Consider the following 49,917-nt stretch of genomic DNA (forward strand, 5'->3'; position numbering starts at 1 on the left):
ATAGGAGTCAGCTTGTAATGCGAGAGAGGGATTGCTTATGAAAGTCGTGTTGTCCACGCTTAATGCCAAATTCATTCATACATCGCTCGCCCTGCGCTGTCTCAAAGCGTTTAGCGGCGACCGGTTCGATATCGATATCGCGGAATATACGATCAAGGATCCGGCGATGAACATCGCCTCGGATCTGTACGGACGGAATCCGGACGTTGTCGGGTTCTCGTGCTACATCTGGAATATCGAAGAGACGATTACGGTTGTTAATATGCTGCGCAAGATTAAACCGGAGCTGAAGATCGTGCTTGGCGGCCCCGAGGTGAGTTATGATACGGAGCAGTGGATGGAACGGCTGCCGGATGTCGACTTCATCGTCGTCGGCGAAGGAGAAGAGACGTTTGACCATCTGCTTACGGAAATACAAGGGGCAGGCAAATATCATATGGTGTTCGGCCTCGCCTATCGCAAAGTCAGAGAGAGCGGCACGGAGATTCTGATTACGCCGCCGCGGCCTAAGCTGAACTTGAACGAATTGCCGTCGCCGCATCGATTCCCCGAGGATATCCCCAACCTGGGGAGCCGCGTCGTGTATTTCGAGACGAGCAGGGGTTGTCCGTTCAGCTGCCAGTTCTGCTTGTCCAGCATCGAGGTCGGCGTCCGTTACTTCGATATGGAGCGGACGAAGTCCGATATCCTTTATCTGATCGACAACGGGGCAAAGCTGATCAAGTTCGTCGACCGTACCTTCAATATTAAGCGCGACTACGCGCTCGAGATGTTCCGCTTCCTGATCGAGAATCATCGCGGCACTGTCTTTCAGTTCGAGATTACGGCCGATATTATGCGGCCGGAAGTGCTGGATTATTTGGCCGAGCATGCGCCTCCAGGCATTTTTCGCTTCGAGATCGGCGTTCAGTCGACGAACGATCCTACGAACCTCGCCGTGCAGCGCAGGCAGAACTGGTCGAAGCTCGTCCGTACGGTCACAAAGGTGCGGGATTCAGGCAAAATCGATCAGCATCTGGACTTGATCGCAGGATTGCCGCTTGAAAATTACGACACGTTTAGAGGCACGTTCAACGACGTGTTCGCGCTGCGTCCCGAGGAGCTGCAGCTCGGCTTCCTCAAGATGCTTAGGGGCACTGGCTTAAGGCTCGACGCGGAGAAGTGGGGCTACATCTACATGGATCGCGCGCCTTACGAGATGCTGGGCAACGATCTGATGCCGTTCGGCGACATCGTCCGGATCAAGCGCGTGGAGGACGTGCTGGAGAAATATTGGAACGCGCACCGGATGGACCATACTTTGCTTTATCTGGTCGACCGGGTATTCCCGTCGCCGTTCGACTTCTTCCAGCTGTTCGGGGACTATTGGGAGGGACAGGGCTGGAGCAAAATCGGCCATCAACTGGAGGATTTGTTCTCGCGGCTGTGGAGCTTCCTGACAGCTCTGCCGGCGGATACGCCGCTGGGAGAAGGAGAGACGGTTGGCTCGAAGCTGCGGCTGGACGTTGTGCTGGGACTGATGAAGTACGATTATTTCCTCGGCCACAACTATAAGCCGCGCAAGACGTGGTGGGAGCATTCCATGGACAAGTCCGAATGGAGCCGCTGGATGAGGGCGCTGCTGGAGCGTCCGGAAGCCGTCTCCGGCGCGTTCGCGGACCTGGGCATGCACGAGCGCGACTTGCATAAGCACGCGATGCTGGAGAAGCTGCCGTTCGATCTGGAGTCGTATCTTGCGACCGGCGAAATGTCCGAGAATCAGCATACGCTGCTCATCATGCTGTACGCGCTGGATAAAACGAGCAGCAAGCCGAAGCCGCGTGCGTTCACGCTGCGCGTGGAGCCCGCCGCGGTCGTGTAGGCAAGGCAAGTAAGTCGGCCACGCCGACTAACTGCTCGCAAAACGCGGCGCGAGCGGCGATTAGGTCGTCCACGCCGACTAACTGCTCGCAAAACGCGGCGCGAGCGGTGATTAGGTCGTCCACGCCGACTAACTGACCGCGAAACGCGGCGCAAGCAGTGATTAGGTCGTCCACGCCGACTAACAGCTCGCAAAACGCTGCTCAAGCGTCGAATAAGTCGGCCATGACGACTATCTGCCTCCAATCGCTCGGCCGTAGCAAAACCTATTAAAAAGGTCGGAAGTCGCATCATCGCCGCGACTCCCGACCTTTTTTTTTCGCCCCCACATCGTGGGGCAACTTCCGTTGATAAAATTTCCCCTGAGGCTGTCGATGTATTGCGAGTAACTGAGCTGAAATGTTCTGCTTTCGCTAACGGACCTCAGAGCCTCTATTTGCAGCATTTTCGCGATATTGAAAATCTAACGGACTCAGATGAAGCTATTTGGTGCATTTCCGCCCATTCTATGCGGTTTTGACGGAAGTAAGGTCGTCTGTGTCCGTTACAATTTGAACAGGCCCCATTTTTGCGAAATAGCGACTGTGATGTCCGTTACGATCAGCCTTTACTTAACTGCGCTGCCGTCCACAATGATTCGACAGCCTCCCCCTGTCCGACAGAAGAAACAGAAGGAAAGAGCAAACTCGTCAACTTGCTAGTTGTTACGTTCGTAACACTTGCGGTCAGCTTGCCGCCCGCCTTACGCCGGCACGACGCTGCGAAGAACGGTCATGCTGCCCGACAGCTCGTAGTCGCCAAGCGTGGCAGGCAACAGGAAGCACTGGCCGGCCTTTGCGTCCAGCTCGCCGCCGCTGTAACGCACTTGGCCCTCGCCGTCCGCGATTACGAGGATGACGAAGCTCTCCGGCGATGTGGACAGCGCAAGCGGTCCTTCGACGATGCCCTTCTCGACTTGGAAGTAAGGGGAAGTCGCGATCGACAGCCACTCGCCGGCGCCCACGCCGTCCGTTTTCATTCGCTGCGCGCCTGCGCCTTCGTAGGCGATGACGTTAAGAGAGTCCTCAACATGCAGCTCGCGGAGCTTGCCGTCCAGACCAGGACGATCATAGTCATATAGACGGTATGTCGTGTCCGAGTTCTGCTGAATTTCGGCGACAACGACGCCGGAGCAGAGCGCGTGAACCGTTCCCGCAGGGATATAGAAGGCGTCGCCAGCCTCGACAGATACCTCTTGCAGCGTATCCATGATGCGGCCTTCGTTAATAGCCGATTCCATGGCGGGACGGTCGATGCCTTCCTTCAGGCCGTAGATGATCTTGGCGCCGGGCTTCGCGCTCAAAATATACCACATCTCCGTCTTGCCCAGCTCGCCTGCAGGCAGGCGGTCATAGACGTCGGTCGGATGCACTTGAACGGACAGATCGTCGTTGCAATCCAGCAGCTTGATGAGCAGCGGGAAACGACCGTTTTTCTCGGAGAAGCCGCGCGTTCCGAACCACTCCCGGCCGTATTGCTCGCGGATTTCATCCAAGCCGAGTCCGGCAAGCTCGCCGTTAACGACCTTGGTCGTGCCGTTAGGGTGATCGCCGATCATCCAGCCTTCCCCGATCGCGCCATCCGGCAGCTCCAGGCCGAATTGCTCCAGCGCTCTGCCGCCCCAAACTCTTTCTTTCATCTCTGCTTTGAATTGCAGTGGGTATGGTTGTACTGCCATAATAAATTCCTCCATTCTTGTAGTCGCGCTATGATGAAATGTCAGTTTTGCTTCGCAGGCTGGAACAGCTCCACCAGTTCACCGTCTGGTCCGTACAGGAAGAAGTAGCGGGCTCCGTTCGGCAGCGTCGTGATCCCGGTGTCGCGCAGCGGAATGCCAAGCGCCTTTACGCGTTCGAATTCGGCTTCGACGTCGTCAACCGTATAAGCTGTGTGGTGGGTTTTGCCCTCGGCGGGAAATGCGCTTTTATTGCCTTCGATGAGCTCGATCTCGGTATCCTCATGCCCGGGGAAGGACAGAAATGCGAGACGGATGACGCCGTTCGTATGCAGCAACGTATACCGATGCTCAAGACCGAGCACTGATGTGTAAAATTCCAGTGAACGTTCGATACTGTCCACCATTATGCCAATATGTTCGATTTTTCTAACTGCCATTTCAATTTCTCCTCTCAAAATAGGTAGTGCCGGATTAGCCCTTTCGGCGCTCGATCGCGATCAGGTACGGAGCTGTTGTCCGCTGCGGTTGGCGGTACAGGACGGCTTGCGCGACGTTTTGCGGGAGATTTGCCGCCCATGCTTCGACGGCTGCGGCTTCCGCGTCCCCGCCGGGGTGGCCGGGATAGAGCACGCAGGTCATAATGCCGCCCGGACGAATCAGCGAAAGTGCTGCATCAAGAGCGCGAAGCGTCGATTCGGGCTTCGTGATGACGGTGGTGTCCCCGCCTGGCAAATATCCAAGATTAAACATGACGGCGGCGATCCGGCCAGCGTCGCTTGCGTCCACGGAGCTCACCATCTCCGCATGGTCGGCTAATATAAGCTTGAGCCCGGGCAGACGGTCATCCGCTGCAAGCGGCGCGAGCCGCAGACGGGTTCGCTCCAGCGCTTCTTGCTGAATGTCGAACGCATAGACCATCCCCTTGGGACCGACAAGCTCGGCCAGAGCAAATGTGTCGACGCCGCCTCCTGCGGTTGCGTCGACGACGATGTCGCCTGCTCCGGCGCGCTCCGCAATCCACTTGTGGGCCGTGCTGAGCACGGACAGAAATCCCATATTGTCAAGCCTCCTTCCGCCAAAGCTTGCCTTGCCAGGAGTCCCGGCGACGAAGCTCGGCGTCGATGCCGTTGAGAACGGGCCATTTGTCCATGCTCCACAGGGGACCGATCAACAAATCGCGGGGCGCATCTCCCGTGAGCCGATGCACGATCATGTCCGGAGGAAGGAATTCCAGCGTATCGACTACAAGCCCGATATATTCGTCCCTTTCGAGGAAACGAAGGAGGCCGGCCTCGTATTGCTTGACCATCGGCGTTTTGCGCATAAGATGCAGCAAATGGATTTTGATGCCCTGCACATCCATTCGAGCAACGGCTCGTCCGGTGTCCAGCATCATCTCATGGCTCTCCTGAGGCAAACCGTAAATAATATGGGCACAGACGCGAATGCCGCGTTCGCGCAAGCGGCGGACAGCATCCAGGTAACATGCGGTATCGTGGGCGCGATTAATAAGAACCGACGTAGATTCATGTACCGTCTGCAGCCCCATCTCCACCCACAGATAAGTTCGCTCGTTCAGTTCGGCAAGGTAATCGACGACATCATCAGGCAGACAGTCGGGACGGGTCGCAATGGACAAGCCGACGACGCCGGGCTGCTGCAGCACGACCTCATAATATTCGCGGAGCTCTTCGACGGGCGCGTATGTATTGGTGTAAGCCTGGAAGTAGCCGATATAAGCCGCCTCCGGCCACTTCCTGTGCTGCCTGTCGCGTATCGTGGCAAATTGCGTGACAAGATCGTCGCGCCGGCTGCCGGCGAAGTCGCCGGAGCCTCTCGCGCTGCAGAACGTACAGCCGCCTTTGGCGATGGAGCCGTCCCGGTTTGGACATGTGAATCCGGCATCAAGAGTCACCTTGAACACTTTGCAGCCGAAGCTTTCGCGCATTTCGTAATTCCATGTATGAAATCTTTTTTCCCCCCACATGATTAGCTGCGAGGGCGGAGGTTCGTGCAGATTCATGGAAATCTCCTTTTCTTCTCGTGTACCTCCTATATTTTAACGAAAATACGAACGAAAAGCCATGCCTATTCCATATCGGAGAGCGGAACGTTCGGAATTTGGTAACTGGAAAACCAGCTGGGAATTCAGCAAAACAGGCTTGTGTAACCTGACATGATGTGTTATATTAAAAGTGCGACAAATCAACAAATGTATCTGACATAGCCTAAATGTAACCGTACACATGATAAGTCGATAAATTGGAAATAATGAAGAGAAATAAATCGATGAGGTGATGTGAGATGACAACGGCAAAAATTCCTTACGGCGACAAGAAAGTAACGGTTGAGCTTACGATTAAGGAACTGCAGGCGCTTGCGGGCATTCGCTTCCATGCAAACCATGAAGTTGAAGTCTCGGCACGCAAGAAGCTGAACATGGTCCTCGAAGGCACGTACGAGCGCGAATCCAGAGACAACGCTCCGATCCCGTATCAGCTGCTGAGCTAATAGATAGCCAATAGATAACGCCGTACATCGGCGACGTAACATAAGTTGGAAGCCGCTAGCCGGAAGGCAGCGGCTTTTTTCGCGCAGTCGGAGGGAGAGGGCTTTACAACCGTGGCGCAGTTGGGCACAATAAGGACGGATTGTTTATTTATTTTGATGCTGCGTTTTTCAAAACGCTGTAGAAGATTGAATAAAACTGCAACCTATTTTTGAACAACCATTTGCAGAGGGGATTTGAACAATATGCGTTTGAGAGGCAGAAAAGGCATTCGGGAAAATCTGGAGGGCCAGCCGGAGCTGGTCGTGCTGGATGCGGCGCCGCATCGCGGCAATTGGAAGGCGTTCTTCGGGAACGACAATCCTATTCATGTGGAGCTCGGTATGGGCAAAGGGCGCTTTATTAGCCAAATGAGCGTTCGCAACCCGCATATCAATTACATCGGCGTGGATATGTATGACGAGCTGCTGCGCAGAGCCAGCGAAAAAGCAAGGACGGCATGGGGGGAGAAGGGCGAAGAGACACCGCCGAACCTGGCGCTGCTGCGAGCGAATATTGAAGGGATCGAGTCTATGTTTGCTCCGGGCGAGCTGGAGCGCATCTACTTGAACTTCAGCGACCCATGGCCAAAGAGCAAGCATGCCCGCCGCAGGCTGACCAACGAACGGTTTGTGGAGAAGTATATCGAGATTCTGAACGAGCGGGGCGAGATCCATTTTAAGACGGATTCCATGACGTTGTTCGAATTCTCGCTTAACAGCTTCGCAAACATGGAGCTTGTGATGCGCAACATCTCGCTGCATCTGCATCGGGACGAGCCTAGAGAGGATCTTGTGTTTACGGAATACGAGATGAAGTTTATGGAGAAAGGCCAGCCGATTCATCGCGTCGAGGTCGTAATCGGCGAGGAAGCGCTGCGCGAGCATCGCTCGGCAAAAAAGGAAGCGGCCAAGCTTGAGCTTGAGTCGGCCGCTTTGCAAGAGGAGTCCGAGAAAGAGTAAATCCTTGCTGCTTATAATTCAGCTGATCGCAGGGACGATCCAGAAATATTGGACGGCGAACGCGGTTGCCGTTCCGATAATGGCTCCGGCCGCCACGTCGGAAGGATAGTGCAGCCCGAGGTGCATCCTTGACCAGCCGACGGAAAAGGCGATTACGAGCATAACAGGCAGCAATAAGTAGCTAAGCGGCGTGCCCGTCAGCAGCAGGGGTACGCTCCAAGCGAAGACGGCCGTCGTATGCCCGGAAGGGAAAGACGAGTCCTGCAGCGGTTTGGGCACCGTGTAAACGCCCTCTATGGCTTGGTACGGTCGAAGCCGCTTGAACTTTCGCTTAACGATAGCCACGGGGATATGGCTAATGATAACGGCGAGCAGGCTTTGCCAGCCTGCCGTCCCCCAGGGCTGCGGCGCAAGCAGCGCGCACAGCAAGGATGCCAGCAACGTGAAGGTAGCGCCTCCCATGTGCGTGACCGTACTGAACCAACGATCCATCATGGCATGAAGTCTGGTCTCCGTGCGTCTCCGGTTCGCCCAGATCAGCATTTTTTGTTCGTGGGATCTCATCCAGTCGATCATCCGCTCCATACCCTATCATCCTCTCCGCATACATCATTACTCCCATTGTACCATGAATTCATTGCCGCTCTGTTAACGGAGCATGAAGTCTCTATTAACGAATGCTACACAAGCGGTTAACGCAAGGAAAACAATCGTCTGTTACGATTGCCTCCAAACCCTATTCGGCCTGCCGTGCCAACCAAGGAATGCGGCATGCGCAGCTTACCGGATTGACGGAGGCGATAAATGGATGAAAGTAGCGATTTTCACCGACACGTATGCTCCCGAAATTAACGGCGTGGCGCGTACGCTGGGCCGCTGGACGGAGTATCTCGAGCGGCAGGGCGTTCCATGCCGGATATTCGCTCCCGAGCCACATGCATCGGCAGTCCCCGACCCTGGAAGCGGCAGCCCCGTCGAACGTTTTGCAAGCCTGCCCTTTTTTCTTTATCCCGAATGCAGGTTGGCCTTTCCCAGCTTGTCTTATGTAAGCAAAGCCATTCGCGACTTCCGGCCGGACCTCGTGCACGTAGCCACCCCCTTTAACCTCGGACTATGCGGCATCCATTACGCCCGAAAATTCGGCATTCCTCTCGTCGCATCCTACCATACCAACTTTGATCATTATTTGTCGTTTTACAATTTGCAATGGATGGAAAAGCTGTTATGGAGGTACATGGAATGGTTCCACCGGGACTGCAACTCCATATTCGTTCCTTCTCCCGCAACGATGTCGTCTTTGAAGAATCGCGGCTGGGACGACTCGCGGTTGAAGCTTTGGAGCAGGGGCGTTGATCCCGAGGCTTTTCATCCCGAATTAGATCGTGAATTGTTCCTGGCGCGCCATGGGCTTTCCGATTGCGGATTCCTGGCGCTTTATGTCGGAAGATTGGCGCCCGAGAAGGATGTCGAGGTTGCTTTGGAAGCTTTCGAGCGCTTGCAGCAGCAGGAGCCGTCCTCGCGTTTCGTGCTTGCCGGAGACGGTCCGTCCACTCCGGACTTGAAGGAGATGTGCAGACAGAGGGGCATAAAGGCGTTATTTGTCGGATTCGCGGATCTGCCCGTGCTGCAGCAATGGTATGCGGCTGCCGACGTGCTGCTGTTTCCGTCGCCGACGGAAACGTTCGGCAACGTCGTGCTGGAGGCGATGGCCTGCGGCACTGCCGTCATTGGCGCCGAGGCAGGCGGAGTTCGGGATACCGTGCGTCAGGGAGAGACGGGAATTCTGTGCGAGCCGGGCAACGTGAAGGCCTTCGCGGAAGCGTTGTCGATCCTGCGAAAAAACTCGGAACTTCGAAGCTTGATGGGACGTAATGCTTACGCGTACAGCTTGACTCAATCCTGGGACGGCATATTCGGCAGGCTGCTTGACGAATACAGATTAATTAAATCTCATAACCGCACCGATAACGGGGACATTTGTGCTAAAAACGCAGGAAATGGTTGAGAATAAGACTGCGGAGCAGGAAATGGAGGGGAATGGATCGCCGAGTGCTCATGCAAGCGTTTTTCTGACTGAATTAAACGCAATTAAGGCAAATTCCCATTTTGACAAAGAAGGGGTTTCAGTGGAAAATCAGTAAATCAAATAGGACATCCAAATGTTAGAAGAGAGAGCTTGCCTCCTCCAGGAGGACGAAGAAAAGCAAGCCGTAAAGAAAGTGTATGTTCATGAAGTTCTGGCGGACTTGCATGAACGGCACTATTAAAGGGTCAAGGGGGCCTCACGTCATGTTCTTTAGTACCGTGTTTATTGGTTTACAGGTTATTTTGGCTACGATCGCGGTTTATCAGTTCTCGCTGTCGCTGTTCGGCTTCCTTAAGAACAAAAGCCGCAAGCGCCATGCGCCTCGGAAGTCGTTCGCCGTCCTGGTGGCCGCGCATAACGAGGAGCAAGTCGTCGGCGCACTTATCGACAATCTCAAGAAGCTGGATTATCCCAAGGAGCTTTACGACATCTTCGTCATCTGCGACAACTGCTCCGACAATACGGCCGATATCGCCAGAGAGATGGGCGTTCATGCTTGTGTTCGCACGAATACGCATCTTCGCGGCAAGGGTTATGCCATAGAATGGATGCTGAAGGAACTGTGGGCAATGCCGCGCCAGTATGACGCGGTCGTCATGTTTGACGCCGACAATCTCGTAAACCCGGACTTCCTGCAGCTAATGAATGACGATCTATGCGAAGGTCATCAAGTCATCCAGGGATACCTGGATACGAAGAATCCGGCGGATTCGTGGGTCACGGCAGCCTATGCCATTACGTACTGGTATTGCAACCGTTTATGGCAGCTGTCCAGAACCAATCTCAAGATGAGCAATTTCCTCGGAGGCACGGGCATGTGCTTCGAATCGAAGCTGCTGAAGGATATGGGATGGGGCGCGACGAGTCTTGTTGAGGATTTGGAGTTCTCCATGCGCTGCGTAAAGCGCGGCATCTATCCCGTACTGAACTATGACGCTAAGGTGTACGACGAGAAGCCGGTAACGTTCCGGGCATCCGCCCGTCAGCGTTTGCGCTGGATGCAGGGCCACTTCAACGTGGCGCGCAACTACTTCTTCCCGCTGCTCTGGGCGAGCATCAAGGAGAGAAGTCTCGTGAAATTCGATGCGGCGATCTACTCTTTCTCGGTCTACAACACGCTGCTGGGCTTGCTGCTGACCGTCATCCTGTGGATTGACATGGTCATCCCGGCAAACGACGTGATCCACTCGATGTACAGCTACTTTCCTTGGTGGCTGATAACTATTGTCATTGCGGCTACCGTTCTGCAGTTCCCTGCGGCTATGATGATGGAGAAGGTGCGAAGCTGGAAAATGTACGCTCATCTGCTGACGCTGCCGTTCTTCCTGATCACTTGGTTGCCCATTACGTTCTATGCCTTCTTTACGCAAAATAACAAAACGTGGAGCCACACGCAACATACGCGCGTGGTACGGATCGAAGAGGTGCAAGGAAAGTAGACCAAGGATTTGCTTGCATTACGTCGCCGCGTCTGGTTGTTCCAGTTGGAGCCGCTTTGACGCGGAGGGCTTTGCAGGCTCGAATCGGGCGGTCAGGCTCATCCATCTTCCGCTTACGGGTTGACGGGGGCATTTGCCTGTGATATAGTAATTCAGTATTGTGTTTCACACTGATACGCACAAGAAGAAGCACCCGCTTCTCACCTTCCGGCATTGGCTGACAGGTTCGCGATGATCCCAATGGGCAAGCTGCCATTCATTCTACATATAGAATGGTCTCGGCAATTTCCACGGACATTTATGAGATGCGGGTTCTTATGAACCTGCATTTTTATTTTTTTAAAAAGCAGTATACCATTTTGGAGGTGGCACGTTATTAGCAGAGAACATCAAATCAACGATGAGATCCGGGCCAGGGAAGTACGTTTGGTAGGCGCGGACGGAGAACAGATCGGCATCAAGTCGATTCGCGATGCATTGCAGCTTGCTACGGAAGCAAATCTGGATCTGGTGAACGTTGCGCCGACGGCCAAACCGCCGGTATGCCGCATCATGGATTACGGCAAGTTCCGCTACGAGCAGCAGAAGAAGGAGAAGGAAGCGCGCAAGAACCAAAAGATCGTTGATCTCAAGGAAGTATGGTTCCGTGCCAACATCGAGGAGCATGACTACCAGGTCAAGTTCCGCAACGTGGTGAAATTCCTGAACGAAGGCGACAAGGTGAAGGCATCCGTCCGTTTCCGCGGCCGCGAGATCACGCACGCTTCGATCGGCCAGAAGATTCTGGAACGTCTGTCCAAAGAGGTTGCCGAAATATGCAATGTCGAGCGCGCTCCCAAGCTGGAAGGCCGGAGCATGATTATGATTTTGGCACCAAAAACAAACAGCTAGCAGCTGGAACATCATTAAGGAGGAATAACTGTCATGCCAAAGATGAAAACGCACAGCAGTCTGAAGGACCGCTTCAAAATTACCGGTACTGGTAAAGTGAAACGTTACAAAGCTTACAGAAACCACCTGCTTTCGCACAAATCGGGACGTCAGAAGCGCGTTCTTGCCGGCCAGCCGCTTATGGCTGCAGGCGACGTTCGTCGTCTTCAACAAGGTCTTTCCCAACTGAAATAGTAGTCCTTAAAGCGAAGCGGCTGTCGCCGTCCTTGGCGGCTCGGCGCGCTTCATTCGAAATAAACCAAGCGCAAATCAACTTACAGGAGGTTTCCACTCATGGCAAGAGTTAAAGGCGGCTTCGTCCGCACTCGTCGTCGTAAAAAAATTCTGAAACTGGCTAAAGGCTACTTCGGTTCCAAACACCGTCTGTTTAAAACAGCGAAGGAGCAAGTAAGCAAGTCCCTGACGTACGCTTACCGCGACCGTCGCAACAAAAAACGCGACATCCGCAGACTGTGGATCGTTCGTATCAACGCGGCAGCCCGCATCAACGGCCTGTCCTACAGCAAGTTCATGCACGGCCTGAAACTTGCGGGCGTTGAAGTTAACCGCAAAATCCTGGCTGACCTGGCGGTTAACGACATCGCGTCGTTCAACTCCCTTGCTGGCGTCGCCAAACAAAAAATTAACGCTTAAGATCACTTAAGCTGACAAAAGAGGCTTGCTCCGGTATTCACTGGCGCGGGCCTTTTTTTTGGCCGCTTAAGAAATGATAAGTTCTAAGCTTGCCGAAAAACAAAGTCTTATTGGGCGGCCGTTTCGCCTTGATTATTCGTTTAGGTGGAAAGGACAGGGATTGGGAGGAGCCTTTTCGGATACCTATGTCTAAGTGATGATTGTGCATATATACACAAATAATAGAACATCCATGCTGGATAAGGGCCAATTTGTGCATATATACATAAATTTTGTTGCGAAAAGGTCGAAAGCTGGTTTGCAAGGCGGAGATTTGTGTATTTTTGCACAATTCGCTGCTCCGAGGCATATGGAGCATATGAATTTGAGTAAAATTGCACAATTTCAAGAAAGCAACCAACCAAATCAGCCGCATTTCGATTCCCGCGCTAGACGAAGTGCAGCTGCCTGGCCCATTAGAAAAAGCGCAGGAGAGGTTGATCAGCTAGAGTGTTTGGAGATTAGGCGGCGCGTCGCCTCGCCTCGCATAGGCTGTCTAGGCCGGACGGTGGGATCTGCCCATTGTTCACTTTGGGCAGCCATTAACGTTCGGCAGGGAACATCTCCTGCTCCTGCCGAGCGCCGGATATGGGCGCCGATTGCGGTAATGGCTGAAGCGGCTTAGCCAGCTCGTAGACATGCCAGTCCGGGATGTACCGGATGCATCCGTAGCCAAGCTTGCCGTAGAAGCGCTGAGCACCACCGTTGCTCGCGTCGACGTACAGCCGGCTGACACGGCAGCCGTTCGAGGAACCGTACGCCTCCGCATATGCCATAAGCAAGGTGCCTAATCCTAGGCCGCGATGCCCGGAATGGGTGGCCAGCATGTCGACAAGCAGTTCGTCCCCGGCAGCGAGAAAGTGGACGAAAGCAACGGGCGGGCCTTGTTTCGTTCTTGTGGCTACATAAGTTGTGCCCCAGCGGAAACGGTGGGGCAGCTCGCGGATCATGCGGGCGTCAAGCGGTCTTGCGGTCGCGGATAAGGGAATCAGCTCCGAGCGGATGAGACGGACGAGCTCGGAATCGTCCTGCGGCTTGCGAGCTCTTATCATGGACAGATAACCTCCTTCGGTTAAAGGCCGGAGCTTGAGGACAATGGTGTTTTGCGATTGTAATCGCCGGCCGCATGGAATTGTAAAACACTGGTTACAATACTATATGTGGAGCGCCCAATATTGGCGAATGGACGTTGCGAAGCCGATGACCGGAACAAACTTTTTGAGCTTCTGCAGGAACGGTTCTTGACGTACTGGTCCAAGAGGCATATAATAGTGAAAAGTCATATCAATCGGCAATGATGAGGACGAAGTGATAAGGGCCCTTTTGTTCAGAGAGCGTGCGGATCAGCTGCAACCGACGCCAAAATCCCTTTTCTACGAGCTCACCTCGGAGCTATTCTCCTGAAAAGCGTCAAGCGTATTAGGGAGCATCGCAGGGCAAGCGTTACAGTGCCATGGTAGAACGTCGAAATGTGCACAGCGTTCTAACCAATGAAGGTTATGTTTCGAGAGAAACATAACGAATTTGGGTGGTACCACGGAAGCTAAACCTTTCGTCCCTTTCAGCATAAGTATGCTGGAGGACGAGAGGTTTTTTTGGTTTTTCGAGAGGAGGAGAATGACTGATGGCAACGCCAAGCGCAACGCTGAAGTCGAAGGAAGAATTGATGGAGAAATTCTCTAAGCCCGAGGTGATCTCGGGATCGGAAATATTGCTTCGCAGTCTGCTGCTTGAGGGCGTGGATTGTGTATTCGGTTATCCAGGCGGCGCCGTCTTGTACATCTATGACGCGATGCATGGCAACCCGGACTTTAACCACGTCCTGACCCGTCACGAGCAAGGTGCGATTCATGCAGCGGACGGCTATGCCCGGGCAAGCGGCAAAGTCGGCGTATGTATCGCCACTTCAGGTCCAGGCGCTACGAATCTGGTGACAGGCATCGCGACGGCTTATATGGACTCCGTGCCGCTCGTCGTTATTACGGGCAACGTCATTTCGTCGCTGATCGGCTCCGATGCTTTCCAGGAAGCGGACATTACGGGCATTACAATGCCAATTACGAAGCACAGCTATCTGGTACGCGAGGTTGAGGATCTGCCGAGAGTCATTCACGAGGCGTTCCACATCGCGAACACGGGGCGCAAAGGCCCGGTGCTGATCGATATTCCGAAGGACGTTTCCGCGGCGAAGACGCTGTTTAAGCCGGTAACGGAGATCAACGTTCGCGGGTATAACCCGACCGTTAATCCGAACAAGCTGCAAGTGGACAAAATGATCAAGGCGATTCAGGAAGCGGAGCGTCCGGTTATTTTGGCAGGCGGCGGGGTTGTCTACTCCGGAGCGCATGAGGAGTTGCTGGAATTCGTGACGAAGACCGGAATTCCGATCACGACAACTCTGCTCGGACTTGGCGGCTTCCCTAGCGGGAACGAGCTGTGGATGGGGATGCCGGGTATGCATGGCACCTATACGGCAAATACGTCCATCCAGAGCGCGGATCTGCTCATTAATATCGGAGCCCGCTTTGACGATCGGGTAACCGGCAAGCTGTCCGGCTTTGCGCCGAAAGCGAAGATCGTCCATATCGATATCGATCCGGCGGAAATTGGCAAAAACGTGCCTACGGACATTCCGATCGTAGGGGACGTCAAGACGGTACTGACCGTGGCGAACCGGACGGCGGTACGCGCCGAGAAGGCGGATGCGTGGAGAGCCCAAATCCAGGCGTCCAAAAAACAATATCCGTTCAGCTACAAGGATTCGGATACGGAGCTCAAGCCGCAATGGGTCGTTGAAATGATCCATCAGACGACAAACGGCGATGCGATCGTAACTACTGACGTTGGCCAGCACCAGATGTGGGCGGCGCAATATTACAATTTCAACAAACCGCGTTCCTGGGTAACGTCCGGCGGTCTCGGTACGATGGGCTTCGGCTTCCCTTCGGCGATCGGCGCCCAGATGGCAAGTCCGGATCGTGTTGTCGTATCCATCAATGGCGACGGCGGCATGCAGATGTGCGCGCAGGAGCTTGCGATTTGCGCTATCAACAATATTCCGGTCAAAGTCGTTATTCTGAATAACCAAGTGCTTGGCATGGTACGCCAATGGCAAGAGCTCATCCACGAGAACCGCTTTAGCCATATCGATCTGGCCGGCAGCCCCGACTTCGTCAAGCTGGCCGAAGCTTACGGCGTAAAGGGACTGCGCGCCTCTAACAAAGAGGAAGCCCGCGCCGCTTGGGAAGAAGCGCTCCGCCATCCTGGCCCGGCTGTCGTGGAGTTCGTCGTCCGCAGAGACGAGAACGTCTATCCGATGGTTGCGCAAGGCAGTACCATTGACCAAATGATCATGGGGGATGCGGAATGAAGAAACATACCATCGCAGTTATCGTGAATGACCAGCCCGGCGTTCTGCAGCGCGTATCCGGCTTGTTCGGACGCCGCGGCTTCAATATCGAGAGCATTACAGTAGGCACCAGCGAAGAAGTCGGTTTGTCCCGCATGGTCATCGTCACGACAGGCGATGACCACACGCTGGAGCAGATCACGAAACAATTGTATAAGCTGATCGATGTTATCAAAGTCATTGATCTCAGCGCCAACGCGATGGTCGGACGCGAGCTGGCCTTGATCAAGGTTCATGCGGAGCCGGCCAGCAGACCGGAAATCATGGGCGTCGTCGAGACGTTCCGGGCAGCGGTCGTTGATATTGGCACGCACTCATTGATGGTTCAAGTTGTGGGCGACACCGAAAAGATCGACGCTATGATCGAGCTTATGAAGCCTTATGGCATCCGTGAACTTTCACGCACTGGTGTCACTGCGCTTAACCGCGGTAACGTAAAGCAATAAGAACCCTTTCTATCAACTTATACAAAATATGATTCAGATCCCGCTTTGAGCGGGAGTTTAAGAGAGGAACCGGCCTGAGGGAAGACCGTGTTTCTTCGCTTAAACACCCGCTCAAAAGGGTTAAATTAAAGGAGGCAATTATTAACATGGCAGTTACATTGTATTATGAGAAAGACGCCGATCAAGGCGTTCTGCAAGGCAAAACAATCGCAGTTATCGGTTACGGAAGCCAAGGCCACGCGCAAGCGCAAAATCTTCGCGACAGCGGCTTGAAGGTTGTTATCGGTCTTCGCCCAGGCAAATCCGCAGACGTTGCCAAAAAAGACGGCTTCGAAGTACTTACAGTAGCAGAAGCTACTAAAATAGCCGACGTTGTTCAAATCCTTCTGCCGGACGAAACGCAAGCTCGCGTCTACCAAGAAGAAATCGAACCGAACCTGAAGCAGGGCGCGGCTCTGATGTTCTCCCACGGCTTCAATATTCACTACGGCCAAATCGTGCCAAGCGCAGACAAGGACGTATTCCTGGTCGCTCCCAAGTCTCCGGGCCACATGGTTCGCCGTACTTACCAAGAAGGCTTCGGCGTTCCTGGTCTGATCGCAATCCATCAAGACGCTTCTGGCAACGCTAAGAACATCGGTCTTGCTTATGCCAAGGGCATTGGTTGTACGCGTGCCGGCGTAATCGAAACTTCCTTTAAGGAAGAGACGGAAACGGATCTGTTCGGCGAGCAAGCGGTACTTTGCGGCGGCGCTTCCGCTCTGGTTAAAGCAGGTTTCGAGACGCTGGTTGAAGCCGGCTACGCTCCCGAGATGGCTTACTTCGAGTGCTTGCACGAGCTGAAGCTGATCGTTGACCTGATGTATGAAGGCGGCCTCGCGACAATGCGCGACTCCATCTCCAACACAGCGGAATACGGCGACTACGTTACGGGTCCTCGTATCGTAACAGAAGAGACTAAGAAGGAAATGAAGCGCGTACTGGAAGATATCCAATCCGGACGTTTCGCGCGCGACTTCATTCTTGAGAACCAATCCGGACGCGCTATGCTGACGGCTACTCGCCGCAACGAAGCCGCTCATCCGATCGAGCAAACAGGCGCACAGCTTCGCGAACTGATGCATTGGATCAAGAAGTAAGTTGGTTTTTAATCTACATTAAGACTTTTTAGTCCCGGTTCACCGGCGATCCGGTCGACGTGCACATGCTCGTCGACCGGAAATGCGGCCGCGTGCGATCGGGATCATTCTGTTCACGGAGGTGCAAGTGCAGATATGCGGAAAATTTATATTTTCGATACAACGCTTCGTGACGGCGAGCAATCTCCAGGCGTAAACCTGAATACGAAGGAGAAGGTCGAGATCGCGCTGCAACTGGAGAAGCTGGGCGTGGACCGGATCGAAGCCGGTTTCCCTGCGGCGTCCCCAGGCGACCTGGCGGCGGTCAATGCCGTCGCTCGCGCGGTCAAGAACGCGACGATCATTGGACTGTCACGTTCCCGTGAGCAGGACATCGATGCGGTCCGCGAAGCGTTGAAGGGCGCGCAGGATCCTTGCATTCACCTATTCCTGGCAACGAGTCCGATCCACCGCAAGCACAAGCTTCGGATGGAGAAGGAACAGGTTCTGGAGGCTGCCGAACGTGCGATCCGCTACGCCAAACAATATTTTGACAAAATCGAGTTCTCGCCGGAGGATGCGGGCCGCACGGAGCTGGACTTTCTCTGCCAGGTTACGGACATGGCGATCAAAGCGGGAGCGACCGTGGTTAACATTCCGGATACGGTCGGCTACATGAATCCTCAGGAATTCGGCAACATCTTCAAGACGCTTAAGGAGAATGTCCCGAATATCGAAACCATTCAACTCAGCGCCCACTGTCACGACGATCTCGGCATGGCGACGGCAAATGCGCTGGCAGCCATCCTTAACGGCGCCGACCAAGTGGAAGGCACGATTAACGGCATTGGCGAACGCGCCGGCAATACGGCAATCGAAGAGGTTGCCATGGCGCTTGCCACGCGTCCGGACTTCTTCGGCGCACAGACGACGCTGAACCTGAAGGAAATCGCCAAGACGAGCCGCCTGGTCAGCAAGCTGACGGGCATGGTCGTTCCTGGCAACAAAGCTATCGTAGGCGCCAACGCCTTCGCGCACGAGTCCGGCATTCACCAGGACGGCATGCTGAAGGAAAAGACGACTTACGAAATTATCTCGCCTGACACGATCGGTCTGCGTGAATCCAAGCTGGTTCTCGGCAAACATTCCGGACGTCACGCGTTCCGCGAGAAGCTGATCGATCTCGGTTATGAGCTGGACGACGATGCGGTTAACGCGGCGTTTGCGAAGTTCAAGGATCTTGCCGATAAGAAAAAGAATGTCATGGACGAAGACATCCGCGCCATGCTGGAGGAGAAGCTGACCGATACGCCGGAAGTGTTTACGCTGGAGACGATCCAGGTGAGCTATGGCAACGAGTCGACGCCTAACGCGACGGTGAAGGTAAAGCTGGCCGAAGGCGAGACGCGGGTAGAGACAGCGGAGGGCAATGGCTCCGTCGATGCCATCTACAACGCAATCGACAAAGCGACAGCCGAAGTTGTCGAGCTTGAGGATTATTCCATCAAGTCTGTCTCGCAAGGGAAGGACGCGCTTGGCGAGGTGCACGTTGTGCTTAAGCAAGAGGATGTTTCGGCTCAAGGCCGAGGCCTTAGTACGGATATTCTCGAAGCGAGCGCACGGGCGTATATCGATGCGGTTAATCGCCTGATCGAGAAACGCAAGTCGCCGGGTCGTCGCGACAAGATGAGCTTGATCTAATAGCGATTGACCACGACAAAGCGCGTAACGGATACGATCATCCGTTACGCGTTTTTTGTCGTTAAGGAGAGGATGCAAAACATGAGGAGCGGAATCTTAGACGTATTATACGGCTGCAGGATGCCCATACATCGTTTCATCCAATTGGGAGGTCTTGATGAAAGCGATGAAAGGCTCGACGAGCGATGGATCGAATTGCGTTCCGCTGCCTCTGCGAAGCTCGTTCACGGAATCCTCCAAAGATAATCTGCTGCGGTAACAGCGATTGGACATCATGCTGTCGAAGGTATCGATGATGGCGCATATTCTTGCCAAGTAAGGAATGTCATGGCGGGAACGGCCTTCCGGATAGCCGCCGCCATCCCAGCGCTCGTGATGATATCTTACAATTTCGACGATTCGGGAAGATATGCCGGGATACAGCTCGGCGGCAGAGCCGCCACAGGAGGGATGTTGCCTCATGATCCTCCACTCCCGGTCAGACAGCTTTCCTTTCCGATTGAGGATGTTGTTCGGGATAAACAGCTTGCCGAGGTCATGCAGATAACAGCCGCTCACGAGAAATTCCTTCTCCGCTCCGCCGATTCCCAATACGTTGGCAAATTGCTGCGCGATCACGGACACGCGCAGACAATGCCGGTAAGAAGAAGGGCTCTTCCGTTTCAATTGCTTCATGCTTGCGTCAGCCGATAACTTATACATCTTGATTCCTCCTGAAATTAAGCGACTATCACAATTAAGCCTGTGACGCGGCATGAAGCACTGTAATCGTACTGCTGCGGGATAGATCGAGCTCATAGGGCGTCCCGACCGACTGACCGCTGGCCTCCGTAATAATCCGCACGACGGGACGGTGCGCGATGGACGAGCGATAGGAAGTGACGATGCCGGTCTGACCGCTGCTCAGCGTCAATACGCTGGATAGGGGGAAGGCCTTTAGCCGCTGAAGGAAAAGTTTGACGAGGCTGGCGTCAAAATAATAATTGCCCGCCCCGTACAAAAACTCAACGACGTCGTCGGCCCGGTAGGAGCTGCGGTATCTGCGCGGCGATGTCAGCGCATCGTAACTGTCGGCCAGCGCGACGATGCGCGCGTATTCCGGGATGTCGTTGCCTTTGGTCCCGAAGGGATAACCGGAACCGTCGAATCTTTCATGATGCGCCAGAGAGACAACCGCGGACTGCCAAGGCATCCCTTTGATGTCCGCAAGCAGCCGATAACCGAGCTCGGCATGCTGATTCAGCAGGTGCCGGTCGGAGTCGGACAACGTGCCATGACCCGTTACGAGTTCCCGGGGCATAATCGTCATGCCGACGTCGAACAACAGCGAACCCAGCAACAGCTCCAACAACTGGGCTTCCGTATATCCGTATTCGTCTCCGATCATCATAGACAAGATGGAAACGTTGACAGCATGTCCGAAGATCAACTCGTCGAACTGCTCCAGCTTGTTCATCCAATCCGCGACGGAGGGATGGGCAAGCGCGTCCGCAAGAGCTCTTCTATATCTGCGCTTGAATCTTCTGTCCTTGACGGAATCTCCGTGTTCCGGGCAGAAGGCATGGCGGTTCAGCCTATTCACGAGTTCTCCGTACAGGTCATTCCTCTGTTTGGCCGTAGTAGGCGGAAGAACGACGGAAGGAGCAGGCTGAGTTTGGACGTTGAACGGACAGTGCTTAACAAGCACGCGATTTACGCCCATCTCCTTCAAACGCTTGATATAGAACGTGGTCAACTCCGTGCCTTCGCAGAGGATAATCACTCCGTTTTTGCCTATTACCGCTTTGGCGAGCCGATCGCCTTCCTTGAGTTTATCGATTTGGCATTCCAACATCTTGAACTTGCTCCTTCCGAACAGAGTCATTGCCGGTGACTCGTGCTGCTATCAAAGAATTTTTAAGCTTATGGAATAAGATTATCATCATGCCATCCGGTCAACTATTATCCTAGTGGATCCATTAGGGTATCCTTTGGGTTACTTTTTTGGCGAAATAGGTATGACATCTAGGTTTATAGTTCTCGCCTATAAAGTCCATAGATTTTATATCTTGGAATGGAAGAACTAAATGTGGTTAAATGATAATAGATTGAGAATGATAAAGAGGAGTGTATTTACATTATGTCAGAAGTGAAAAAAATCGCCGTCCTCGGCGGAGACGGTATCGGCCCCGAGGTTGTTGGAGAAGCTTTAAAAATACTCAAAAGAACCGAAGAACTGTACGGTTATCAATTCGAGACAGAACACGGCTTGTTCGGCGGTATCGCCATCGACGAGAAGGGCACGCCGCTTCCGCAAGAAACGCTTGAGCTGTGCCAGGGCGCTGACGCTGTATTGCTGGGCGCGGTTGGCGGGCCCAAATGGGACAACAACTCCAAGGAGCTTCGTCCGGAGACTGGCCTGCTCGGTATTCGCAAAGCGTTGGGACTGTTCTCGAACATCCGTCCGGCTAACGTATTCGATTGCTTGAAAGAAGCTTCCACGCTGAAGCCGGAAGTGCTGGAAGGCACAGACCTTATCGTCGTGCGCGAGCTGACAGGCGGCATCTACTTCGGCGAGAAGTTCCGCCGGGAAGGCGCGAACGGCGAAGAAGCCGTTGATACATGCGTATATAATGTGCAAGAGATCGAGCGTATCGTTCGTCAGGCGTTCGATATCGCGATGACGCGGAGCAAACGTCTTGCTTCCGTCGACAAAGCGAACGTGCTTGAGACTTCCCGCTTGTGGCGCGAAGTCGTTAACCGTATAGCCGTGGAGTACCCTGAGGTTGAACTGGAGCATGTACTCGTCGATAACTGCGCGATGCAATTGCTTCGCCGTCCTTCCAGCTTCGACGTTATCGTAACCGAGAACATGTTCGGCGATATTTTGAGCGACGAAGCAGCCATGTTGACAGGTTCTATCGGCATGTTGTCCTCCGCTTCGCTGGGAGAAGGAAGCTTCGGCCTCTACGAGCCGGTACACGGTTCTGCTCCTGACATCGCGGGCCAAGGCATCTCCAATCCAATCGCGACCATTCTTTCCGTTGCGCTGATGTTCCGCCTGACGTTCGGCTACCACGATGCGGCGAAGTCCATCGAGGACGCGGTTAAGGACGTGCTGGATGCTGGTCACCGCACAGGAGACATCGCGGTTGATAAGAGCTCGGCGATTGGAACTACGGCAATGGGCGATTTGATTGCAGCTGCAATGAAGTAGTTCGAGATTGTTGATAATTCTTCACAGTTTATAATTATTACAAAGAAGTACTGTCTATAATATTGACTTTATTATTGTGTGATGATACTATTTTTAAAGAAGAGACACGCACCAATGAAGAGGCTAGCACTTATTGTGCGTGAAATACCTCTAAATAAATTATGGATAGGTCAAGGAGGAGTTTTCATCATGGCAGAACGTTTGGTAGGACGCCCGGCACCGGATTTCGCAATGGAGACAGCAACAGGCAACGGACAAGATTTCGGTACTGCTTCCCTCGCCGATTACAAAGGCAAGTGGCTGGTACTGTTCTTCTACCCACTGGACTTCACGTTCGTGTGCCCGACAGAAATTACCGCGCTTAGCTCGGCAGCCGAAGAGTTCAAAAAGCTTGACACTGAAATTCTTGGCGTCAGCGTAGACAGCAAGCACAGCCACCGCGCTTGGATTAACACTCCGGTTAACGATAATGGCCTCGGCCAATTGAACTTCCCACTCGCGGCTGATATCACGAAGAGCGTTGCTCGTGACTACGGCGTACTGATCGAAGAAGAAGGCATAGCGCTTCGCGGCCTGTTCATCATCGATCCGGAAGGCGAGATCAAATATCAAGTGGTTAACCACAACAATGTTGGCCGCAGCGTAGAAGAGACGCTTCGCGTATTGCAAGCTCTGCAATCCGGCGGACTTTGCCCAATCAACTGGAAACCAGGCCAAAGCCACCTGGTAGCGAAGTAATTTTCGCTGAAATCTTGGCAATGGCAATGACAAGGACAGGCCCTTATCCGTAACGGATAAGGGCCTGTCCTTTTCGCGCTTGGCATTACATCGTCCCGGCAGGGGGTGGCATCCAGTGGATGTCACCCGGCCGCAAGCCGGCGTAACGAATATGACCATATCCCAGGGAGCCACCCGTTTGGTGGTTACTATCAAACGTCAAGTATCCGCTTTCTTTGCCGTTTCCTAAGGGGATATTTATGGTACACTGGAAGTGTTTTGATGATTGGAGTCTGGCTATCGTCGCCCAGAACTTTAATAGATGAAAGCAGAGGTGGATAGATTGGATCCTTATGTTGCGCAAAGATTTACGAATCCACAGACCTTTACTAATGGTATAGAAGGGCCGGCCTGTGACCGCGAGGGCAATATTTATGCAGTTAATTATGAGAAACAGGGTACGATCGGAAAAGTGACACCGCTAGGGGAAGCGAGTATTTTCGTTGAGCTTCCGAATGGCAGTGTAGGGAATGGAATCCGGTTCAACCAGGCTGGCGAGATGTTGATTGCCGATTATGTAAATCATAATATTATCAAGGTTGACATGAATACGCGGGAGATCAGAATCCATGCTCATGAACCGAGGATGCATCAGCCGAATGATATTTGTATAACCAGAGATGATGTCCTATTTGCAAGCGATCCTGATTGGGATAACAACAGAGGAAAGTTATGGCGTGTGAACCTTGACGGAACTACGGATTTGCTCGAGGACGATATGGGTACGACCAACGGAATTGAGGTGAGCCCGGATGAGAAGGTGTTGTACGTCAATGAATCTGTTCAGCGCCGGATTTGGGCTTACGTTTTAAATAAGAACAAAGAAATAAGCGACAAACGTCTGCTGATCGAATTTCCGGACTACTCTTTGGATGGCATGCGCTGCGATATCGAAGGAAATCTGTATGTTACCCGTATTGGCAAAGGCGTTGTGGCGAAGATTTCACCTGAAGGGGAAGTGCTGGCCGAGATTCTGCTCGAAGGAAAGGATTGTACGAACCTTGCTTTCGGCGGCCCGGAAGGCAAACACTGTTATGTTACAGTAGCCGATATTGGCAATATTCAGGTGTTTCGAACGGATGTTCAAGGTCGTTGCTTTGCAATGCGGCGATAAATTCACTATCAAGAATGAATAAATACTAATGTGAGGACAGAGGGAACGGGCAGGAATTTGTCGATAACGTGGCGAATAATATAAAATTAGCTATCATGTATGAGGTATTATTGGCGAGCAACGAGTAATCACCTTGATAAGCGTGAGGAGGCTGCCGCGGATGAGTTTCTGCTGTGGAGCAAGTATGATTGGTACGAAAGGCACGTTAAAACATTTGACGACGCATATTCACAACGTTCCGATTACATTTTGCCCAGTCTGCCATGGGATCGATGTTCATTACAAGGCGCAAAGCGAATACGACATTCTGGCAGAATACGCGTACGGAGATGGAGCGGCCGAAGTGGATTTTGAGGATTACGTCGATCAAGATCAAGCTTCGCTGCTAGAGAATTGCGTGAATCACGAGAACGAGGAGCCCATGGACGTCGTACGCAGCCAGATTGACATGGCGCTTGATTTGCTCAGCTTCGCCAAACATTTGGAAGATAGGGAATGGCAATACATGCTCAAGAAGCGGCTTCAGGTGCTGGGAAGCAGGCGGAACAAGCTGCTGCAGCGGAAGTCATCGGTCTAAGGTTTCCATCGTATCCCGTTTTAAAGACCTCCATTGGGAGGTCTTTTGTTTGAAATGGAGAAAAAATGAGTATTTTTTAATAAGTACCCCCCCAATCGTCGAAACCAAGACGAAATGATAAGTAGTGAGGTGGAGCGGTTGTTGCTGATCCTGTTTAAGCGATTCACGCGTAAAACGGCTCTTGCTTCGTCTGCGACATTACAGCCTAAGCTGGAGCCAGAGCAATATGTATTGCACATTCGACAAGGCGATGATAAGTTGCGTGAGCAATTCATCGCCGAGTATTCACCATACATAGCTAAAGTAACGAGCAGATTCAGCAAGCGGTATATTAATCCGGAACGGGACGATGAATTCAGTATCGCCCTGCTGGCGTTTAATGAAGCCATCGACGGCTTCGACAGCGAAGCGGGGAGATCGTTCCTAGGATTTGCCAAAACCGTCATGCAGCGTCGGCTTATTGATTATGCGCGAAAAGAACAAAGACATCTTCAATCCGTGCCCTACAGTGCGTTCGATTCGGAGGGAGAGGATCAATCGCCTTACAACGTCCTCGAGACGAAGCAAGCTCTGGAGGCTCACGAGACAAGCAGAACCGACCTGGAGCGTCGTGCGGAGATCCTCGAGCTAAGCAGCGAGCTTGAGCCGTACGGCATTACGTTTATGGAGCTTGTCGATCAGTCTCCAAAGCATTCCGATTCACGAGCGATGCTGATTGATATTGCATGCCTTCTGGCAGGAAACGCCGATTGGATGGGAATGCTGAAGGCCACTCAGCGGCTGCCTATTAAGGAATTGATGGAAGCCTGCCGCGTATCGCGCAAGACCATCGAACGTAACCGCAAATATATTATTGCAATTGCTATTATCCGATCGGGTGGATACCCGTACATGAACGATTATATGCGTATTCCGAGTTCGAACGAATGGATGAGTAAGGAGGTGAGCCGATGAAACGTGGAATCGTAATGAGCATTCACGAGCAGCATGCCGTCGTGATGACACAGGATGGCCAATTCCTGAGGGCACCGCTCGCCGGCTCACCCCAAATCGGTCAAGAGCTCCTCTTTGAGGAAGAAGCGGCTCCCCTGCCAAGACGAAGGCTCGCGGGACGGAGAAGGTTTCTGACTTATGCAAGCTCTGCAGCAGCTCTTCTTCTATTAATAACGGTTTGCTTCCTCTATGCAGCTATTGAAAGCAATCCCGTAGTAGCCTACGTGACGATGGATATTAATCCGAGCATCGAGATCGGCATCGACAACAAGGAGAAGGTGCGCGAGCTCAGGGCGATGAACGAAGCCGGCAGCAGGCTTATTGCAGATCTCGATTATAAAGGGCAGCCGGTGGAGAACGTAGCAACCCTGATTCTCGAGAAGGCCAGTCTTGCTCATTATTTGGATGCTCCTCATAAGGACATCCTGATCGCCAGCATTCTAATGAACGGCTCCAAGGAGCAGAACGAGGAATTCGAGCGATTGCTTGCTCAAAGTCTGGATAATGAGCTGCGGGCTTGGCTGACCGAACATGATAAACCGGCCGGCAGCGTGACGATTACGACGTTGTTCTTGCCTACTGAGCTGAGAAGCGAGGCAGATTCCATTGGAATATCTTCGGGCAAGCTGGCGCTTTATCTGATGGCCAAAAACGAAGGGTACACGCTCGAGATTGATTCGCTTAAGAAGCAGTCCATCGATAATGCCACCGCATCTATAGGCGGTATTGAAGGGATCGTGGGAGCGGCGGAAGAAGCTGCATCCAAAGAACAGCTCGAGAAGCTGCTGCAGCAGGAGCGGGCCGAAAATGCGAACGCAGCCTCCAAGCCTTCGCCGACAGCGACGGCTAAGCCAACTGTTAAACCGACCGCGAAGCCGGCTGATCAACCTGCGACGAAGCCAGCTTCCAAGCCGACGTCCAAACCAGCTTCCAAACCGACCGTCAAACCTGCAGGCAAACCTTCGGGTAAACCGACTGCTACGGCCAAGCCAGGACGCGGGGATTGGGAGAAGCAATGGGGCAGCCATTGGGACAAGGAGCAGCTAGAGAAGCTTCGGAAGGAATGGGAGAAAGCAGCGAAGGAATGGGAGAAATCCGGCAAGGATTGGAGCAATCAGTGGGAGAAATGGTTGGAGGAGCAGGCTGAGGCTATTAAGGATAGTAATAGGAAGAACGGAAACGGTTCAGGCAAGGACGATAGATGGAATCAGGACGACCGGGACGAAGACGATGATCGTGACGACGATGATCGGGACGATAATGACTGGAAGCAGAAGGGGCGCGGGGATCAGGCAAGCTGGAATAATGGAGCAGGAGGCGGGATGTTTTCGGGAAGTTCGGGCGGTAAGCGGGATGAAGATAGACGGGGCGAAAAACATGAACGGAGAGAAGAGAGGGATCGTGATAAGCGGGGCGACGACAAGAATGAACGCGACGGGAAATAAAGGGCGATAAGCCGCAGGACCTAGACGAATCTAATAAAATACACGATTATCCGACTCCTCAAAACGAGTCTTTTCGACTAGGTAGAGGTGTTTATTCGACAGTATTTCCCGTTGACAGCGTTTGTAAAGTAATCCTATGATTAGGTGAGATCGAACTTGATCATTTCTTAGTCTATAGCTTTGTCGGGGAGGCAGATATGATGCAAGCCATTCGAAAGCGTTATTTCCCCGCGCTTGCCGAGTATATCCGTGGTGGTAAAGATGCATCGCTGCAGCACGCGAATGCGCTTGGACAGCAATTGTATGGTTTCCAGCCTGAGGAGATTATCGCCGTACACGAGGATTGTATCCAAGCACTTGCCGCTAACGTGGATTCCAAGGACGCCGTTCAAATCTATCATCGCTCCTTTCTGTTCCTGATGGAGCTTATGGTTGCCTGCCGCTTCCGAATGGAGATCAATTCGGAGGGCGATATCGTGGAGCCGACGGCCGAGCAAAAGATTGTGGCTATGCGCGAAAGATTGCTGAGTTCGAACCGTTCATTCGAGAAGGTCAAAAACAAGTACGAAAACGTCCTGCAACATATGGATAGCGGCATTGCCTTATTCGACGGGGATGGGATTCTATCGTTCGTTAATGTCCAAATGGCGAAATTGCTCGACATTCCCCGAAAGACTCTGGTCGGCTGCAATATCCGCGAAATTCTGCTTCATCCCAAGCTGAACATACATACGAAACGAACCATTTTACGCCTGTACCGGGAGATGATACTCAAGCGCCACCGGTACTATGAGTTTCAGCAGAAAGACGGCAAACATCTGCTTGCGACGGTTACATACGGGGATCAACTGGACGGGGATTTTTTGTTCAGCGTTAAGGACGTATCGGAGTACAAACATATTGAACAGAGCGCCCTGCAGAACGACAAGCTTGCCATGCTGGGCAAGATCGCGGCGGCGATTGCCCATGAGATCCGCAACCCGTTAACGAGTATACGGGGCTTTATACAATTGCTCCGTCCTTACTTGCTGGAGGTTGGCAAAGAGGAGTATGCCCGCATTATCCTGACGGAGATCGACAGGGCTAACGACATTATCTACGAATTTCTAAATTCGTCCAAGCCGTCCGCGCCGGTAAAGCAAGCCAAGTCGATCGAGAATCTTATTCGCGAGGTGGTCATGCTGACGGAGAGCGAGTCGCTCATGCGAAATTGCGAGATTGGCATCGAATCGCATCTGGAGGATGCTATCGTCTCCATCGATATTAAGCAAGTAAAGCAGGTGATTCTTAATCTCGTGAAAAACTCGCTGGACGCCGTGGAAGAAACCCAAAGCGAGCGGAGGGGCAGAATCGACATCGTGCTTAACAGCGATGGACAATATGTAGAGATTATGATCAAGGACAATGGCAAAGGGATGGACAAGCTGACGATGAGCAAGCTGTTCGATCCATTCTTCACAACTAAGGAAGAAGGGACGGGGCTTGGACTGTCCGTCAGCTACCGGATAATTCGCAATCACGGGGGCACAATCCGTGTGAACAGCAAGATGGGCAGCGGAACGGAATTTATCATTTATTTGCCATTGGTTGGATAAACCATTAAAATCGAGATCGGGGCTCGGACGAGCCTTGTTTCGATTTTTTTGTTCTTAAGGAAAGCGAGGAGATTAGAATGTCGACAACGTTTACATATGGTGTCAGAAATGAAGGGACAGCGCCGGATGCGCTGATTCGCTTCGTAACGGAAGAAGAATTGCAAGGAACGGCGACGATCCTCCACGAGAAGCTGGACGAACGGCTGAGAGCGAGGTACGCCAAAGGATTGTTTCAAGGCAAGCCCGAGCAAGTAGAATCTATGGCCGCATTAGGTTTCGTAGAGGCTGACACGGTTATCGTGGCCGGGTATCGTCCCGGCTCCGGCACGGACGGACTGCGATTGGCGGCAGCGGCGGCGGCCAAAGCGGCAAAGGCGGCGCGTGCGGCGCATGTCGAGCTGTCTATTGGCGAGGCAGCATTCTCGCAAGATGTGGAGGATTGGGGTGCTGGCGCCGCGGCACAGGCTCTAACGGAGGGATTGCTGCTGGCGCTTCACGATCGCCAGCCCTTGAAGCGAGACGGAAGCGAGCGCTTCGGCTTGACGCAAGTCGATTTTGTGCCGGAAGAAGCCGCTTCTCTGGGGACGAAGGAAGAGTGGGAGCAAGGCATTATGCACGGACGGATTGTAGGCGGGGGCGTCATCTATGCCCGTGATTTGACGAATCTGCCCGGCAACGATCTGACGCCTGAGCGGCTGGCGTTCCATGCGGAGGAGCTTGCGGGAGACTTCGACCTGGATATCGAGGTCATCGACGAGTGGTCTGCGGCCGAGCAAGAGATGGGGGCGCTGTTGGCCGTCGGCCAAGGCAGCGTCAATCCACCGCGCATGATTGTGCTTCATTACAGTGTGGCGCCGGATTCCAAGGAAATATGGGGGCTGATCGGCAAAGGCGTAACGTTCGATACGGGAGGCATATCCCTCAAACGGGCTCCGGGCATGGAAGAGATGATATCCGACATGGGCGGAGCTGCGGCAGTGCTTGGCGCCGTTCGGGCGATCGCGGAATTAAAGGCGGAAGTTAATGTAGTCGCGGTTATCCCGGCAGCGGAGAATATGCCGTCCGATCGGGCGTTTAAGCCCGGTGATGTGCTGCGTACGATGAGCGGCTATACCGTGGAAGTCGTCAATACGGATGCCGAGGGACGGCTCGTGCTGGCAGACGGCATGACGACGGCGATCCGCCGAGGCGCGACCAGGCTTATCGACGTTGCAACGCTGACGGGGGCCATCATGGTGGCGCTCGGTTACGAGGCTACCGGAGCCGTTACGAACAATGAATCGCTGATGAATGAAGTGAAGGCGGCCTCCAAGCGGTCCGGAGAACGCATCTGGGAGATGCCGGCCTATCCGGAATTCCGTCAAGCGCTGAGAAGCGATGCCGCGGATCTAAAGAACGGCGGGGTGAAGTACGGGGCAGCCAGCGCCGGAGGACTGTTTATCGGTCACTTTGCAGAAGGACTCCCTTGGGTGCATCTCGACATCGGGGGATCGGCATGGCTTGAACGGGCGCGAGGCTGGGAGCCGAAGGGCGCGACGGGAGTTATGGTGCGAACGCTGGTTGAAATGCTGACGGCGCGAGCTTAGCCGCGTTTAATGAGGCGCCTAGATGGACATGACTGATAGCATGGTTGTTTGCATAAACAAAAAGACGCCGCCATGCCCGCGTGGCATGCCAAGAATCTTTATCCATGCCCGAAATGGATGAAACCGATGCCAATATGGTTATGGATGACAGGCCCGTAATGTACTAAAATATGAAGAAGCTACGCTATTGCATTTGGTGTGCGATTGATAGGCTTCTTCTTTTGATTTATGGTGTATGGCGTATTGAAACGCCCGCCATAGAAAATAATAGGACGGTTATGATTAGAGAGGGTGGAATTTTCTGCAATGAGCATCCATGATGACCACAATTCATCACCTTGGAAAAGCTACTACGGACCAAACCTTGGTTATGTCCAGGAGCAATACGAGCAGTTTCTTCAGGATCCGAATTCCGTAGAGACGTCGGTTCGAGAGCAGTTCGTACTCTGGGGGGCGCCGCCGAGCGACACAGTCGCAGCGCAGGCATCGGCAAGCGCGTCGGCTCGGACGTCTTCCGCAGCCGTTGTTCCCGGCCCGGTCGACAGCAATATGTTGAAGAAGGTCGTTGCCGCGCATCAGCTAATGCTGAACATTCGCAGGTACGGCCACTTGGGCGCGGACATCAATCCGCTGGGTATCAGCCGGGCAGCGGATACGAAGCTGCTGGAGCCGGAGACTTTCGGACTTACGCAGCAGGATCTTGCTTCCATCCCTGCATCGCTGATCTGGGATAACGCGCCGGCATCGGTATCGAACGGTTGGGATGCCATTGTCAGATTAAGAGAAATCTACACCCGCTCGGCTGCATACGAATTCACTCATATTCATGACGAGAACGAGAGAATCTGGCTGAACAAGCAAGCGGAATCCGGCGACTTCCCGGCTCCTCTCTCCAAGCGAGAAAAGGAGACGCTGCTGGAGCGTCTTTTGCAGGTGGAGCAGTTCGAGAGTTTTATCCACAAGACGTTCGTCGGGCAGAAACGCTTCTCTATCGAAGGCGTCGACATGCTGGTTCCGGTACTGGACGAGATCGTACGCGCGGTTGCGCATGACGGCGCTCACGATATTCTTATCGGTATGGCTCACCGCGGCCGCTTGAACGTGCTTACGCATGTGCTGGGCAAGCCGTATGAAAAGATTTTTTCGGAGTTCCATCACTCTCCGAACAAGGAATTGGTTCCGTCGGAAGGGTCGATCGGCATCAACTACGGCTGGTCGGGCGACGTAAAATACCATTTGGGCGCCGATCGGGCGTTTACGGAAGGCGAGACGGTACGCGCAAGAGTAACGCTTGCGAACAACCCGAGCCATCTGGAGTTCGTAAATCCAATCGTGGAAGGTTATACGCGCGCGGCACAGGAAGATCGCAGCAAGCCAGGCTTCCCCGTACAGGATCAACACAAAGCGGTTACGGTTTGCGTACACGGCGACGCGGCGTTTATCGGCGAAGGCATCGTGGCCGAGACGCTCAATTTCAATAATTTGCAAGGTTACCGCAACGGCGGCACGATTCATATTATTGCGAACAATCGACTGGGCTTTACGACGAATAGCGTGGATTCCCGTTCCACTCATTATGCCAGCGATCTGGCCAAGGGCTTCGACATTCCGATCATCCACGTCAACGCTGACGATCCGGAAGCATGTCTGGCTGCCGTGCGCCTCGCTTGCGAATATCGCCTGATCTACAACAAAGGCTTCGTTATCGATCTTATCGGTTATCGCCGTTACGGTCATAACGAGATGGACGATCCCGATGCAACCCAGCCGCTCGTCTACAGCAAAGTGCGGAGTCATCCTACAGTTGCGAACATTTATGCCGAGCAGCTTAAGTCGGAGAAGACGATTACGGTCGAGCAAGCGGATCAGCTTCGCGCGAAGACGCTTGCCGCGCTTCAAGCCGGATATGATGCCATGAAGGCGAACGAAGGCAAGGCGCATGTACAAGTTACGCAAGAGTCCGGCGTCATCGTGCCGGAAGATGTTCCGACAGCAGTGCCGATGGAGACGCTGAAGGAAATCAATCTGGAATTGCTCAACCGTCCGGAAGGCTTTACGGAGTACTCCAAGCTTCAGCGTATTCTGCAGCGCCGCGCGACAAGCCTTAACGACGGCGAGAAGCTCGACTGGGCGCATGCCGAGACGCTGGCCTTCGCGACGATTTTGGCGGATGGAACGCCGATTCGTCTGAGCGGTCAAGATTCCGAACGAGGCACATTCGCGCATCGCCATATTATGCTTAACGATAACGCAACGGCCGAGAAGTTTACGCCGCTGCATATGTTCCCTCAGGCGAAGGCATCGTTCGCCGTGCATAACAGCCCGTTGTCCGAGACGGCGGTACTGGCCTTCGAATACGGCTACAACGTATTCGCGCCGGAATCGTTTGTCATCTGGGAAGCCCAGTTCGGCGACTTTGCGAACGTAGCTCAAGTTATTTTCGACCAATTTATGTCAGCTGGCCGGGCGAAGTGGTCGCAGAAATCCGGCGTTGCCGTCCTTCTGCCGCATGGCTACGAAGGTCAGGGACCGGAGCATTCCAGCGCGCGTCTGGAGAGATTCCTGCAGCTGTCCGCCGATAACAACTGGACGGTGGCGAATCTGACGACGTCGGCGCAATACTTCCACTTGCTGCGCAAGCAAGCGGCTATGCTGGGAAGCGACAGCGTCCGTCCGCTCATCCTGATGGCGCCGAAGAGCTTGCTCCGTAACCCGCGCGTTGCATCGCACGGTGTGGAATTCAGCGAAGGCTCCTTTAAGCCGGTGCTGCCGCAATTCAGCTTCACGGAATCGAAGGCGGCCAAGGAGAAGGTTAAACGCCTCCTGCTGGGAACAGGCAAAGTAATGGTCGATCTGGACGAAGCGCTTTCGTCGAAGGACGAAGGAGAGTTCGGATGGCTGCGCGTAGCTCGCGTGGAGCAGCTGTATCCGCTGCCTCAGGCCGAGCTGGAGCGCATCATAGCTCAGTTCCCTAAACTCGAAGAGATCGTTTGGGTACAAGAAGAACCGAAGAACCAAGGCTCGTGGTCATACATGGAACCGCGTCTGCGTGAGCTTGCGTCTGGCAAGGCGGTCGTACGTTACATCGGACGCCCGGATCGTGCCAGCACGGCAACCGGACATCAGGAAATTCACGCGGCCGAGCAGCAATCGATCATTTCATCCGCATTGAATGGGCAGCCATTTCAATCGAGTCTGGTAAGGGGGTAACATAAACATGGCAGAAATTATCGTTCCAGAATTGGGAGAATCGATCACAGAAGGTACGATTACGAAGTGGTTCGTTAAAGAAGGGGACTCCGTCAACCAAGGCGACGTCCTCCTCGAGCTTGAGACGGATAAAGTTAACATTGAGATTAGCGCAGACAGCAACGGCGTCGTATCGAGCATCGCGAAGGCGGACGGCGAAGTCGTTCAAGTAGGCGAAGCGATTGGAGCTATCGGCAATTCTACAGGCGCTGCTCCATCCGCGCCTGCACCGGCAGCGGAGCCGTCGGCTCCCGCACCAGCTCCGGCAGTAGCTGCACCTGCAACTCCGGCTGCAGCTCCGGTATTGTCGTCTTCGGCGGCATCGGTTAACGCGTCGCCGGCAGCCCGCAAGCTTGCCCGCGAGCAAGGCATCGACCTGACGCAAGTACAAGGCAAAGACGGCATCGGCCGTATTTTCCCGGACGATGTTCGTGCGCATGGGGTACAGGCATCGGCTCCTGCACAGGCGGCTCCAAAGGCACCCGCTGCAGCGCCTGCTCCGGCAGCTTCGGCAGCGACGCAAGGCGGCAAGCCGGTTGAGCGCAAGCGCATGTCGCGCCGCCGCGCCACAATCGCTAACCGACTGGTAGAGGCTCAACGCACGGCAGCTATGCTGACGACGTTTAACGAAGTCGACATGACGGCGATCCTCGACCTGCGCAAGCGCCGCAAGCAATCGTTCTTCGATAAGAACGAAGTGAACCTCGGCTTCATGTCCTTCTTCACGAAGGCGGTTGTCGGAGCGCTTAAGCAGTTCCCGCTGCTGAACGCGGAGATCGACGGCGAAGACATTATCATGAAGAAATATTTCGATATCGGTATCGCGGTAGCGGCAAAAGAAGGTTTGGTCGTGCCAGTCGTACGCGACGCCGACCGTCTGGGCTTTGCAGAGATTGAGCGTAACATCGTCGAACTGGCGAAGAAAGCACGCTCGAACACACTAGCGCTCAGCGATCTGCAAGGCGGAAGCTTTACCATTACAAACGGCGGCGTATTCGGCTCCTTGTTGTCCACGCCGATCTTGAACGCGCCGCAAGTAGGTATTCTGGGGATGCACAAGATCCAGCTTCGCCCGGTAGCCATCGACGAAACCCGTATGGAGAACCGCCCGATGATGTATCTCGCTCTTTCGTACGATCACCGTATCGTAGACGGCAGCGAAGCGGTTCGCTTCCTGGTAGCCATCAAAGAAATGCTGGAAGATCCGGAGCAATTGCTGCTGCAAGGTTAATCGCCGGATAAATGTTATAGGATATACCAAAAACCGATCTACTCCCTAAGGGAGGGGATCGGTTTTTTTGCACTTCCAGCTCAAGTTTTTGCTTGCAGGATTTGATTCTTCTTGCGATATTGCTCCGGCGTCATGCCGGTATGCTCTTTAAATACTCGGCTAAAATGGGAAGGATGTTTAAAGCCGACGTCGTAGCCGGTCTCCGTGATGCTGCTTTGACTTTGGATAAGTCGCAGCTTGGCCTGATACACCCTGCGGTGCATCAAATATTGGAAGATGGTCATGCCGGTCACCTGCTTAAACGTCTTGGCCAAATAAAACTTGCTGAGATGCAGCCTGTCACCGATGTCCTCCAATGTAATTTCTTCGTGATATTGGTTCTCCAGAAACGAAATAATGCCTTGCACATGCTCCTCCTTCGAGGATGGATAGCTGTTTTTCGCCTTGAGCGGTTGATCGCAGAGTTCGCCGAGAAAGATAAAAAAGTCCAGCAAACGCGCCTGGAAACGTTGATAGGAATGGGGGGTTCCGCGGGCGTACAGCTCGTTCATAAAGGCGAGCGACTCCTCGGCTTCCGCCTTGGCTTCGCCGCGGAGCTGCAGCCTAACATTTTGCAGCTTGCTAAACGGCGCCAGCAGGTCGTCCGTAAAGCCAGGCTGAATATGCTGTTGAAAGTACCCGGGATCGAGATGGATTGTCGTCCGATGATAGGCGAAGGCCGGGTCTACATGGGCTTTATGCAAGGTCATGCCGTGCATGAGAAACATATCTCCTGGTTCAAGAACGTAAATTTTGTCATTGATGAGGTAATTCGCTTTGCCGCCGTGAAAATAATAGACTTCGTAATGGGGATGCGTATGGTATTGATGCATATAGTCATAATTGATCGTTGTTCCGATCGTAATCGGAGCGGCGATGCGGTGTCTGGTAATCACGATTCTCCCCCCTAGTGAGACTACCCCAATTATACACCAACCAGAGTCAAATGAAATACAAAAACGGTTAACGCGGAAGAAGAACGGAAGCGTTGCTCATGATAAGATTAGCGCAAGAACTAGTCATTATGGAGACCTACATCGGGTCCCATTAAAGGAGCGTATTATTGATGAGCATTGTACGGTTGGGCGTAATCGGGCTTGGCAATATGGGCAAAGGACATATCGGCTATATGCAGCGTGGCGAAGTAAAGGGCGTCAAGCTGACGGCCGTCAGCGATAGCGCGGAGCCAGGACAGCTCTGGGCCAAAGAAAATCTGGGCGATGATGTAACTCTGTTCACCGATCCGTTCGTGATGATGGATTCCGGTCTTATCGATGCCGTTCTAATCGCAACGCCTCACTATTCGCACCCGGAGCTGGCGATCGCAGCTTTCCAGCGGAACCTGCATGTGCTTTGCGAGAAGCCGGCGGGCGTCTATACGAAGCAAGTGCGCGAGATGAACGATGCGGCTGCCCGTACGGATGTAAAATTCAGCATGATGTACAACCAGCGGACAAATCCGCTCTATCAAAAGCTCAAGGATCTGGTCGACAGCGGCGAGCTTGGCGAGATCAGAAGAACGAATTGGATTATTACGAACTGGTACCGTTCCCAGAGCTATTACGATTCCGGCACATGGCGGGCGACTTGGGAAGGCGAAGGCGGCGGCGTGCTCATTAACCAGGACCCCCATCAGCTCGACCTGTGGCAATGGACGATCAACATGATGCCTAAGCGGGTTCGCGCGTTCTGCTACTTCGGCAAACACCGCAATATCGAGGTGGAAGACGACGTAACCGCGTTCGTCGAATACGAAAATGGCGCGACAGGCGTATTCGTAACGACAACGGGCGAGGCGCCGGGAACGAACCGCCTGGAAATCAGCGGCGATCGCGGCAAGGTCGTTATCGAGGACAATAAGCTGACGTTCTGGCGTCTGCGTGTTTCCGAACGCGAGTTTAATGCAACTTTTACAGGCGGCTTCGGCGCTCCGGAATGCTGGAAATGCGAAGTTCCCGTTCATGGCACGAATCCCGACCATAAAGGCATTATGCAAAATTTCGTAAATGCCATTCTGCATGACGAAGCTCTTATTGCTCCGGGAGAAGAAGGCATTAAAGGTTTGATGATCTCCAATGCGATGCATCTCTCCACTTGGACGGATAACTGGGTTGATCTTCCGATCGACGAAGAGCTCTATTATTCTTACTTGCAGAAGAAAATTGAAGAATCGCGCAATCGCAAAGGGGTGAAGGCATGAGTAAAGACGGTATGAATTATGCGCCCAAGGGCGACGTAAAGCGCGTCGTGGAGCCAGGCCAATTCATTTTTGCGGCCACGAACCTGGATCACGGCCATATTTACGGCATGTGCAACGGTCTCGTTGAGGCAGGGGGCGAGCTTCGATGGGTATACGATGGCGATCCGGCAAGAGCGGAAGCGTTCGCGCAGAAATATCCGGGCGTCAAGATTGCTTCCTCCCTGGAGCAGATTCTGGAGGATGCCGAGGTGCAGCTAGTCGCTGCAGCGGCAATCACGTCGCTACGCGGCCCGCTCGGCGTGCGCGTCATGCGCAGCGGCAAACATTATTTCACGGACAAGGCGCCGTTTACAACGCTGGAGCAGTTGGAAGAAGCTCGAGTTGCCGCAAACGAGACCGGCAAAAAATATGCCGTCTACTATAGCGAGCGGCTGCATGTAGAAAGCGCTATTCATGCAGGGGAGCTCATCCGCCAAGGGGCGATCGGCCGAGTCGTACAAGTCATGGGTCTTGGACCGCACCGACTAAATGCGCCGTCGCGTCCCGACTGGTTCTTTAAGAAAGAGCAGTATGGCGGCATCCTGTGCGACATTGGCTCCCATCAGATCGAGCAGTTCCTGTATTTTACGGGGAACACGGAGGCCAAAGTCGTAAACAGCAAGGTCGCGAATTACGCGGCCAAGGACTATCCCGAGCTGGAAGATTTCGGCGATATGACGCTTGTAGGCGAAAATGGCGCAACGGGTTACTTCCGCGTGGACTGGCTGACGCCGAACGGACTAGGCACATGGGGCGACGGCAGAACGCTTATTCTCGGCACGGAAGGATACATCGAGCTCCGCAAGTACATCGACGTGGGCAGAGAAGCGGAAGGCGACCAATTGTATCTGGTAAACGGCGAAGGCGAGCAGCATATGCGCCTCCGCAGCAAGGTTGGATTCCCGTACTTTGGCGAGCTTATTCTCGATATTCTTAACGGCACGGAAAACGCGATGTCGCAAGAACACGCGTTCAAGGCGGCGGAACTGTCACTGATTGCGCAACGGGATGCGGTTAGAGTGGAAGGTTAATGATGAGGGAGCCGGGCGTAAATAACGCTCGGCTTTTTTTCGTTCCGTTGACAGGCAGAAGAGGTTGTGATAATTTAAATAGTAATAATTACGAATAATCACATAACGAACATACATACTTCCCATACATACATCCTATTGGCTATACGGGGAAGTATCTTTTTTCGGGTTGTTATCGTAATTGTTACGAATAATTAGGAGGGAACCAACGATGCCACAATCCAAAATTCCAGTGACGGTATTAAGCGGCTATCTGGGAGCCGGTAAAACGACGATTCTCAATCATGTATTAAACAATAAGGAAGGTCTGAAGGTCGCGGTTATCGTCAACGATCTTGGCGAGGTGAATATCGATGCGGGATTAATTCAGAACGGCGGAGGGCTGTCGCGTACGGAAGAGAAGCTGGTGGAGCTGTCGAACGGCTGCATCTGCTGCACTTTGAGAGAGGATCTGCTTCGGGAAGTGGAACGATTGGCAGAGGACGGCCGCTTCGATTACATCTTGATAGAGTCGACGGGAATCGGGGAGCCCGTGCCGGTCGCGCAGACGTTTACTTACATCGACGAAGAGCTTGGCATCGACCTGTCCCGAATCTGCAAGCTGGATTGCATGGTTACGGTCGTCGACGCCTACCGATTCTGGCATGATTACTCGTCGGGCGAGTCGCTGCTGGATCGGAGTCAGGCCGTCGGCGAAGCCGACACTCGCGAGGTGGTGGATCTGCTTATCGATCAGATCGAATTTTGCGATGTGCTGATTCTTAACAAATGCGACATGGTTGAGGCAGATAAGCTCGGGGAGCTGGAGATCGTGCTTCGGACGCTGCAGCCGCGAGCGAAGTTTATTCGGGCGGTACAAGGCGTTGTAAATCCCAAGGAAATCCTTCATACGGGACTGTTCGATTTCGAGGCGGCAAGCCGTTCGGCGGGCTGGATCAAGGAGCTGGAGTCGCCGCACCATACGCCGGAGACGGAGGAATACGGAATCAGTTCCTTCGTCTACGAACGAAGGAAACCGTTCCATCCGGAGCGTCTGATGGCCTGGATGGAGCGTTGGCCCGAAGAAGTCGTTCGCGCCAAAGGGTTCGTATGGCTGGCTACCCGCGATCGTATGGCGCAAAGTCTGAGCCAAGCTGGACCGTCCATCCAATTCGGTCCAGCCGGCCTCTGGGCGGCATCGCTTCCTCAGGCGGAGCTCGAGACGTTGCTTCGCGAGGAAGAAGGACTCCAAGAGAGTTGGGATCCCGTTTATGGGGATCGCGCTACGAAGATGGTGATGATTGGCGTATCGTTGGATCGGGAGCCTTTGACCGCATCGCTGGATCAATGCCTGCTGACCGATTCGGAGATGACACTGGATTGGTCGGAGTTATCAGACCGCTTCCCGCAGTAAACAGAGTTCCGCTTAAATGACCAAAGAACGCGTTGTCGCCGTCCCATTGGAGGTGCAGCGCGTTTTTGCATCTTTAGAGGAGGTCTGGCGGGATGAGGCATCCTTTGGATGTATATGGTTGCAAGCGATTGCAATTGGCATTATGATGAAGTGGCGGACAATTGATCCCCCAACAGGGAAAATGCGTTGCTGTGCCTGCCGAGAGGTTGGGTCTGTCGTTGTGTGTACGCGCGTGCATAAAGTTATCCGTTGATTCTTGATGGGAACGAGGCTCAACGAGAAGATGGGCTTTGCGAGCAGTCAAGATGCTGGAGTTGCTGGAGAACGGTAAATAAGGAGTGTCATCATGAAAAATATCGTCATTACAGGAGCGAATCGCGGTCTTGGATACGAATTAGCCGCCGAAGCGGCGGCGAGAGGTTATCAAGTATGGGCTGGCGTGCGGGGACCGGGCTCCTCGGCCGAGAAGCTGCTTGCGCTGGCGGAACAATATCCGGAGCAAGTACATGTTCTGCCGCTCGACGTTACGGATGAAGCGTCGGTTCGATACGCATTCCAAGAGCTCGCCGCCCGCATCGACTCGCTGGATATCGTCATCAACAGCGCGGCGATCCTGCTTGGGCGGGACCAGAAGCTTGAAGGGCTTGAGATGGAATTGGTCGAGCAATCCTTCCAGACGAACTTGTACGGTCCCATGTTGGTCATGAAGCATGCGCTCCCGCTGCTGAAAAAAGGGTCGGACCAGGCCATCATCAATGTGAGTTCGGAAGCGGGCAGCATGGCCGGGGCTTACGGCGGCGATTACGGTTATGCGTTGTCCAAAAGCGCGCTGAATATGTTTACCGCGCAGCTGCGCAAACAATTCTCACCGCTTGGATATGCGGTATACGCGGTGCATCCCGGTTGGATCCGCACGGATATGGGCGGAGAGAAGGCGCCTGGGAATGCCGGGGAATCAGCTGCCGGCATCTTGGATCTGGCGGAGCGGAAGCAAGGAGATGCGGAAGGCGCCTTCTTCGTAAATCAACGAGGCGAACCTATGAAGTTGTAATCTTACGAATAACGGATTCGGCAATATAGCGAAAATAGAGGAGGAACAAACAAATGGAATATCGCAGATTAGGAAGAACGGGTCTCAAGGTAAGCGAGATCAGCTTAGGGAGCTGGTTGACCTACGGCAACTCGGTAGATGACGGCACCGCGGCCCGTACGATCGAACAAGCGTATGAGCTCGGCATCAATTTTTTCGATACGGCCAACGTATACATGCGCGGCGCGGCCGAGGAGGTCGTCGGCAAGGCTCTCAGAGCCTATCCTCGCGAATCTTACGTGCTCGCGACCAAGGTATTTTGGCCGATGGGTGACGGAGTAAACGACCGCGGCTTGTCCCGCAAGCACGTGCTGGAGCAGGCGAATGCCAGCTTGAAACGTCTGGGACTGGATTACGTCGACATCTATTACTGCCATCGCTATGACAAGGAGACGCCGCTGGACGAGACGCTGCGCACGATCGAGGATCTTGTGCGGTCCGGCAAGGTGCTGTACGTGGGCGTGAGCGAGTGGACGGCGGCCCAAATCCAGGAGGGACTCGGCGTGGCGGATAAATATCTGCTCGACCGGATCGTCGTCAATCAGCCGCAATACCATATGCTGAACCGGCAGATCGAGAAGGAGATCATTCCGCTCAGCGACAGCAACGGCATCAGCCAGGTCGTATTTTCTCCGCTTGCTCAAGGCGTGCTGACGGGTAAATACCGTCGGGGAGAAGACGGAACGCCATCAGGCAGCCGTGCGACCGATAGCAGCTCCAACATGTTCATCGGCGGTCTTCTAAGCGACGAAAATCTGGAGAAGGTGGAGAAGCTTACCGGGATAGCGGGCGAGCTAGGCATCTCCATGGCTCAGCTTGCTATCGCATGGATTCTCAGGCTGCCGGGCGTAGCCAGCGCTCTCGTCGGCGCGAGCCGCCCGGAGCAGATCGTCGAGAACGCGCAGGCGAGCGGCGTGAAGCTGCCGGAGGAAGTTCTGGCGCGGATTGAGGATATTCTGGCGTAAAAAAGCGGCAGTGCAACCGGGAGACGCGTCTCCCGCTGCATTGCCGTTTCTTTGTGACAGCCGAAAAATATACGGCTTAGAAATAGATTGCTTTACCCGTCTTCGAGGACTCGTAGATCGCTTCGAGGATCTGGGAAACCACGTAAGCTTGCTCCGGCGTGACGACAGGCTCCGTATCTTCGTCGATCGCCTTGATCCACAGTCTCATCTCCAGATCGGAATCCTTCTCGGACTTGCCCTCGTAGAAGGCTACGCCGCCCGCGTTCAGGTCGATCTCCTTCGTAAACAAGCGGCTGTGCTGTTCGCCGTTGATGCGAAGACCGCCCTTCATGTCGGCTCCGCCTTCGGTACCGCTCAGCGTACATTTCGCTTCGTCCACTTCCAGCGTGTTCAGCGCCCAGCTGGATTCCAGGACGATGGTAGCGCCGTTCTCCATGACGATCATACCGAATGCGGAGTCTTCTACCGTAAAGAGCGCCGGATCCCATGGACCCCAGGCATTAGCGGAATTAGCGCGGCCGGACAGCTTGTGGTAAGCCTGGCCAAGCACGACCTTCGGCTTGTAGTTGTCCATCATCCACAGCGTAAGGTCAAGCGCGTGCGTGCCGATATCGATAAGCGGGCCGCCGCCTTGTTTCTCTTCGTCCAAGAATACGCCCCAAGTCGGAACGGCGCGGCGACGAATCGCGTGCGCCTTGGCGTAATACACTTCGCCGAGCTCGCCTGCTTCGCAGATTTGCTTGAGGATTTGGCTGTCGGGACGGAAGCGGTTGTTGTAACCTACCGTCAGCTTTTTGCCTGTACGTTTGGCAGCTTCCAGCATGCGGCCAGCGTCGTGAGCCGTCTTGGCCATCGGCTTCTCGCTCATGACATGTTTGCCGGCTTCCAGCGCGGCGATCGCGATGTCGGCATGGGAATCGTTCGGCGTGCAGACATGAACGATATCGATGGACTCGTCCTTCAGAAGCTCCGTGTAATCCGTGTATACTTTGGCGCCCTCAGCGCCGTATTTGGCCGCTGCTTCAATAGCGCGATGCTCCACGATATCGCAGAATGCGACCATTGCCACATTGTTTAATCTCTTCAAGCTTGGCATATGCTTGCCGTTTGCGATGCCTCCGCAGCCAATAATGGCAATGTTGTACGTTTTGGACATAAGAATTAGCCTCCCGTAATGGTTTGTTTCCGATAATCGGATGGAGTCATGCCGTACCGCTTGCGGAATACGGCATGCAAATAATTGCTTGTGGAGAAACCCGTCATCGTTGCAATCTCCTCAATCGACTTGATGCCCTCGGACAATTCCCGGCAGACGGCCGAGAGCCTTATATCTTCCAGCACGCGGCTGAACGTATGCTCTCCGTCCCGGTTCATTTCCTTGAACAGCCTTTGCATTTGACGAGCGCTTAGACGTTGCTTCTCCGCAACTTCCTCGAGTGACAACGGGCCGCCGTAGTTGGCTTGCATAAATTCCACCGCAAGCTGGTACCGGTAAGCCTTCATATCCTTCGTTGGAAGAAGTCTTGTCTCATTTACTGTATCATAGGCGCGGACGGAGCGCAGCAAAATTTGAATGACATTCTGCTTGATGGTCGTATAGCTGCCCGCATAATATTCGCTGCAGGCTTCGTACGCATTCAGGAAACAACGCATCGCGTCATAAGTATCAAGCGCCGGGAACAAAGGGAGACTCTTCAGCTTGCCGATGCAAGAACGGGCCTCTGCCCATTCCCAGTCCTCATCCGCCTCGTCGCCGGTCGCAATCCGTTCCGCGATATCGATATGAAGACACAGTTCATCCATTCCCTCGCGTTCGCCCGCCTCCTGATAATGCATGACGCCAGGTCCGGTCAAGTAGAATTGGCCAGGCTTGAGCGAATACTCTTCATCGACCAGAATCACCTTGCCCTTGCCCCTGGGAATAAAATGAAACTCATATTCCGCATGCTTGTGAAACGCGACGGCGCGTCCGGAAGGAAAATAGGTCAAATGAAATCGGAGCACGTGGATATCGTACGGTCCCCACTGAAATCGAAGATCGAGACGTTCCAGCGCATCCGGCCGCTCGCTCATGACGGAGTAGGGGAATACCGTTGCCACGGGGAGTTACCCTTCCAACTCGTCCAGACGCACGGCGCGCCCCTCGGAATTGGAGCGTCCCGCCGCTTCCATCAGCATCGTCAGCTCGCGTGCGTAGGCGATGTTTTCGTCCGCCGTCGTGCCGTTTTGAACATGCCCGACCCACTGCTCAAAGGCGCTTTCTCGGTTGGCAGGAATCTCGACCGACTCCCAGGCCTGATCGTCGCCTGTGCGAACCAACAGCTTGTTCTCCGGCGTGCCGTAGAACAGGGAACCCTTCGTTCCATGCACTTCGATGGAGAACGGCGAATGCGGATTGACGAATCCGGCTTCCACGATGCCGATCGCGCCGCCTGCTCCCCGTACCAGAGCAACCGCGTTGTCCTCTACTTCGCGTCCCGTCACATACCCGAATTGAGCCGATACCTCGGATGGCAATTCGCCAAGGAAAAGGCGGGTTAGATACATCGGGTGGCAGCCCAGATCGATCAGCGCGCCGCCGGCGCATTGCTCCAGACTATAGAAGTGTTCCGGCAGCCAATTAGCAAGCGCGCCGTTATGGGATAGTCTGACGCGAACTTGCGTAATTTGCCCCAAGGCTTCCTTCTCCAGAAGCCCGCGAATGGCCAGCGTGTAACCATCGTTCAGACGAGGCAGCGATACGGTCAGCTTCAAGCCGTTGTCGTCAACCGCTTTCAGAATCCGATTTACTTCTTTAAGCGTAGGCGCGACAACCTTCTCCGTGAAAATATGTTTGCCGGCCGCAGCCGCGGCGAGCATAACCTCCGTATGGCGATTCGTTGGCGCGTCAACGATGACGGCGTCGATTTCTCCGCTCGTCAGCATATCGTCCAGATTGGCATAAAACGGTACGCCAAGCTTCTCGGCAGCGGCACGACCGCGCTCCTCGTTCTCGTCCCACACAGCGGCCATGACCGTGTCCGGATGTTTTAAAGCCTGATTTGTATAATCCCAGGCATGTACGTGCCAGTAGCTAATTTTACCGATTCTCAACATTTCATCGTCTCCTTTGGGTCGCCTGACCACAGACTGATACATGCAAATTTATGACAACAAAACAAATTTACCATATTTATTATCCCAATATAAGTGTGAAAAAACGACTGTTTGAGTTTAAAATTGCGACATCGATTTGCGATATTCTCTTGGCGATACGGAGGAGATCTTTTTGAACGTCTTGCCAAAGTGAGAAAAATTATCGAAGCCGACACGCTCCGCCACCGCGGAGACGGTAAGCTCCGACTCGCGGAGCAGGCGCTGAGCCTCCTTTACCCGCGTCAGCACAACGTAATCCGTAAACGCGAAACCCGTCACTTCCTTGAACATGCGGCTAAGATAATGCGGGCTGATGAAGAAACGCTCGGACAGATCTGCAAGCCGCAGCGACTCGTCGTAATGTCCGTTAATGTAACGGACGATCTCCGATATTTTGGCATGGAGAGGGGAGACGTGCTGGAACGGCTCCGGCTGATGGCTTGCCGAGTAGCGTCCGCACAGAAGCAGCAGACTTGCCGCGGCATTGCGGATCGCCAGGTGGTAGCCCGTCTCGCGAACGTCTGCCTCGAGACGCATGGCCCGGACGGACGCCTCGGCGGCAAGGCTCTCTTGCCGGGGCAGCCTCAGCACGCGGATCTCCGGGGAGAATAACGCGCCGAACATCCCGGACAGCTCGGCTCCAAGATCGCGCAGCCATTCATCCGAGAAGTGAAGAATCAGCCGTTCGTGACGGGCGTCCCCGGTCTGCATCGTTCGATGGAGCATCTCTTTGCCGATAAAGACAAGGTCGCCTTGCTCCACGAAATAGGAGCGGTCCTCAATAAAATAGATTCGGCTGCCGGACAGCAAGTAATACACCTCGTAATAAGGATGGAAGTGATCGATTGTCATCGTGTACGGTTCGGTTCGTTTCATATATTCGATATAAAGTTTGGCGGGATCGCCGAAGCTGACGTAATCGGATAGAGCGGCCATATGAGATCTCCTCTTTTCGCAAGATATGCGTGGTTTGATGCAATTTGAGCATTAATTGACAAGTATTATAGCATTTCCTTGCTGTAAGATGAAGATGAGAATGCATATGCGATAACTAGGAGGATAATCATATGACGAAAAAAAGATATGTACTGGTCGGAACAGGCGGACGCGCGGAGTTTTTCTACGGCGCAATTGCCAAGGACTTTAAGGAAACTTCTGAGCTTGTCGCGTTCTGTGATCTGAACTTGACGCGTATGGAATACGCCAACAAAATGCTCGTGACCAAATACGATTACGAGCCGGTGCGCACGTATGCCGCCGACCGCTTCGATGAGATGATTGAAGTCGAGAAGCCGGACGCCGTTATTGTGACAAGCGTTGACCGCACGCATCATACGTATATCATCCGCGCATTGGAGCTCGGCTGCGACGTCATCACCGAAAAGCCGATGACCGTGGACGAGAAAAAATGCCAGGAGATTCTGGACGCGGTAGAGCGTACGGGCCGGAACGTCCGCGTGACGTTCAACTATCGATATGCGCCGCATCATACAAAAGCGCGCGAGCTTATTGACAGCGGAGTCATCGGCAAAGTGACCTCCGTACACTTCGAATGGCTGCTCAACACGCAGCACGGCGCGGACTACTTCCGCAGATGGCACCGCAACAAAAACAACAGCGGTGGCCTGCTCGTCCACAAGTCGACGCATCACTTCGATCTCGTCAACTTCTGGATCGGTTCGGAGCCTGAATCCGTATTCGCCTACGGCGACTTGTTGTTCTACGGCAGGGAGAACGCAGAAGGCCGCGGCGAGACGAAGTTCTACGAGCGCGCCACGGGCAACGCCAATGCGAAGGAAGATCCTTTCGCGCTGCATCTGGACAGCAACGACCATCTGAAAGCCATGTATCTCGACGCCGAGCACGAAGACGGCTACCGTCGCGATCAGAGCGTATTCGGCGACGGAATCAACATCGAAGATACGATGGGCGTGCTCGTCAAATATAAAAACAACGCCATTCTTACTTATTCTTTAAATGCCTATATGCCTTGGGAAGGTTACCGTATCGCGTTTAACGGTACGAAAGGCCGCATCGAGATGAGCATTATTGAACAGTCTTACGTCAACTCCGGTGGCGACAAGGCGCTTGAAGGGGCGGTCATCGGCAAGACGCTGAACGTATTCCCGATGTTCGGTACGCCTTACACCGTCGAAGTCGAAGAAGGCAAGGGCGGCCATGGCGGCGGCGACCCCGTACTGCTTAACGATCTGTTCGGCGTGCCGAAGGAAGATCGCTTCCGCCGCGCGGCGAACCATGTGGACGGCGCAAGATCGATTCTGACCGGCATCGCCGCAAACCGTTCCATTCAGACGGGGCAAGCCGTACAGGTTGATACTTTGGTGAAATTCCACCAGTCCTAATGAACCGATAAGAGGAGGGATACGTTTGAAGCCATTTTTGGACGATAACTTTCTGCTAAATAACGAGACGGCGGTGCAGTTGTACCATAACCGGGTAAAGAATCTTCCTATCATCGATTATCATTGCCATCTTAGTCCGCAGCAAATCTACGAGAACACAAGCTTCTCCACCATTACGGAGGCTTGGCTCTACGGCGATCATTACAAGTGGCGGGCGATGCGCGCGAACGGCGTGGAGGAGCGTCTGGTAACGGGGGGCGAAGGCGCTTCCGATTACGATCGGTTCCTCGCCTGGGCGAAAACGGTGCCGCAGACGATCGGCAATCCGCTCTACCATTGGTCGCATCTGGAACTGCGCCGGTTCTTTGGCGTGGAGGAGCTCCTTAACGAAGAAAACGCTCCCGTCATCTGGGAGAAAGTGAACGCGCAGCTGGCGACGGGAGAATTTAAAGCCCGCGATCTGATCAGGAAGTCCGGCGTCGAGGTCATCTGTACGACCGACGATCCAGTCGATTCGCTGGAATATCATAAGTTGATCAAGGAGCTCGACGGCTTCGATACGCTTGTCCTGCCATCGTTCCGACCCGACAAGGCGCTGGAGATCAACCGGCCGACGTTCCTCGGCTGGATCGGGCAGCTCGGAGAAGCCGCGGGGGTTACGATCAAGGATTATTCCGAACTTCTGGCGGCGCTGGAGTCCCGAATCCGCTTCTTCCACGAAGTCGGCTGCCGCGTGTCGGATCACGCTTTCGATTACGTGCCTTACGCGGAGACGACGGCCGAAGCGGCCGCAGCGATCTTTGCGAAAGCGCTGAACGGCGAAGTCGTTACTCTCGAAGAAGAGAAGCAATACAAAACGTTCACGTTCCTGTTCATGGGCCGCTTGTACGCGGAGCTGGGCTGGGCGATGCAGCTTCATATCAATGCTTCGCGTAACAACAATCGCCGGATGTTCGGCAAGCTGGGGCCGGATACGGGCTTCGACTCCATCGGAGATGCCCCGGTCGCAGGGCCGCTGACGCGACTCCTGGACGAGCTTGACGGAGACGACGCGCTGCCGAAAACGATTCTGTATTCCTTGAACGCGCGGGACAACGAAGTGCTTGCGGCGCTGATGGGCAGCTTCCAGGGCGGAGGCGTGCCGGGCAAGATTCAGCTGGGTTCGGCCTGGTGGTTCAACGATACGAAAAACGGCATGCTGGATCAGATGAATTCGCTCGCGAACTTTGGTTTGCTGAGCCGGTTCGTCGGCATGCTGACGGATTCCCGCAGCTTCCTCTCCTATACGCGGCACGAATATTTCCGTCGTCTGCTCTGCAATCTGCTCGGCGAATGGGTAGAGAACGGAGAAGCGCCGAACGATCCCGAGCTTTTGGGATCCATCGCGGAAAACGTCTCTTACCGCAACGCGAAAGCGTATTTCGGCTTCTAGATCGACAAGCGGTCAAGGCCTAAGCTCTTCGACTAAAACGGCAATCATAAAGTGCAAGTTCAAAAAGTTCGGTTATCAGTACCGAGAAGATTGAATGAAGCTAGAACCTGAGGAGCGGAGCGTAGTGTAAGCTACGTGAGCACCGGAAGATTCGGCTGAATTCGATATTCGACGTCGAGTAGGCTACTAGGATTACTTCGTAATGGGAAGCGGACTTTTTGAACAACCTCTTAAATAGATACGAAACAGCGTCTTTCAGGAACGCCCATCAGGACGGTCCGCGAAAGACGCTGTTTGTGTATTTTAGCATCTGAGGTCCTGCTACATTGGCGGCAATGCAGAACCATTCGGCTTGAGACATAACTTTGCCCGCAAGATAAAAGGCAAGCCCCCCTAAAAGCTCGAACGCAAAAAATTCCTTCCATTGCCATGCTTGCACCACCACAATGACATAACGCTTGTTTTTCGCCGACGGTATTCGTCCAATCATCCGTCATTCGCCCCTTCGCCTTCTCGAAATAACCGTAACTAAGGTATGCGAAGGGGCTTTTCCAAAATGCTAAGAAATATCAAGCAGGGCGGCGGTTAGAATATCCGCCATCTCGTCGATATGCCTCTGCTCCGCGATCAGAGGCGGCATGAGCCGAATCGTCGATTCGCCCGTCACGTTAACGAGCAGTCCCAGCTCCATGCAGCGCGTGGCCAGCTTAGCCGCCAGTCCGTTCGGCATGTCGAAGGCGGCCAGCAGCCCAAGCCCTCTCGGATTCCGGACGAGATTATGCGACTCCAGCAGGCGGAGCTTCCCGAGCAGGTAGCCGCCTTGCCGCTGCGCGTTCTCCGTCAGACGGCGATCCAGCAGCTCGCGTACGACGGCATAGCCCACAGCCATGCCAAGCGGCTGGCCGATATACGTGCCGCCTTGGTCGCCCGGCTCGAAGAGATTGAACTTGTCGACGGCGAGCGTTGCCGACAGGGGGTAGCCGCCGCCGATTCCTTTGCCCAGCGTCATGATGTCAGGTTTGATGCCGTAATGCTCCCAGGCGAACAGCTTGCCCGTCCGGCCGAGTCCCGTCTGCACCTCGTCGAAGATCAGCGCGATGCCGTACATGTCGCATATTTTGCGAAGTCCGAACAAGTACGCTTCGTCGACGGCATGCACGCCGCCTTCGCCTTGCACGAGCTCCAGCATGATGGCGCACGTCCGGTTGGAGACGGCGGAGAAGCAGGCGTCGAGGTCTCCCATAGGCACATGGATAAACCCGGGAACCTTCGGCTCGAACAGGCTTTCCCACTGCTGCTTGCCGGTTGCGGACATCATGGCAAGCGTCCGGCCATGGAAGCTGTTCCGCATCGTGATAATCTCGTACGCGCCGTCCAGATGGAGAGCGCCATGCTTACGGGCAAGCTTCACGGCGCATTCGTTTGCTTCCGCTCCGGTGCTGCCGAAGAATGCTTTGTCCATGCCGCTGATGTCCGTCAGCAGCTCCGCGAACCGAATCATCGGCTCGTTGAAATAGGCGGGACTGGCCAGCACGAGCCGGGAAGCCTGATCCGCCAG

44 protein-coding genes are annotated in these 49,917 nt (G+C 53.9%); 29 read left to right on the forward strand and 15 right to left on the reverse strand.

Going from position 1 to position 49,917, the window contains the following annotated elements; genetic code table 11:
- Positions 1–37 precede the first annotated feature (37 nt).
- A complete protein-coding gene (locus tag PAT3040_RS06515) occupies positions 38–1,861 on the forward strand; it encodes a B12-binding domain-containing radical SAM protein (RefSeq protein ID WP_108991951.1) in 1,824 nt (607 codons plus the stop codon).
- A gap of 741 nt (positions 1,862–2,602) precedes the next feature.
- Here PAT3040_RS06515 and PAT3040_RS06520 read toward each other — a convergent pair.
- The 4 genes from PAT3040_RS06520 to mnmL are packed head-to-tail and all read right to left on the reverse strand — an operon-like array spanning position 2,603 to position 5,600.
- Entirely contained in the window at positions 2,603–3,577 is a 975-nt protein-coding gene (locus PAT3040_RS06520; protein ID WP_108991952.1) for a type I phosphomannose isomerase catalytic subunit, read from the reverse strand.
- A gap of 41 nt (positions 3,578–3,618) precedes the next feature.
- On the reverse strand, positions 3,619–4,014 hold the full coding sequence (locus PAT3040_RS06525) for a VOC family protein (protein WP_108991953.1): 396 nt from the start codon (positions 4,012–4,014) through the stop codon (positions 3,619–3,621).
- A gap of 34 nt (positions 4,015–4,048) precedes the next feature.
- Positions 4,049–4,633 carry a tRNA 5-(aminomethyl)-2-thiouridylate-methyltransferase MnmM gene (mnmM, locus tag PAT3040_RS06530; protein ID WP_108991954.1) on the reverse strand — a complete coding sequence of 195 codons (585 nt, stop codon included), beginning with the start codon at positions 4,631–4,633 and terminating at the stop codon, positions 4,049–4,051.
- Between the two features lie 4 nt (positions 4,634–4,637).
- Positions 4,638–5,600: a tRNA modification radical SAM protein MnmL/YtqA gene (gene mnmL, locus PAT3040_RS06535; protein ID WP_108991955.1), complete on the reverse strand. Its 963-nt coding sequence runs from the start codon at positions 5,598–5,600 to the stop codon at positions 4,638–4,640.
- A gap of 281 nt (positions 5,601–5,881) precedes the next feature.
- Here mnmL and PAT3040_RS06540 point away from each other — a divergent pair, with 281 nt between their 5' ends.
- Both PAT3040_RS06540 and trmB read left to right on the forward strand, forming a co-directional pair.
- Positions 5,882–6,088 carry a hypothetical protein gene (locus tag PAT3040_RS06540; RefSeq protein ID WP_087570786.1) on the forward strand — a complete coding sequence of 69 codons (207 nt, stop codon included), beginning with the start codon at positions 5,882–5,884 and terminating at the stop codon, positions 6,086–6,088.
- Positions 6,089–6,331: 243 nt separating this feature from the next.
- Positions 6,332–7,087: a tRNA (guanosine(46)-N7)-methyltransferase TrmB gene (gene trmB, locus PAT3040_RS06545; RefSeq protein WP_108991956.1), complete on the forward strand. Its 756-nt coding sequence runs from the start codon at positions 6,332–6,334 to the stop codon at positions 7,085–7,087.
- Positions 7,088–7,105: 18 nt separating this feature from the next.
- Here the strand turns inward: trmB and PAT3040_RS06550 are convergent, their stop codons facing one another.
- Positions 7,106–7,672 carry a phosphatase PAP2 family protein gene (locus PAT3040_RS06550; RefSeq protein WP_108991957.1) on the reverse strand — a complete coding sequence of 189 codons (567 nt, stop codon included), beginning with the start codon at positions 7,670–7,672 and terminating at the stop codon, positions 7,106–7,108.
- 223 nt (positions 7,673–7,895) lie between these two features.
- Between PAT3040_RS06550 and PAT3040_RS06555 the strand changes: the two genes are divergently transcribed.
- The 5 genes from PAT3040_RS06555 to rplT all read left to right on the forward strand — a co-directional run bounded on the left by PAT3040_RS06555 (position 7,896) and on the right by rplT (position 12,196).
- Positions 7,896–9,092 (forward strand): glycosyltransferase family 4 protein, encoded by a 1,197-nt coding sequence (locus tag PAT3040_RS06555; protein ID WP_108991958.1) that lies wholly within the window; start codon positions 7,896–7,898, stop codon positions 9,090–9,092.
- A 284-nt stretch (positions 9,093–9,376) separates the two neighbouring features.
- Positions 9,377–10,612, forward strand: a complete 1,236-nt coding sequence (locus PAT3040_RS06560; RefSeq protein ID WP_108991959.1) for a glycosyltransferase family 2 protein — start codon at positions 9,377–9,379, stop codon at positions 10,610–10,612.
- 375 nt (positions 10,613–10,987) lie between these two features.
- Positions 10,988–11,503, forward strand: a complete 516-nt coding sequence (gene infC / locus PAT3040_RS06565) for a translation initiation factor IF-3 (RefSeq protein ID WP_087570781.1) — start codon at positions 10,988–10,990, stop codon at positions 11,501–11,503.
- Positions 11,504–11,536: 33 nt separating this feature from the next.
- Positions 11,537–11,737, forward strand: a complete 201-nt coding sequence (rpmI, locus tag PAT3040_RS06570; RefSeq protein WP_087570780.1) for a 50S ribosomal protein L35 — start codon at positions 11,537–11,539, stop codon at positions 11,735–11,737.
- A 99-nt stretch (positions 11,738–11,836) separates the two neighbouring features.
- The gene (gene rplT / locus PAT3040_RS06575) at positions 11,837–12,196 is read left to right on the forward strand and encodes a 50S ribosomal protein L20 (protein ID WP_087570779.1); all 360 of its coding nucleotides are present in this window, start codon (positions 11,837–11,839) and stop codon (positions 12,194–12,196) included.
- Positions 12,197–12,777: 581 nt separating this feature from the next.
- Here rplT and PAT3040_RS06580 read toward each other — a convergent pair.
- Positions 12,778–13,287, reverse strand: a complete 510-nt coding sequence (locus PAT3040_RS06580) for a GNAT family N-acetyltransferase (RefSeq protein ID WP_108991961.1) — start codon at positions 13,285–13,287, stop codon at positions 12,778–12,780.
- A 572-nt stretch (positions 13,288–13,859) separates the two neighbouring features.
- Here PAT3040_RS06580 and ilvB point away from each other — a divergent pair.
- From ilvB to PAT3040_RS06600, 4 genes are all read left to right on the forward strand, one after another.
- Positions 13,860–15,605, forward strand: coding sequence for a biosynthetic-type acetolactate synthase large subunit (gene ilvB, locus PAT3040_RS06585; protein ID WP_108991962.1), 1,746 nt, complete (start codon positions 13,860–13,862; stop codon positions 15,603–15,605).
- Entirely contained in the window at positions 15,602–16,090 is a 489-nt protein-coding gene (gene ilvN / locus PAT3040_RS06590; protein WP_087570776.1) for an acetolactate synthase small subunit, read from the forward strand. The genes ilvB and ilvN overlap by 4 nt, the downstream gene beginning before the upstream one ends.
- A gap of 146 nt (positions 16,091–16,236) precedes the next feature.
- Positions 16,237–17,229 (forward strand): ketol-acid reductoisomerase, encoded by a 993-nt coding sequence (ilvC, locus tag PAT3040_RS06595; protein ID WP_087570775.1) that lies wholly within the window; start codon positions 16,237–16,239, stop codon positions 17,227–17,229.
- A gap of 135 nt (positions 17,230–17,364) precedes the next feature.
- Entirely contained in the window at positions 17,365–18,909 is a 1,545-nt protein-coding gene (locus PAT3040_RS06600; protein WP_087570774.1) for a 2-isopropylmalate synthase, read from the forward strand.
- A gap of 105 nt (positions 18,910–19,014) precedes the next feature.
- Here the strand turns inward: PAT3040_RS06600 and PAT3040_RS06605 are convergent, their stop codons facing one another.
- Positions 19,015–19,611, reverse strand: a complete 597-nt coding sequence (locus PAT3040_RS06605; RefSeq protein WP_181376462.1) for an HD-GYP domain-containing protein — start codon at positions 19,609–19,611, stop codon at positions 19,015–19,017.
- 34 nt (positions 19,612–19,645) lie between these two features.
- Complete coding sequence (locus PAT3040_RS06610) at positions 19,646–20,743, reverse strand: HD-GYP domain-containing protein (protein WP_181376463.1); 1,098 nt, start codon at positions 20,741–20,743, stop codon at positions 19,646–19,648.
- A 285-nt stretch (positions 20,744–21,028) separates the two neighbouring features.
- Here PAT3040_RS06610 and leuB point away from each other — a divergent pair, with 285 nt between their 5' ends.
- The 10 genes from leuB to odhB all read left to right on the forward strand — a co-directional run bounded on the left by leuB (position 21,029) and on the right by odhB (position 34,672).
- The gene (gene leuB / locus PAT3040_RS06615; protein ID WP_108991965.1) at positions 21,029–22,105 is read left to right on the forward strand and encodes a 3-isopropylmalate dehydrogenase; all 1,077 of its coding nucleotides are present in this window, start codon (positions 21,029–21,031) and stop codon (positions 22,103–22,105) included.
- 189 nt (positions 22,106–22,294) lie between these two features.
- Positions 22,295–22,843, forward strand: a complete 549-nt coding sequence (locus tag PAT3040_RS06620) for a peroxiredoxin (RefSeq protein WP_108991966.1) — start codon at positions 22,295–22,297, stop codon at positions 22,841–22,843.
- Positions 22,844–23,156: 313 nt separating this feature from the next.
- Positions 23,157–23,996 (forward strand): SMP-30/gluconolactonase/LRE family protein, encoded by an 840-nt coding sequence (locus PAT3040_RS06625; protein ID WP_108992014.1) that lies wholly within the window; start codon positions 23,157–23,159, stop codon positions 23,994–23,996.
- Positions 23,997–24,156: 160 nt separating this feature from the next.
- Positions 24,157–24,573: a hypothetical protein gene (locus tag PAT3040_RS06630; RefSeq protein ID WP_108991967.1), complete on the forward strand. Its 417-nt coding sequence runs from the start codon at positions 24,157–24,159 to the stop codon at positions 24,571–24,573.
- Positions 24,574–24,714: 141 nt separating this feature from the next.
- Entirely contained in the window at positions 24,715–25,527 is an 813-nt protein-coding gene (gene sigI / locus PAT3040_RS06635) for an RNA polymerase sigma factor SigI (RefSeq protein ID WP_307719156.1), read from the forward strand.
- Positions 25,524–27,011, forward strand: a complete 1,488-nt coding sequence (locus PAT3040_RS39465) for an anti-sigma-I factor RsgI family protein (RefSeq protein ID WP_108991969.1) — start codon at positions 25,524–25,526, stop codon at positions 27,009–27,011. Before sigI ends, PAT3040_RS39465 begins: the two co-directional genes overlap by 4 nt.
- A gap of 197 nt (positions 27,012–27,208) precedes the next feature.
- The gene (locus PAT3040_RS06645) at positions 27,209–28,606 is read left to right on the forward strand and encodes an ATP-binding protein (RefSeq protein ID WP_246608545.1); all 1,398 of its coding nucleotides are present in this window, start codon (positions 27,209–27,211) and stop codon (positions 28,604–28,606) included.
- 77 nt (positions 28,607–28,683) lie between these two features.
- Positions 28,684–30,192 carry a leucyl aminopeptidase gene (locus PAT3040_RS06650; RefSeq protein ID WP_108991970.1) on the forward strand — a complete coding sequence of 503 codons (1,509 nt, stop codon included), beginning with the start codon at positions 28,684–28,686 and terminating at the stop codon, positions 30,190–30,192.
- 306 nt (positions 30,193–30,498) lie between these two features.
- Positions 30,499–33,402 carry a 2-oxoglutarate dehydrogenase E1 component gene (locus tag PAT3040_RS06655; RefSeq protein WP_087566874.1) on the forward strand — a complete coding sequence of 968 codons (2,904 nt, stop codon included), beginning with the start codon at positions 30,499–30,501 and terminating at the stop codon, positions 33,400–33,402.
- Between the two features lie 7 nt (positions 33,403–33,409).
- Positions 33,410–34,672, forward strand: a complete 1,263-nt coding sequence (odhB, locus tag PAT3040_RS06660) for a 2-oxoglutarate dehydrogenase complex dihydrolipoyllysine-residue succinyltransferase (protein ID WP_087566873.1) — start codon at positions 33,410–33,412, stop codon at positions 34,670–34,672.
- 80 nt (positions 34,673–34,752) lie between these two features.
- Here the strand turns inward: odhB and PAT3040_RS06665 are convergent, their stop codons facing one another.
- The gene (locus PAT3040_RS06665) at positions 34,753–35,607 is read right to left on the reverse strand and encodes a helix-turn-helix transcriptional regulator (RefSeq protein WP_258234871.1); all 855 of its coding nucleotides are present in this window, start codon (positions 35,605–35,607) and stop codon (positions 34,753–34,755) included.
- A 170-nt stretch (positions 35,608–35,777) separates the two neighbouring features.
- On the opposite strand from PAT3040_RS06665, the gene PAT3040_RS06670 reads away from it, so the two are divergent.
- The 5 genes from PAT3040_RS06670 (at position 35,778) to PAT3040_RS06690 (ending at position 41,429) form a co-directional block, all read left to right on the forward strand.
- Positions 35,778–36,911, forward strand: a complete 1,134-nt coding sequence (locus PAT3040_RS06670) for a Gfo/Idh/MocA family protein (protein WP_108991971.1) — start codon at positions 35,778–35,780, stop codon at positions 36,909–36,911.
- Positions 36,908–37,981, forward strand: coding sequence for a Gfo/Idh/MocA family protein (locus PAT3040_RS06675; RefSeq protein ID WP_108991972.1), 1,074 nt, complete (start codon positions 36,908–36,910; stop codon positions 37,979–37,981). Before PAT3040_RS06670 ends, PAT3040_RS06675 begins: the two co-directional genes overlap by 4 nt.
- A 211-nt stretch (positions 37,982–38,192) precedes the next feature.
- Complete coding sequence (locus PAT3040_RS06680; protein ID WP_087566870.1) at positions 38,193–39,374, forward strand: GTP-binding protein; 1,182 nt, start codon at positions 38,193–38,195, stop codon at positions 39,372–39,374.
- Between the two features lie 346 nt (positions 39,375–39,720).
- Complete coding sequence (locus PAT3040_RS06685; protein ID WP_108991973.1) at positions 39,721–40,425, forward strand: SDR family oxidoreductase; 705 nt, start codon at positions 39,721–39,723, stop codon at positions 40,423–40,425.
- A 53-nt stretch (positions 40,426–40,478) separates the two neighbouring features.
- A complete protein-coding gene (locus PAT3040_RS06690) occupies positions 40,479–41,429 on the forward strand; it encodes an aldo/keto reductase family protein (protein WP_108991974.1) in 951 nt (316 codons plus the stop codon).
- Between the two features lie 76 nt (positions 41,430–41,505).
- Here the strand turns inward: PAT3040_RS06690 and PAT3040_RS06695 are convergent, their stop codons facing one another.
- From PAT3040_RS06695 to PAT3040_RS06710, 4 genes are all read right to left on the reverse strand, one after another.
- Entirely contained in the window at positions 41,506–42,585 is a 1,080-nt protein-coding gene (locus PAT3040_RS06695) for a Gfo/Idh/MocA family protein (RefSeq protein WP_108991975.1), read from the reverse strand.
- Positions 42,586–42,590: 5 nt separating this feature from the next.
- Positions 42,591–43,529: a helix-turn-helix domain-containing protein gene (locus PAT3040_RS06700; protein ID WP_108991976.1), complete on the reverse strand. Its 939-nt coding sequence runs from the start codon at positions 43,527–43,529 to the stop codon at positions 42,591–42,593.
- A gap of 6 nt (positions 43,530–43,535) precedes the next feature.
- Positions 43,536–44,525 (reverse strand): Gfo/Idh/MocA family protein, encoded by a 990-nt coding sequence (locus PAT3040_RS06705; protein ID WP_087566865.1) that lies wholly within the window; start codon positions 44,523–44,525, stop codon positions 43,536–43,538.
- Positions 44,526–44,642: 117 nt separating this feature from the next.
- Positions 44,643–45,500 (reverse strand): helix-turn-helix domain-containing protein, encoded by an 858-nt coding sequence (locus PAT3040_RS06710; RefSeq protein WP_087566864.1) that lies wholly within the window; start codon positions 45,498–45,500, stop codon positions 44,643–44,645.
- A gap of 131 nt (positions 45,501–45,631) precedes the next feature.
- Between PAT3040_RS06710 and PAT3040_RS06715 the strand changes: the two genes are divergently transcribed.
- Positions 45,632–46,927, forward strand: coding sequence for a Gfo/Idh/MocA family oxidoreductase (locus PAT3040_RS06715; protein WP_087566863.1), 1,296 nt, complete (start codon positions 45,632–45,634; stop codon positions 46,925–46,927).
- 25 nt (positions 46,928–46,952) lie between these two features.
- Entirely contained in the window at positions 46,953–48,359 is a 1,407-nt protein-coding gene (uxaC, locus tag PAT3040_RS06720; protein ID WP_108991977.1) for a glucuronate isomerase, read from the forward strand.
- A 268-nt stretch (positions 48,360–48,627) separates the two neighbouring features.
- On the opposite strand, the gene PAT3040_RS06725 is transcribed toward uxaC, so the two are convergent.
- Both PAT3040_RS06725 and PAT3040_RS06730 read right to left on the reverse strand, forming a co-directional pair.
- Positions 48,628–48,849 (reverse strand): hypothetical protein, encoded by a 222-nt coding sequence (locus PAT3040_RS06725; RefSeq protein WP_087566861.1) that lies wholly within the window; start codon positions 48,847–48,849, stop codon positions 48,628–48,630.
- Between the two features lie 69 nt (positions 48,850–48,918).
- A partial coding sequence (locus PAT3040_RS06730) for an aspartate aminotransferase family protein (protein WP_258234872.1) occupies positions 48,919–49,917 on the reverse strand: 999 nt, incomplete at its 5' end.

This window comes from Paenibacillus agaridevorans (assembly GCF_003112455.1).
In the GTDB taxonomy this organism is placed as follows: Bacteria; Bacillota; Bacilli; order Paenibacillales; family Paenibacillaceae; genus Pristimantibacillus; species Pristimantibacillus agaridevorans.

Coding starts and splice junctions, on each gene's coding strand:
- mnmM (WP_108991954.1), bottom strand. CDS start 4,633: ATGGGATTTCTGTCCGTGCTCAGCACGGCCCACAAGTGGATTGCGGAG.
- PAT3040_RS06560 (WP_108991959.1), top strand. CDS start 9,377: ATGTTCTTTAGTACCGTGTTTATTGGTTTACAGGTTATTTTGGCTACG.
- leuB (WP_108991965.1), top strand. CDS start 21,029: ATGTCAGAAGTGAAAAAAATCGCCGTCCTCGGCGGAGACGGTATCGGC.
- PAT3040_RS06630 (WP_108991967.1), top strand. CDS start 24,157: ATGAGTTTCTGCTGTGGAGCAAGTATGATTGGTACGAAAGGCACGTTA.
- PAT3040_RS06690 (WP_108991974.1), top strand. CDS start 40,479: ATGGAATATCGCAGATTAGGAAGAACGGGTCTCAAGGTAAGCGAGATC.
- PAT3040_RS06695 (WP_108991975.1), bottom strand. CDS start 42,585: ATGTCCAAAACGTACAACATTGCCATTATTGGCTGCGGAGGCATCGCA.
- PAT3040_RS06670 (WP_108991971.1), top strand. CDS start 35,778: ATGAGCATTGTACGGTTGGGCGTAATCGGGCTTGGCAATATGGGCAAA.
- PAT3040_RS06610 (WP_181376463.1), bottom strand. CDS start 20,743: ATGTTGGAATGCCAAATCGATAAACTCAAGGAAGGCGATCGGCTCGCC.
- PAT3040_RS06520 (WP_108991952.1), bottom strand. CDS start 3,577: ATGGCAGTACAACCATACCCACTGCAATTCAAAGCAGAGATGAAAGAA.
- PAT3040_RS06515 (WP_108991951.1), top strand. CDS start 38: ATGAAAGTCGTGTTGTCCACGCTTAATGCCAAATTCATTCATACATCG.
- PAT3040_RS06650 (WP_108991970.1), top strand. CDS start 28,684: ATGTCGACAACGTTTACATATGGTGTCAGAAATGAAGGGACAGCGCCG.
- PAT3040_RS06555 (WP_108991958.1), top strand. CDS start 7,896: ATGAAAGTAGCGATTTTCACCGACACGTATGCTCCCGAAATTAACGGC.
- rplT (WP_087570779.1), top strand. CDS start 11,837: ATGGCAAGAGTTAAAGGCGGCTTCGTCCGCACTCGTCGTCGTAAAAAA.
- PAT3040_RS39465 (WP_108991969.1), top strand. CDS start 25,524: ATGAAACGTGGAATCGTAATGAGCATTCACGAGCAGCATGCCGTCGTG.
- PAT3040_RS06580 (WP_108991961.1), bottom strand. CDS start 13,287: ATGATAAGAGCTCGCAAGCCGCAGGACGATTCCGAGCTCGTCCGTCTC.
- PAT3040_RS06710 (WP_087566864.1), bottom strand. CDS start 45,500: ATGGCCGCTCTATCCGATTACGTCAGCTTCGGCGATCCCGCCAAACTT.
- odhB (WP_087566873.1), top strand. CDS start 33,410: ATGGCAGAAATTATCGTTCCAGAATTGGGAGAATCGATCACAGAAGGT.
- PAT3040_RS06600 (WP_087570774.1), top strand. CDS start 17,365: ATGCGGAAAATTTATATTTTCGATACAACGCTTCGTGACGGCGAGCAA.
- mnmL (WP_108991955.1), bottom strand. CDS start 5,600: ATGAATCTGCACGAACCTCCGCCCTCGCAGCTAATCATGTGGGGGGAA.
- PAT3040_RS06525 (WP_108991953.1), bottom strand. CDS start 4,014: ATGGCAGTTAGAAAAATCGAACATATTGGCATAATGGTGGACAGTATC.
- PAT3040_RS06685 (WP_108991973.1), top strand. CDS start 39,721: ATGAAAAATATCGTCATTACAGGAGCGAATCGCGGTCTTGGATACGAA.
- PAT3040_RS06540 (WP_087570786.1), top strand. CDS start 5,882: ATGACAACGGCAAAAATTCCTTACGGCGACAAGAAAGTAACGGTTGAG.
- PAT3040_RS06705 (WP_087566865.1), bottom strand. CDS start 44,525: ATGTTGAGAATCGGTAAAATTAGCTACTGGCACGTACATGCCTGGGAT.
- PAT3040_RS06725 (WP_087566861.1), bottom strand. CDS start 48,849: ATGATTGGACGAATACCGTCGGCGAAAAACAAGCGTTATGTCATTGTG.
- PAT3040_RS06715 (WP_087566863.1), top strand. CDS start 45,632: ATGACGAAAAAAAGATATGTACTGGTCGGAACAGGCGGACGCGCGGAG.
- ilvC (WP_087570775.1), top strand. CDS start 16,237: ATGGCAGTTACATTGTATTATGAGAAAGACGCCGATCAAGGCGTTCTG.
- PAT3040_RS06620 (WP_108991966.1), top strand. CDS start 22,295: ATGGCAGAACGTTTGGTAGGACGCCCGGCACCGGATTTCGCAATGGAG.
- ilvB (WP_108991962.1), top strand. CDS start 13,860: ATGGCAACGCCAAGCGCAACGCTGAAGTCGAAGGAAGAATTGATGGAG.
- PAT3040_RS06655 (WP_087566874.1), top strand. CDS start 30,499: ATGAGCATCCATGATGACCACAATTCATCACCTTGGAAAAGCTACTAC.
- ilvN (WP_087570776.1), top strand. CDS start 15,602: ATGAAGAAACATACCATCGCAGTTATCGTGAATGACCAGCCCGGCGTT.
- PAT3040_RS06675 (WP_108991972.1), top strand. CDS start 36,908: ATGAGTAAAGACGGTATGAATTATGCGCCCAAGGGCGACGTAAAGCGC.
- rpmI (WP_087570780.1), top strand. CDS start 11,537: ATGCCAAAGATGAAAACGCACAGCAGTCTGAAGGACCGCTTCAAAATT.
- PAT3040_RS06645 (WP_246608545.1), top strand. CDS start 27,209: ATGATGCAAGCCATTCGAAAGCGTTATTTCCCCGCGCTTGCCGAGTAT.
- PAT3040_RS06605 (WP_181376462.1), bottom strand. CDS start 19,611: ATGTATAAGTTATCGGCTGACGCAAGCATGAAGCAATTGAAACGGAAG.
- PAT3040_RS06550 (WP_108991957.1), bottom strand. CDS start 7,672: ATGGAGCGGATGATCGACTGGATGAGATCCCACGAACAAAAAATGCTG.
- PAT3040_RS06680 (WP_087566870.1), top strand. CDS start 38,193: ATGCCACAATCCAAAATTCCAGTGACGGTATTAAGCGGCTATCTGGGA.
- trmB (WP_108991956.1), top strand. CDS start 6,332: ATGCGTTTGAGAGGCAGAAAAGGCATTCGGGAAAATCTGGAGGGCCAG.